This is a genomic window from Paenibacillus sp. MER 99-2, assembly GCF_023714095.1.
GTDB lineage: Bacteria > Bacillota > Bacilli > Paenibacillales > Paenibacillaceae > Paenibacillus.
Genome location: NZ_JAMAUZ010000001.1, coordinates 1730147 through 1787817, shown reverse-complemented (window position 1 = coordinate 1787817; position 57671 = coordinate 1730147). Strand labels below are relative to the sequence as shown.

Annotated in this window: 55 protein-coding genes and 1 riboswitch (2 of these 56 running past the window's edge); of the genes, 12 read left to right on the top strand and 43 right to left on the bottom strand. The window is 43.1% G+C overall.

The genetic code is table 11. From position 1 onward, the window contains the following. From ggt to M3636_RS08035, 10 genes are all read right to left on the bottom strand, one after another. Positions 1–1483, bottom strand: partial view of a gamma-glutamyltransferase gene (ggt, locus tag M3636_RS08080; protein ID WP_251382012.1) — the 5' portion only. The gene continues 113 nt to the left of window position 1, outside the view; only the first 1483 of its 1596 coding nucleotides appear in the window; it begins with the start codon at positions 1481–1483; its stop codon lies off the left edge, out of view. A 90-nt stretch (positions 1484–1573) separates the two neighbouring features. Further along, on the bottom strand, positions 1574–2887 hold the full coding sequence (locus M3636_RS08075; protein ID WP_251382011.1) for a Zn-dependent hydrolase: 1314 nt from the start codon (positions 2885–2887) through the stop codon (positions 1574–1576). Positions 2888–2996: 109 nt separating this feature from the next. Further along, positions 2997–3380 carry a hydroxyisourate hydrolase gene (uraH, locus tag M3636_RS08070; RefSeq protein WP_251382010.1) on the bottom strand — a complete coding sequence of 128 codons (384 nt, stop codon included), beginning with the start codon at positions 3378–3380 and terminating at the stop codon, positions 2997–2999. Further along, entirely contained in the window at positions 3377–4891 is a 1515-nt protein-coding gene (uraD, locus tag M3636_RS08065) for a 2-oxo-4-hydroxy-4-carboxy-5-ureidoimidazoline decarboxylase (RefSeq protein WP_251382009.1), read from the bottom strand. The genes uraH and uraD overlap by 4 nt, the downstream gene beginning before the upstream one ends. Before the next feature lie 247 nt (positions 4892–5138). Next, positions 5139–6746, bottom strand: coding sequence for a PucR family transcriptional regulator (locus M3636_RS08060; RefSeq protein WP_251382007.1), 1608 nt, complete (start codon positions 6744–6746; stop codon positions 5139–5141). A 274-nt stretch (positions 6747–7020) separates the two neighbouring features. Further along, positions 7021–9786 (bottom strand): CHASE3 domain-containing protein, encoded by a 2766-nt coding sequence (locus M3636_RS08055; RefSeq protein ID WP_251382006.1) that lies wholly within the window; start codon positions 9784–9786, stop codon positions 7021–7023. Between the two features lie 196 nt (positions 9787–9982). After that, on the bottom strand, positions 9983–11371 hold the full coding sequence (gene fumC / locus M3636_RS08050) for a class II fumarate hydratase (protein ID WP_251382004.1): 1389 nt from the start codon (positions 11369–11371) through the stop codon (positions 9983–9985). A gap of 324 nt (positions 11372–11695) precedes the next feature. Then, entirely contained in the window at positions 11696–12706 is a 1011-nt protein-coding gene (locus M3636_RS08045; RefSeq protein ID WP_251382002.1) for an aldose 1-epimerase, read from the bottom strand. Between the two features lie 199 nt (positions 12707–12905). Then, positions 12906–13715: an MBL fold metallo-hydrolase gene (locus M3636_RS08040; RefSeq protein WP_251382001.1), complete on the bottom strand. Its 810-nt coding sequence runs from the start codon at positions 13713–13715 to the stop codon at positions 12906–12908. Positions 13716–13910: 195 nt separating this feature from the next. After that, positions 13911–14177 carry a hypothetical protein gene (locus tag M3636_RS08035; RefSeq protein WP_174715294.1) on the bottom strand — a complete coding sequence of 89 codons (267 nt, stop codon included), beginning with the start codon at positions 14175–14177 and terminating at the stop codon, positions 13911–13913. 217 nt (positions 14178–14394) lie between these two features. On the opposite strand from M3636_RS08035, the gene M3636_RS08030 reads away from it, so the two are divergent. From M3636_RS08030 to M3636_RS08015, 4 genes are all read left to right on the top strand, one after another. Further along, complete coding sequence (locus tag M3636_RS08030; RefSeq protein ID WP_251382000.1) at positions 14395–15627, top strand: aminopeptidase; 1233 nt, start codon at positions 14395–14397, stop codon at positions 15625–15627. Between the two features lie 134 nt (positions 15628–15761). Further along, entirely contained in the window at positions 15762–16994 is a 1233-nt protein-coding gene (locus M3636_RS08025; protein ID WP_251381998.1) for an aminopeptidase, read from the top strand. Positions 16995–17203: 209 nt separating this feature from the next. Beyond that, a complete protein-coding gene (locus M3636_RS08020) occupies positions 17204–17794 on the top strand; it encodes an RNA polymerase sigma factor (RefSeq protein WP_128102142.1) in 591 nt (196 codons plus the stop codon). Next, positions 17772–18746: a hypothetical protein gene (locus M3636_RS08015; protein WP_251381996.1), complete on the top strand. Its 975-nt coding sequence runs from the start codon at positions 17772–17774 to the stop codon at positions 18744–18746. The genes M3636_RS08020 and M3636_RS08015 overlap by 23 nt, the downstream gene beginning before the upstream one ends. Positions 18747–18758: 12 nt before the next feature. On the opposite strand, the gene M3636_RS08010 is transcribed toward M3636_RS08015, so the two are convergent. From M3636_RS08010 to M3636_RS07880, 26 genes are all read right to left on the bottom strand, one after another. Further along, complete coding sequence (locus tag M3636_RS08010; protein WP_145408534.1) at positions 18759–19253, bottom strand: hypothetical protein; 495 nt, start codon at positions 19251–19253, stop codon at positions 18759–18761. A gap of 251 nt (positions 19254–19504) precedes the next feature. Then, the gene (locus M3636_RS08005; RefSeq protein WP_128102139.1) at positions 19505–20821 is read right to left on the bottom strand and encodes a hemolysin family protein; all 1317 of its coding nucleotides are present in this window, start codon (positions 20819–20821) and stop codon (positions 19505–19507) included. A gap of 280 nt (positions 20822–21101) precedes the next feature. After that, complete coding sequence (locus M3636_RS29730; RefSeq protein WP_251381994.1) at positions 21102–22679, bottom strand: sigma-70 family RNA polymerase sigma factor; 1578 nt, start codon at positions 22677–22679, stop codon at positions 21102–21104. A 298-nt stretch (positions 22680–22977) separates the two neighbouring features. After that, a complete protein-coding gene (gene gerQ / locus M3636_RS07995) occupies positions 22978–23469 on the bottom strand; it encodes a spore coat protein GerQ (RefSeq protein WP_483311506.1) in 492 nt (163 codons plus the stop codon). Between the two features lie 56 nt (positions 23470–23525). Beyond that, complete coding sequence (locus tag M3636_RS07990; protein ID WP_251381992.1) at positions 23526–23948, bottom strand: cell wall hydrolase; 423 nt, start codon at positions 23946–23948, stop codon at positions 23526–23528. A gap of 171 nt (positions 23949–24119) precedes the next feature. After that, positions 24120–25817: a hypothetical protein gene (locus M3636_RS07985; RefSeq protein WP_251381990.1), complete on the bottom strand. Its 1698-nt coding sequence runs from the start codon at positions 25815–25817 to the stop codon at positions 24120–24122. A 204-nt stretch (positions 25818–26021) separates the two neighbouring features. Continuing rightward, a complete protein-coding gene (locus tag M3636_RS07980; RefSeq protein ID WP_128102134.1) occupies positions 26022–26771 on the bottom strand; it encodes an SDR family NAD(P)-dependent oxidoreductase in 750 nt (249 codons plus the stop codon). A gap of 190 nt (positions 26772–26961) precedes the next feature. Further along, positions 26962–27354 (bottom strand): DUF2500 domain-containing protein, encoded by a 393-nt coding sequence (locus M3636_RS07975; RefSeq protein ID WP_128102133.1) that lies wholly within the window; start codon positions 27352–27354, stop codon positions 26962–26964. Between the two features lie 163 nt (positions 27355–27517). Then, positions 27518–28249: a hypothetical protein gene (locus M3636_RS07970; protein ID WP_251381988.1), complete on the bottom strand. Its 732-nt coding sequence runs from the start codon at positions 28247–28249 to the stop codon at positions 27518–27520. 58 nt (positions 28250–28307) lie between these two features. Beyond that, complete coding sequence (locus tag M3636_RS07965) at positions 28308–28724, bottom strand: DUF7674 family protein (RefSeq protein ID WP_251381986.1); 417 nt, start codon at positions 28722–28724, stop codon at positions 28308–28310. Next, positions 28717–29325, bottom strand: coding sequence for a cysteine peptidase family C39 domain-containing protein (locus tag M3636_RS07960; protein WP_251381985.1), 609 nt, complete (start codon positions 29323–29325; stop codon positions 28717–28719). The genes M3636_RS07965 and M3636_RS07960 overlap by 8 nt, the downstream gene beginning before the upstream one ends. Before the next feature lie 34 nt (positions 29326–29359). After that, positions 29360–30514 (bottom strand): bis(5'-nucleosyl)-tetraphosphatase (symmetrical) YqeK, encoded by a 1155-nt coding sequence (yqeK, locus tag M3636_RS29725; RefSeq protein ID WP_353056271.1) that lies wholly within the window; start codon positions 30512–30514, stop codon positions 29360–29362. A gap of 50 nt (positions 30515–30564) precedes the next feature. Next, entirely contained in the window at positions 30565–31029 is a 465-nt protein-coding gene (locus M3636_RS07945) for an NUDIX domain-containing protein (protein WP_251381983.1), read from the bottom strand. 20 nt (positions 31030–31049) lie between these two features. Then, a complete protein-coding gene (locus M3636_RS07940) occupies positions 31050–31550 on the bottom strand; it encodes a GNAT family N-acetyltransferase (RefSeq protein ID WP_251381981.1) in 501 nt (166 codons plus the stop codon). Between the two features lie 28 nt (positions 31551–31578). Then, on the bottom strand, positions 31579–32313 hold the full coding sequence (locus M3636_RS07935; protein WP_251381979.1) for a class I SAM-dependent methyltransferase: 735 nt from the start codon (positions 32311–32313) through the stop codon (positions 31579–31581). A 30-nt stretch (positions 32314–32343) separates the two neighbouring features. After that, positions 32344–32829, bottom strand: coding sequence for a hypothetical protein (locus M3636_RS07930; RefSeq protein WP_251381977.1), 486 nt, complete (start codon positions 32827–32829; stop codon positions 32344–32346). A gap of 49 nt (positions 32830–32878) precedes the next feature. Continuing rightward, complete coding sequence (locus M3636_RS07925; protein ID WP_251381975.1) at positions 32879–33625, bottom strand: class I SAM-dependent methyltransferase; 747 nt, start codon at positions 33623–33625, stop codon at positions 32879–32881. A gap of 69 nt (positions 33626–33694) precedes the next feature. Beyond that, the gene (locus tag M3636_RS07920; RefSeq protein WP_251381974.1) at positions 33695–34468 is read right to left on the bottom strand and encodes a sugar phosphate isomerase/epimerase family protein; all 774 of its coding nucleotides are present in this window, start codon (positions 34466–34468) and stop codon (positions 33695–33697) included. Between the two features lie 50 nt (positions 34469–34518). Then, positions 34519–35595, bottom strand: coding sequence for a CHAP domain-containing protein (locus M3636_RS07915; RefSeq protein WP_251381972.1), 1077 nt, complete (start codon positions 35593–35595; stop codon positions 34519–34521). Positions 35596–35618: 23 nt separating this feature from the next. Beyond that, entirely contained in the window at positions 35619–36098 is a 480-nt protein-coding gene (locus M3636_RS07910) for an RNA polymerase subunit sigma (RefSeq protein WP_251381970.1), read from the bottom strand. Between the two features lie 59 nt (positions 36099–36157). Then, positions 36158–36625 (bottom strand): GNAT family N-acetyltransferase, encoded by a 468-nt coding sequence (locus M3636_RS07905; protein WP_251381968.1) that lies wholly within the window; start codon positions 36623–36625, stop codon positions 36158–36160. Positions 36626–36744: 119 nt separating this feature from the next. Beyond that, the gene (locus tag M3636_RS07900; protein WP_251381967.1) at positions 36745–37527 is read right to left on the bottom strand and encodes a phosphotransferase family protein; all 783 of its coding nucleotides are present in this window, start codon (positions 37525–37527) and stop codon (positions 36745–36747) included. Between the two features lie 55 nt (positions 37528–37582). Beyond that, complete coding sequence (locus M3636_RS07895) at positions 37583–37930, bottom strand: hypothetical protein (RefSeq protein WP_251381966.1); 348 nt, start codon at positions 37928–37930, stop codon at positions 37583–37585. 81 nt (positions 37931–38011) lie between these two features. Continuing rightward, positions 38012–38740 carry a Type 1 glutamine amidotransferase-like domain-containing protein gene (locus tag M3636_RS07890; RefSeq protein ID WP_128102117.1) on the bottom strand — a complete coding sequence of 243 codons (729 nt, stop codon included), beginning with the start codon at positions 38738–38740 and terminating at the stop codon, positions 38012–38014. A 608-nt stretch (positions 38741–39348) separates the two neighbouring features. Further along, on the bottom strand, positions 39349–39558 hold the full coding sequence (locus M3636_RS07885) for a hypothetical protein (protein ID WP_128102116.1): 210 nt from the start codon (positions 39556–39558) through the stop codon (positions 39349–39351). A 134-nt stretch (positions 39559–39692) separates the two neighbouring features. Beyond that, entirely contained in the window at positions 39693–40970 is a 1278-nt protein-coding gene (locus tag M3636_RS07880; RefSeq protein ID WP_145408514.1) for a VPS10 domain-containing protein, read from the bottom strand. Positions 40971–41280: 310 nt separating this feature from the next. Between M3636_RS07880 and M3636_RS07875 the strand changes: the two genes are divergently transcribed. Continuing rightward, entirely contained in the window at positions 41281–42210 is a 930-nt protein-coding gene (locus tag M3636_RS07875) for an L-lactate dehydrogenase (RefSeq protein WP_128102113.1), read from the top strand. A 440-nt stretch (positions 42211–42650) separates the two neighbouring features. Here M3636_RS07875 and M3636_RS07870 read toward each other — a convergent pair whose 3' ends face one another. The 6 genes from M3636_RS07870 to M3636_RS07845 form a co-directional block, all read right to left on the bottom strand. Then, positions 42651–43577: a tyrosine-type recombinase/integrase gene (locus M3636_RS07870; protein WP_251381964.1), complete on the bottom strand. Its 927-nt coding sequence runs from the start codon at positions 43575–43577 to the stop codon at positions 42651–42653. Positions 43578–43627: 50 nt separating this feature from the next. Further along, positions 43628–44698, bottom strand: a complete 1071-nt coding sequence (locus tag M3636_RS07865) for a hypothetical protein (RefSeq protein WP_251381962.1) — start codon at positions 44696–44698, stop codon at positions 43628–43630. Between the two features lie 354 nt (positions 44699–45052). Next, positions 45053–46453, bottom strand: coding sequence for a branched-chain amino acid transporter BcaP (gene bcaP, locus M3636_RS07860; protein ID WP_145408511.1), 1401 nt, complete (start codon positions 46451–46453; stop codon positions 45053–45055). A gap of 493 nt (positions 46454–46946) precedes the next feature. Next, positions 46947–48314 carry an amidohydrolase family protein gene (locus tag M3636_RS07855; protein WP_251381960.1) on the bottom strand — a complete coding sequence of 456 codons (1368 nt, stop codon included), beginning with the start codon at positions 48312–48314 and terminating at the stop codon, positions 46947–46949. 328 nt (positions 48315–48642) lie between these two features. After that, on the bottom strand, positions 48643–48831 hold the full coding sequence (locus M3636_RS07850; protein WP_251381958.1) for a hypothetical protein: 189 nt from the start codon (positions 48829–48831) through the stop codon (positions 48643–48645). Further along, a complete protein-coding gene (locus M3636_RS07845) occupies positions 48828–49424 on the bottom strand; it encodes a hypothetical protein (RefSeq protein ID WP_128102108.1) in 597 nt (198 codons plus the stop codon). The genes M3636_RS07850 and M3636_RS07845 overlap by 4 nt, the downstream gene beginning before the upstream one ends. Positions 49425–49670: 246 nt before the next feature. Here M3636_RS07845 and M3636_RS07840 point away from each other — a divergent pair, with 246 nt between their 5' ends. The 7 genes from M3636_RS07840 (at position 49671) to M3636_RS07810 (ending at position 56282) form a co-directional block, all read left to right on the top strand. Further along, complete coding sequence (locus M3636_RS07840; protein WP_128102107.1) at positions 49671–50165, top strand: DinB family protein; 495 nt, start codon at positions 49671–49673, stop codon at positions 50163–50165. An 84-nt stretch (positions 50166–50249) separates the two neighbouring features. Further along, positions 50250–50395, top strand: a riboswitch (FMN riboswitch). A 146-nt stretch (positions 50396–50541) separates the two neighbouring features. Further along, positions 50542–51522 (top strand): DMT family transporter, encoded by a 981-nt coding sequence (locus M3636_RS07835; protein ID WP_128102106.1) that lies wholly within the window; start codon positions 50542–50544, stop codon positions 51520–51522. Between the two features lie 169 nt (positions 51523–51691). After that, positions 51692–53188 (top strand): amidase, encoded by a 1497-nt coding sequence (locus M3636_RS07830; protein ID WP_251381956.1) that lies wholly within the window; start codon positions 51692–51694, stop codon positions 53186–53188. A 71-nt stretch (positions 53189–53259) separates the two neighbouring features. Next, the gene (locus M3636_RS07825) at positions 53260–53886 is read left to right on the top strand and encodes a DUF1989 domain-containing protein (RefSeq protein ID WP_128102105.1); all 627 of its coding nucleotides are present in this window, start codon (positions 53260–53262) and stop codon (positions 53884–53886) included. 144 nt (positions 53887–54030) lie between these two features. Beyond that, positions 54031–54657, top strand: a complete 627-nt coding sequence (locus M3636_RS07820) for a LysE family transporter (protein WP_251381954.1) — start codon at positions 54031–54033, stop codon at positions 54655–54657. Positions 54658–54739: 82 nt separating this feature from the next. Then, positions 54740–55501, top strand: a complete 762-nt coding sequence (locus M3636_RS07815; protein ID WP_128102104.1) for a YqcI/YcgG family protein — start codon at positions 54740–54742, stop codon at positions 55499–55501. Positions 55502–55904: 403 nt separating this feature from the next. Then, the gene (locus M3636_RS07810; RefSeq protein WP_145411196.1) at positions 55905–56282 is read left to right on the top strand and encodes a hypothetical protein; all 378 of its coding nucleotides are present in this window, start codon (positions 55905–55907) and stop codon (positions 56280–56282) included. 580 nt (positions 56283–56862) lie between these two features. On the opposite strand, the gene M3636_RS07805 is transcribed toward M3636_RS07810, so the two are convergent. Further along, a protein-coding gene (locus tag M3636_RS07805; protein ID WP_251381952.1) for an ATP-binding protein crosses the window boundary here: on the bottom strand, positions 56863–57671 show its 3' portion. It continues 586 nt past the right edge of the window; only the last 809 of its 1395 coding nucleotides appear in the window; the start codon falls outside the window, past its right edge — the gene reads right to left on this strand; it ends in the stop codon at positions 56863–56865.

Here is a 57671-nt window from a genome sequence, read left to right as displayed (position 1 = left end):
GAACTTCGACTTTATGTCCCCAACTTGTCAGGGTCTCGCATACGTCATTGTGATAACGGTTCTCCACACGCAGCTGATCATTCTTCTCTCCCCACGTTCGGCCATACAACCAGCGAGGCAAATTGATCGCTTCCTGAATCGTTAATCCATAGTCGATTACACCGGTAATCATAGATATTTGGGTCTGAGGCTGCCCCTCTCCTCCTTGTGTGCCTAGAAGCATATACGGTTTCCCGTTATGTGTGATGAGTCCAGGCATAAGTGTATGAAACGTTCTTTTGCCAGGCTCCAGTACGTTCACATCCAGCGAATTAAGCGAGAAAAAAGATCCACGATTCTGCATAATAATGCCTGTATCCCCGGGGACATAAGCGGAGCCAAAATCGAAATATAGACTTTGAATAAACGACACTGCGTTCCCTTCCTGATCCACCACTGCAGCATAAGCAGTATCCTGACCAATCATTTTAGACAAAAAGGGTTGAGCAACCGGCGGGAACGTGTGAATTTCATTCCATAGCTCATCCCCATATTCTTTGGATAAAAGACGATCTAACGGGATGTCTCTAAAGTCTGGATCTGTAAGATATCGATCCCTGTCGCGAAAAACCTTCTTCACCACTTCTGTCACAAGGTGATAGAACTCAGGTGATGTACGTGGTACTGAGGATATATCAACATGCTCCAGCATATTTAACATCATTAAGAGAGAAAAGCCTTGGGAATTGGGAGGCATCTGATGTACTTCATAGCCCCGGTATTCTGTGCTGATTGGCTTCACCCACTCGCCTTGGTGACTAGCAAAATCGATAGGTGCAAGCATGCCTCCATCTTCACGAATAGCTGATGTTAGTTGATTCGCCAGCTCTCCGTTATAAAAGCTCTCTCGACCATCGGTTTGAATCATACGCAGGGAAGAGGCAAGCTCAGGCTGAACTAATAGCTCTCCTTCTTGTAAAAGTGTGCCTAATGGAGCGAAGGATGCTCGAAGCGACGCCTGCTCCATAATCAATGCTTCATTACGTTCCAGCCATATACGGAGGTCACGTGATACGGGACACCCATTCTCTGCATAACGAATTGCGGGTTCGAGCAACTGCGCCCACGGTAGCCTTCCATATCGAGACCAGACTTCCCACCAAGCATCAACCATACCGGGCACGGTTATTGCACTTAGCACACCTCGCATGGGAATAGAGGTCATACCCATGGATTTGAAAGTATCTGCATTGATGCCTGTAGCAGCGCGCCCACTTCCGTTATAACCCGTAATTTCCCCCGTAGCTCCATCGTGCATAAGGAAGAAGGCATCTCCTCCTGGGCCTGTCATATGTGGATACACCACCCCGAGTGTTACACTTACCGAGATTGCTGCATCATAAGCATTTCCGCCCTGTCCGAGGATTGCGCTTCCCACAGCGCTCGCCAGGTAATGAGGAGAAGTCACCATATTCCCTCTTGATATTGGCATCTGATTCTGCATAAAACTCCTCCTTTCCCACTATAAAAATGTAGCTCCGTCTCTGCGCCTATATGGCTCCACCTACTTGCAAAAGCTACAACGATATGTCACTCAATCCTCATAGCCATACTTATAGAGCAAACGAACCAGTACCCGAAAACCATTCATCAAATCCATTTCAGTTGTAAATTCACGCGGATTGTGGCTAATGCCCTGTTGACTTGGCACAAAAATCATCGCTGTTGGACAGGCGGGATGGAAAATCTGTGAATCGTGTCCTGCCCCGCTGGGCATATGCAAATAAGATATTTGCTCACATTCACAGATCTCCTGGATATCTTGCTGGATCTTCTCATTCATGGGAGTTGGTGTAACCGAGAGGTGTTCTTCCCATTCCAAACGAAGCTGGTCATCAGCAGCAATACGGCGAAAATCCTTTAGCATATCCTGCCAACATTGATCTAAGTCCTCTTGTCTGACATGTCTAATATCAAGGGAGAATGTAGCTTTGGCGGCAACGACATTACCCACACCTGGCTCTGCCGTGATGCGACCCACTGTAGCTACGAACGGTTCGCCTGTCTGCAGGGCAATCCTTCGAACCGCAACAATCATGTCGGCTGCACCCGCCAGCGCATCTTTGCGCCATGACATGGGCGTAGTCCCTGCATGGTTTGCCTCACCTTTAACGGTAATGCTGTATCGCCTCTGTCCTACGATATCGGATACAATCCCAATGGAACGGGAGTGTCGTTCCAACACTTGACCCTGTTCAATATGAAGCTCAATAAATGCACCATAGGTTTGAGCAGCAGGCTTCAAGTCACACTCTGGTCCAAATCCAGCCCCGAAGATCGCTTCCGAGAAGGATACCCCCTGTTGATCAACCAGGTGCTGAACTTCCTCGAATGCTGTCACACCGGTTATGCTCCTTGATCCCCAGTATGCAAAGGGGAATCGGCTGCCTTCTTCTTCGCAGAGTGATACCACCTGTAGTGTCCGCTTCGGTCTGCCGAAGTGCTTGTGTAAGTATTCCAGCGCAAGGATGCCAGCTACAATACCATAAGCCCCATCGTATTTTCCGCCATGGACTACTGAATCAATATGAGAGCCCGTAACAATGGGGTTGGTAGCTTCTCCAGCCTCATCAGAGGCTGCCTCTTCCTTACTACTCAACGTCCCATATAAATTGCCTGACTGATCGAAAGCTGGAGCTAATCCCTTGTCTGCCATCTGTTTAGCTAGAGCATGCTGTGCTTCACACCAAGCGTTGTCATACAATAAACGAGTGACGCCGCCCTGTGAATCTGCTCCGTAGGTGGACAGCCAATCCAGCATAGCTTGTAATTCTACAAGCTCTAGTTCAGGTAAAGACATATTGGTCTTATCCGCCCCTGGTTGTGGTTGAACGTCAAATTCTGTCATCATTCAACCCCCTCTGTAATACGTCTTAGACCACATACCCTGGCTGAATAAATCGGCCCAAAGCGGTTCGCTTCATCCCGTTGTTGTAATGGGTATTAACTTTGTAACGTTAGCTTCCTCGGTATGTACTGTAGCCACCTGGAGCTATTAACAGCGGAATATGATAATGGCTTGTTGCATCCGATACCGTGAATCGAATCGGCACCACTCCCCATAACGGTTGCCCCATTTCTTCCAAAGGTCGCTGTGCATAATAGTTCTCGACATTGAACTGAATCTCATAAATTCCTTTACTCAGTTCGCCGTTCCCGATCAGTGGGGTGTCTAATCTTCCGTCGAGGTTGGTGATGGATTCTGCAATCTTGGTTCTAATTTCCTTTTCTTCATCCCAGGTTAGGGCATACAATTCAATTGCAACCCCATCAGCAGGAATGCCTCTGGATGTATCTAATACATGTGTAGTAATTCGTCCTGCAGACGCTTTAGTCATCATGCACCTTCTTTCTTGGAGGTGATTGGACGAATCTCAAGATCGTCTCGTGTCATGGAGAAACCCTGAAATCCATATGAAGGGTTAGGCTCTGTATACACAGCGTACTTATGAGAACTCTCACTTTCCTGATTTTCGCTCATAGCTTCTACCCATGTCCGGCTATTGGATTCAAAGGACACCTCAGACAATTGATCAAATCGACTTAGCAAACGGCGTCCAATCTGATACAGCAGATGTTGAATCGAAGCCGATGTACAATCATGAAATGCAGCAGCAGCTACATCTCTCACTTGCTCCGCAGGAACGTAACGTCCCCGTTCATCATGTATCCCATCTCTTGGATCTTCATAACGCCAATTCACATTCAGATAAAGAGCAAGCGGACTACGTGCTAATTCTGACGATGCTGTGTCCGTTTCACTTGTAAGATCTGTTAATTCACCACCTTGAACCTTGATGAGCCTAAGATCTGCAATACCGCTGAACTGATTGTTCAACTCTACGCGATTACCGACATGTTGTGCTTCAATCGCCGCCGTAGCTCGATCATTCTGTGAATAACGATATACGAGGTCACTGGCTCGATAACGACCTTCTGTGTGAATTAAAGTATCCTCAAAAAGGATCTGATCTCCCGTCATCTGAATCTTGCTAATCTGCGGATAGGTTACAAGAAATCGCTCACTAACGTATGCGAGAAACCCCTCCATTGTAGCGCCGGTATATTCGGCAGCATGCTTAAGAACGAACTGATTCATAGCTTCGGACGTAAGTGTGTCGGAATGATTCGCTTCAGCAAAAGAAGGTAATAAATGATCACCTTGTATCGCGACTTTCACATTCACCCCGAATAAAACATTACTCCTTCCCGTAAAGGGAGATTCAGGTATTACCTGTATTCCAGTTAACGGTTTTGCATAGGAACGATAGACCCAGATGTCCCCCTTACCGCAATACATCGTTCTTTGCTGCGTCTTCGCAGTTCGAACGACCAATTCATGTTCATCCCCCATCTGATCTATCCATTGCTCCAAACGAATCGAAGCAATTTTGAAAACCTCTTTGAGTGCCGAATGGAACTCCTCTTCTGGACTACGGCGATTACGTTGCCGGATGGCTTCTAGAATTGAATCTGCTGTATGACCCTTCACTGCCAATATAAAAGGAAAGCCGAACCGGCTTGTATATTCTCGATTTAATTCTCGGAGCTCGTTGTATTGCGCCTCGGTTAAATGATCAAGACCAGCCCCGGACTGTTCCTTCACCGAATGGTTACTCATACGAATTCTAGCTCCAAGATCAGGGTGTTTACGCAACAGTTGTAGCTGTACGTCCTCGTTTGAAACCAAAACCATGCTCGTCATAACTTTCATCATCTGTTCAAATGAATCGAATGGCCTTGTTGGCCATGTAAGCTCTGCCACCCAAGGTGATTCCTCAAATAAACCGCCAAACGTATGCACAAACTGCGTGATAGACCAGTTGTTTACGAGTTTAATGAAGTCGCTCATGTGATAACCTCCGGTCTACTGTGAATTGTTGTTCTTCATTTTACGTATCGCCCTATCACCCAGCAATGATATTGACGCACTTTTGTCATATAACATAACATGAAGTTTGTAATTTGGTTGTAATGCACGGAATGTATCTTAATCATAGTTGGAAAACACAAAAAAACCGTAACCTCTCTAGAGATTACGGTTGTTGATGTAAGGAATTATCCTATTGGAATGTTGCACAACGTTAATCCTGGTTTGCTTAACCCCTAATCGTGGTCTTATCACGAATAAACTTACGGAACGTGAATACCAGCTTTAATTTGAGAAGATCATTCGTTTTCTTAAAGTCCATCTGCAGCAAACTGCTAACCTTCTCCATCCGGTAGGTTACTGTATTCCGGTGTACAAACAGCTGCTTCGCCGCTTCGTTAATTAATCCATCATTTTCAATAAAAGATTCCAGTGTATTCATCAAGACCTGATTAGGGTCTCCTTCTCTTGCTAATAACGGCTCCAATACTTTGTTGCAATAATTCTCCATAATGTTATCCGGTACGTATTGAAACACATAGGCGAATTCCAGCATTTCAAACTGAAGGGCACGATCCTTCATCCCGAATCGACGCGCCAGCTGACGTGTATCCAAACATTCCTGGTATGCTTCACGGAGTGACTTCGGTTCATGCTTCATTTTGGAAATCCAAAAACGTGGGGAGGATTCCCCTTTGACCTCTTGTGCTTTCAGCACGTCAGCGAATCGACTAAGCAGAAAACTAGATAATTCCTCACCATAATCCCGACCCGTAGGGCAGGTATAGATAGACAGAATAGCATCTTCGATCTGAAAGTGCTGGGATGCCGTAAATTGCATTAACGGATTATATTGCAGCTCACGATGAATTTGTTTCAACAGTTTGCCCTCTGCAAAAACGGAAGGTTCAAGTGTAATCAATACACACTGATATGTGCCTTGGAAGAGATGTATACCCTTGTTTTCACTCAGCTTCGTTAATTCTTCAACACTTAACTTATGTTCCAAGTATTGTGTGAGCAACGTACGCATCTCGCCCTGCACTGTTGGATTAATATGTTCGCGATATGTCATATCCATATAAAACGCGAGTACATCTGCGGCTTGCTGAAACAACTCTTCCTCCGCTCGCAGCGAGAGGGCAGAATCCGTGAATACAAGCAAAAATCCGTATTGCTCATCGCTTTGCTTGATCGGTACACGATGACAACTACCTTGGTTCCACTTCACACGGTGCATAATGGATTTCCACGGCCAACCTTGAGCAATAGCATCACCCGCTATTCCATCACTGCCGTATAATACATGTCCGCGAGACCCGATTACAGCAATCGGGTAATTTAGTACGGTCGCAAGCTCTGCAAATACGTTCCGGTGCTCCTGTTGTTGCAGTGCAAAATGCATGAGCTTCTTCTGCTTCTGTACCACCTCATGCAGCAAGCGATGAGTTCGCTCGTGCTCTACTTTGAACAAGGCATTCATCTGATCTGAGAACGTGAATTGAAACGGAAGTTCAAGTAGTGGCAGACGTAAGCGATCGGCTTCTTCAATAATGCCCTGTGGAATACAATTCCAGAAACGCCCAAGCTTAATCCCAAGGCCTGCACAGCCACGTTCATTCAATTTACGCATCAGATGAAGGGCATCCGTTTCATTGTCTTTCATAATAAAAGCTGTAGTGAATAACAACTCTCCTGATTTAATCCAATCCGCGATATCTGGAGCGTCCATGACATTGACGGATTTCATCATCCGTGAAGTTCCCTCTCCACCTGCGACCAATTTCGCTTCGGACAAAGGATATACCTGCAAAGCTTCTTTTACCGTAAGTTGCATGGACATGACCTCCCATATATATAACAATAAAGGTTAAATAATCTGAATATATATTTCTTTTTCATGAGTCAAAATGTAGTTTTCCACTTCTTCTGTAGCACATCTTCATAAAAAACCATATTTGTTGTTAAGTATTATAACATCATTGTCTTGGAAATAGCTTACATCTAAAAAAAATAAAACCCATGACTCGATGGGAAGCTTACGCTACACCATGTTCATGGGTTTAAAGATGTTTTTTATGAATCATGATACCTTAAACTTAAAAAACAATTTATATTCCGAGCGGTTCATGGCTCAGCCATAATTTCATCCGAGATATAACCTCTTTCATATTTAACGGTTTACTGATGTAATCCGACGCTCCTGCAGCCAGACATTTGTCACGATCCTCTTTCATTGCCTTCGCTGTTAACGCGATGATGGGCAGACTCGTCAGATTTAATCTGTTTCGAATCTGGCGTGTAGTTTCGTATCCGTCCAATTCTGGCATCATAATATCCATCATAATGATATCAGGCTTGGCCTCACCACTTTCCAGCATTTCGAGGCATTCGTAGCCGTTCTGAGCAGTGATCACACGCATATCGTACTGTTCTAACGCGTTAGCTAACGCATACACGTTGCGAATATCATCATCTACAACAAGCACCTGACGTCCGCGGAGCAGTGACTCTTCCAAAGGTGTTAACAACATCTCATTGGGTGATATGTCAGACGAAGTGTGTGGCACTCTTGAAGATGTATTGTCCGGAAGCTGAGGTATCGTTGAAGCCACCTCGTTTGTGAAGAGTCTGGAATCATACACATCTTCTTGTTTATCGTAATGCAGCGGTAGGAACAACGTAAATACACTTCCCTCCCCTTCCCGGCTCGTTGCCGAGATGGAACCTCCCAACAAACTCGCTAGTGATTGGGAAATGGAAAGTCCTAGACCTGTTCCGCCATACTTCCGCGCTGTATCTCCATCCGCCTGCTTGAACGCATCAAAGATCTGTACCAGCTTATGTTCTGCAATACCGATCCCTGTATCACTAACCGAGAACGCGATAACTTCGTCTTCTTGTCCCTTATTCATTGCACTTGGTAAATTCACTCTGGAAATGGTAAGAGCAACTTCACCCTGTTTCGTAAACTTAAACGCATTCGAGAGTAAGTTTCTAAGAATCTGATGCAAACGCATCTCGTCAGAGATAATCGTTTCTGGGAGATTGCTGTGCAACTGGATGCGGAAATCAATTCCCTTTTGCTCAGCTATTTTTAAGAAATATTGATTCATCATCTCCGGCAAACTGTCCAGATAGACGTCATTAAAGTCGACTTCCATCTCGCCAGCTTCGACTTTGGACAGATCGAGTATGTCATTAATCAGATTAAGCAAGTCTTTGCCTGATGCATGGATCACGGATGCGTATTTCTGCTCTTCTTTATTTAAATGCTGATTTTTGTTCTCTGCCAGAATTTCAGAAAGTATTAACATACTGTTGAGCGGAGTACGTAGTTCATGAGACATATTGGCAAGAAACTCGGATTTGTACCCTGAGCTAGTGCGTAATTGATCGGCAACTTCAGCTAGTTCACTAGCTGAGGACTCAGCTACATTCTTTTGTTCTTCTAGACGCTCATTTAGCATGTGCAGCTCTTCGGTCTGCATCTGAAGCTCCTCTGTCTGTGATAACATTTCTTCCGTTTGCACCTGAAGCTTCTCAGACTGTGCCTGTAACTCTTCATTGAGAACCTGCGACTCATCATACAACTGCTGCAGTTCCATACGCGTCACAGTCGAATGAAGCGATACACCAAATATATCAATCAGTTCGTTGAGTAGTGCAATCTCGCTATCCTGTAGTGGCTTCATCGACGCAAGTTCAATTACAGCAATCGTTTTCCCTTCGAAAATGACGGGAATAACCGTAAGTGATGTTGCAGGTGCATGTCCAAGCCCGGACGAGATACGAATGTAATTTTGCGGTAGGTCATTTAAGCGCAGCATCCGTTGCTCATTCGCACTTTGCCCTACAAGCCCCTCTCCAGGTGCCAGTGAAACTTTACCTAGTGATCGTTCTTTGTCTCCATCAGCCGCATATGCAGCAACACGCAACAGTCGATTGTCTTTCCAGTAGTATAAGACGCTATAAGGAATTTCTAATAGCATAGCAAGCTCATTCAGAAACCGCCGTGACAACCCCTCTAGTGTCGTCGGGTTCTGCATCAACGTGGCAATTTCAGTAATTCGCTCTTTGGTACGATTCTGCTCTTGTACGGTATCCAGCAGTTTGTTCGTCTCATCGCCTAGGTCGCCAACCTCATCATTGGTGCGTACATGGATACGTTGTGTGAGGTTTCCACCTTTGTAAATCTCACTAATCGTTTGTTTAACATCGCGTAACGTTTTGATGATATTGCCTGAGATTACGATTGCCGCTAGAACGGACAGTATAGCAATTACTCCCCACAAGCTGTACATGACCGTCAGTAGTGTTGAGCTGCGGGCTGCCAGATCGGTAACCCTCGCTTCGGTCAGAGCAATTTCTGTGTTTCGGAAATTCGTGAGCTGTGATCTTAATAGATCTATTTCGGTTTTACCAGGATCGGATTGGAAAAATGCAAGTACCTGCTCCTGATCTCCCTGCCTCTTCAGTTCAATAGAAGGTTCGCCAGCTACTTCAATCCAGCGTGTGATATGTGTCTTAATATTTTCCAGACTGAGCTGCTGTGACGGATTATCATTCACTAATTCATAGAGGGCAGTGTAATGAGAATTCCATTGGCCGAGACCTTGTATGTAAGGTTCTAAGTACGTCTCGTTTCCTGTAAGCATGAATCCACGCTGCCCTGTCTCCATATCGAGAACAGCTTTTTCAATAGAGTTGGTCAAATTGTGTACATCCAGGTCATGATGGCTGATAAAGTCATTTTCTTTCTGCAATGTGTTAATCAGAGCTGTCAGAACTATCAGAACGGCTCCAAATAACAATACAACCACAAGATAACCTATTAATATTTTGGAGCGTATTGTGAATCTTCTCCTTTTTAGCACCACTTAACCTCCAATGATATAAACCAATCAATTACTATAGCTACTTTTTGAACAAATACGATTATACTTGCATATGTATTTTATATGCATGCGTACATTGCTGACAAGCATTATCAATTATTATTCTTCACAAGAAAAAAACGACCTGTTCTCACAGGTCGCTTCTTATCATTCTTTTCATAAATATATTCATTCCTTAAGCTTTTGGAGCGATCATCTTCGCCGGGTCTACGTACTGATTGAACTGCTCTTCAGTAAGCAACCCGGTTTGCAGTGCTGCTTCTTTTAGAGACAAGCCTTCCTTATGCGCAAGCTTCGCTATTTTTGCTGCATTCTCGTAACCGATATGCGGGTTGAGTGCAGTAACCAACATTAGCGAGTTGTTCAGGTTATGTTCAATCTGACCCAGATTAGGCTCGATGCCTACTGCACACTTATCATTAAAGGCAATGATGGAGTCTGCAAGTAGTTGTACCGATTGAAGGAAATTATAGATAATCACCGGCTTGAATACGTTGAGTTCAAAATTACCTTGGCTCGCAGCGAATCCGATCGCTGCATCGTTACCCATGACTTGTGTAACCACCATCGTTAACGCTTCGCTTTGCGTAGGATTAACCTTACCTGGCATGATGGAGCTGCCTGGCTCGTTCTCAGGGATGCTAATTTCACCCAGACCACTACGCGGACCACTCGCAAGCCAGCGTACATCGTTGGCAATTTTCATGAGATCCGCTGCAAGCGCTTTTACTGCACCGTGTGCGTAAACGACCTCATCATGGCTTGTGAGCGCATGGAATTTGTTCGGAGCGGATACAAAATCTTTACCTGTATGTTTGCCAATCTCTTTGGCTGTGAAATCACCAAAGTCCGGATGTGCATTAATACCCGTTCCTACCGCTGTACCACCAATCGCAAGTTCCTTCATATATTGCGCGCTTTCGCGGATCATGCGTTCACTCTTCGCGAGCATCGCTTCCCAACCGCTAATTTCCTGACCCAGTGTTATCGGAGTGGCATCCTGAAGGTGAGTACGTCCAATTTTAATGATATCTTTGAACGCTTCGGATTTATCCGCCAACGTTTTCTTCAGTACAGCGATCGCTGGCAAAAGTTGATCTTCAACAGCAAGTACGCCTGCGACATGCAGCGCTGTTGGGAACGTATCATTCGAGCTCTGGGACATGTTGACATCATCGTTCGGATGAAGACGCTCTTCCTTACCCTTTTGCTCTAGCAATTGATTACCGAGATTGGCGATAACCTCGTTCACATTCATGTTGGATTGTGTACCACTACCCGTTTGCCATACTACAAGCGGAAAATGATCGTCAATTCGCCCAGCGATGATCTCATCGGCAGCGTATGCAATCGCATCGGATTTGGCAGCAGACAACTTACCTAATTTATGGTTACTCGCCGCAGCACTTTTCTTCAAAATAGCGAGTGAGCGGATAATTTCCATTGGCATATGTTCGCGCCCAATTGGAAAATTCTCTTTACTACGTTGGGTTTGAGCTCCCCATAGTCTGTCAGCAGGTACTTTCATTTCTCCAAGTGTATCTCTTTCAATGCGGTATTCCACTTGCTTTTCCTCCTCCAAAAAAATGGTCTGGGTTTTCTCAAAAGTGGGTGTATCTATATATGTTTAACTAAAAATGATTTACACTGACCACTACGATGACAGAACAACCTTCCGATCGCTGTTATCCCCAGATTTTTTTGATTCCTCTTGTCAAGGGGAAATCCGGGGATAAAGGCGAACGCTTCGCTTCTCCACGTTATTTCTGTCCTCTTCGTTCTAGTGTAAAAGTTTAGTTAAACCCATATAGCCATAGTATACATGAGATAAGGGTTAATTTTCACCTTTTCGACAAAATTGTAAGCGTACCGCAAAACGGGCGTGGCATTATTTTTGAGCAGGGATTGGGTACAGGCGACTTGTCTGTTCGAAGATCTCTCCGGCTTCAAGACCAATGAGCCCGATCTCTTCTGCAGAAGCCCCTTTCACATTCGGTGCATTGACAAGATTCATCTGAGGCTCAGGACAGAAGAAGTTATCCTCCATATTGTTGTTCCAGATCATCCAGTGTTTGTAGGACGTACCTACATCATAAACCAGCTTGTGACCTGTACGATGATCCGTCAGTTCCATATAATTACGTCCATTTTGTGGTACAGCCGTATAGTGGTTGTCCATCGCAGCAAAAAACGGACTCACGCCTTCTGCCTTCAACTTCTCTTCATCCGGTGTAAGCGGTTGAAATTCACCTGTAGGCAAGGAGCGTTCATTCAACTCACGTCGCTGTCCAATCGTAATTTTGGCTGTATAATCCGAACGCTTACTCGCTGAATCAAAAGGTACGCTAATCGCTGTATGGAAAGCAAATAAATTAGGCATACGCTTCGTTCCGTTGTTTCTTACTTTTAATTGTTGTTGCAGTCCATCTTGATTCAATGCGTACCTTAGTGTCACTGTAAACGTAAACGGTAGATATTTATGGAATGGGTCTCCCTCTTTCACTTCCTGAGTCAAAAGAACATAGCTCTCCAGCTCGTTAGCTCCATATCCCTCCACGTTCCATTCCACATCGTGCAGAAAACCATGTAGATGATTGCCCGTTGCTGGTTCGTTTACAGGAAGTTGATAGATTTCACCGTCCCACGGAAAGCGTCCATCCTCATACCGGTTGGGAGGAGATAGAATTGGAATACCGTACACCGCAGGTGCTGCTCGGAATGCATCCATATTGTTCAGGTCAGGCTCCCGCAAATAGCGATGCCCCTGCTCTGTATCCCGATAAGCTACAAGGTTCCCTCCTACACTCGGGATAACTGCCGCTTCAAATTGATTAAAGCGAAGCCATACAGCGGGGATGCCGCCAAATTGTTCTTCAACCGCTTGATTCTGATGTGTCATTGTTATATGTACCTCCTGTGCATACTAAGGTTTATACTATACGGCTCGAATATATCATGACTTGGCGCAAAATACCAATCTATGATATAGAACACATCCATCAACGAACGATCCATGACATATAGAAAAAAGACAGCAAGCATCCATCGCCGCTGCCTTAATTCGGTTATGTTTTATTATTTATTATAGTTTGTGTAGTCTAATCTACATATTTCCCATGATCCGGTACAGTCGTTTCTTCAAAATCAAGATCCAGCTTACGCAGTGATTCACTTAGCATCTCTCCAGTAAGACAATGGCCATGACCTGTAACGACCATGCTGGGTTCAAGCTGTCGAAGCTGTTGAACGGATCGATGAGCTGCCTGCCAATCAGTCGTAAAGTATGCGGGTGGCCCGTGCAACTGTTTGTCCTGAAGCAGCACACTCCAGAGCGATTCCTGCTTCACAGAGATAATGGCATCTCCTGCAATAAGGATACGATCCTGATCCCGGAAAAGTGAGATGTGACCTGGCGTATGTCCTGGGGTATGCACCCATTGCCATTCAGGAGCTCCCGGAACAGAATGATCATCTGGCAAACTGAAAATCCGATCATCCAGATTAATCGCTTCATTCGGGTAAGCAAAGGACAATCGTGCCATTATTCCACCACCAACAGTAGGATCAGCAGGCGGATAGTCTTTCAGCCCCGTCAAATAGGGGATTTCCTGCGGATGCGCATACACGGGTACGCCCCAAAACTGTTCAAGCTCAATGACGGTACCTACATGGTCGAAATGCCCGTGGGTCAAAATAATAGCAGATGGCGGCCCGCTGAATCGCTCTGCTGCAACTTCAACAATATGATCAGTGAACTTCGCCATTCCCGTGTCCACGAGTACCCATTTCCTGCTTCCTGGTTCACCGATGAATATCACATTCACAAATAGTGTACGCATGCTGAGGATATCGTGTGCGACTTCTTCAAGACCCGTCATTCCTGATGTAATCAGATTGTCAGATGCCATTCACGGTTACCTCCCATTCAGGCGGATTGTCCCTCTATACTCGATGCTTCTGTCGTAGACTTCCCTTTTCTGGCATTTCTATTCCATATTCAGAAAAATAAACGGTATACACCCTTTAACAGGCATACACCGTCTAGTATAATCAGCGTGATTCCATAATAGAACCAGAATATATGTTCATGTATGTTATTGCAATTATGCAGGATAAGCATCCAGCGCAGCATCGAGCAACTGATTGTAGAGATCATCATCATTCTCCAACAGCTCGTCCATCCGAAGCAGTTCTTCTTCGTCTCCGGATTGCTCGGTGAAATGAAGACTATAATCCCAATCCTTACCGTTTTTGCTCATAAAGGTAATCTCATAATGTGACTGGGTTCCTTCTGCCTTGAAAACGGTATTCCCTACATACAATTTTTCATCTTCACGGCGCATTTCAGCGCGAATCACTTCAATATTCACTCTCGTTCTCTCCTTTAATCTCTCATCTAGAACGGTTCTCCACATTTTATGGTAAACCTGGTTTGGTAATTATTATTGGTTAATTGTACAATATATATCGTAGCAACGTATACCTTATTCAATGAAGGAGCTTTTATAATCCTTACATACCCGTAATGAGGGCTGTATCAGCCAACGAGGGCTACGACAAATTATGATTACTGGAGGAGAATATAGCATGAACAATTTCGAAACAAATCTACAGCAGTATGCGGAACTGGCCGTAAAAGTTGGAGTTAACGTCCACCCTGGGCAAACACTTGTGGTGAATGCACCAATCACTGCAGCACATTTTGTTCGTCTCATCGTAAAAGCAGCTTATAACACAGGTGCCAAACTGGTCAAAGTGAATTGGAGTGATGAGGTTGTTACTCGTCTTCACTATGATCTGGCTCCAGAAGAGTCTTTCTCAATCGAGCCTAAGTGGTTCGCAGCTGAAATGACCGAGCTTGTCGAAGAAGGCGCAGCAGTACTGCACGTTATCGCCGAGAATCCGGATCTCTTGAACGGAGTCGCACAGGAACGAATCGTGACTAGCCAGAAAGTTCGTGCCAAAGCGCTAGAAAAATATCGTGCATTGCAAATGGCAGATAAGTTTAGCTGGTCAATTGTTGCTGTTCCATCACCAGAATGGGCCGCTAAAGTCTTCCCGGATGTTCCGGAAGCTCAACAAATCGATAAATTATGGGATGTCATCTTCAAAACGGTTCGTATTGGCGAGCAAGACGCTGTCGCTGAATGGAAAACACATCTGCTCAACCTTGATTCCCGTGCGGATCTGCTTAATCAGAAGAAGTATAAGAAACTTCACTACACAGCTCCGGGAACAGACTTGACCATCGAACTTCCAGAAGGACATCTGTGGGTGTCTGGTGGCAGTGTCAATGAACAAGGTCATGTGTTCGTCGCTAACATGCCTACAGAAGAGGTATTTACCGCACCTTTAAAATCCGGTGTTCATGGTACCGTTCGCAGCACGAAACCACTTAGTTATGGCGGTAACCTGATCGATGGCTTCTCCCTTACCTTTGAGAATGGCCGAGTTGTGGATTATACCGCTGAACAGGGTTACGACGCTCTCAAAAACCTGGTCGAAATGGATGAAGGTGCTCATTATCTAGGCGAGGTTGCTCTCGTTCCTCATCAATCACCGATCTCCGATACGAATATTTTGTTCTACAACACGCTGTTTGACGAAAATGCATCTAACCACTTGGCAATCGGTAATGCCTATGCTTTCTGTCTTGAAGGCGGTAAATCCATGTCCAAGGAAGAACTTATTGACGCTGGATTGAACTCCAGTCTTACGCATGTGGACTTTATGATTGGATCAGGAGAAATGAATATTCACGGCATTATTTCGGAAGGTTCAGAAGAAGCCATCTTCCTGAACGGAAACTGGGCATTCTAAATCTCTGCGAATCTCATGAGAGAGGATAATAATCCTCTCTCTTCCTTTGTTTATATCGATAAATTTAACATTGAATGCAAGGTTCAGCTATATAACGCTTGATATGACTACGGCTAAAGTTAGGAGACAATTAGATGTTAACATTTGAACAAAAGCTAGATCGTTACGCGGAGCTCGCTGTCGAAGTAGGAGCAAACGTGCAACCAGGACAAATTTTTGTAATTAGTGCCATGATCGATACGGTTGAATTTGTACGTTTGTTGGTACGGAAGGGGTATGAAGCAGGTGCCAAAAAAGTAATCGTTAAATTCAGTGATGAAACTGTAAATCGACTACGTTTCGAGATGGCTCCGGAACAATCATTCCAAGATCCTCCGAAATGGCATGCTGCTGAGCTTGAAGAACTTGCTGCAAACAACGCGGCATTCTTAACTGTCCTGTCATCAAGCCCTGACTTGTTGAAAGGAATCGATCCAGAACGTATTTCGACGCATCAACGAACCTATGGTCAGGCACTTGCTAAATACCGTCAGTATCAGCAGGCAGATAAAATGAGCTGGACAGGTGTAGCCTGCCCTTCACCAGACTGGGCTGCCAAAGTATTCCCTGATCTGCCTGCCTCTGAACAGATGGAACAGCTATGGGAAGCTATCTTCGCTGCCGTACGCGCTGATTTAGAAGAGCCTATCCAAGCTTGGGAACAGCACATCGAGCGTTTAGAGCACAAGGCTGTTGCCCTTAATAACAAAAAGTATCGTGCACTGCACTTTATCTCACCTGGTACGGATCTCACCGTTGAGCTTCCAGAAGGACACATTTGGGCTCAGGCAGGAAGCGTGAATGAACGAGGTACTCCTTTTGTAGCTAATATCCCAACAGAAGAAGTGTTCACAGCTCCAGCAAAACACGGCGTTAATGGTACAGTATCCAGCACGAAACCACTGAGTTATGGTGGAAGCATTATTGATCGTTTCACGCTGACGTTCGAGAATGGGCGAATTGTTGATTTTCATGCGGAGGAAGGACATGATACGCTTGAACGTCTGATTAATATGGACGAAGGTTCTCATTATTTGGGTGAAGTTGCGCTGGTACCTTACCACTCTCCAATCTCTGAAAGTGGCATTTTGTATTACACAACACTTTATGATGAGAATGCTTCCTGTCATCTTGCAATTGGTAGTTCATACGCCTTTAATATCGATGGTGGCAAAAAAATGTCCCCAGAAGAACTCGCAGCTCGTGGTATGAATACAAGTATTACTCATGTCGATTTCATGATGGGCTCACCCGAGACAGACATCTATGGAATTACAACAAGTGGTGAACGTGAAGCGATCTTCCTGAAAGGTGACTGGGCTTTCTAATAGGACTCATGCATTCTAGCAACAACATCTATAGGTAAAACTACAACAAAAGACTGCTTAATCAACCATAATTATGGTTAGATTAGGCGGTCTTTTTTTAATATTTTTCGTTCAGTATGTAAAACGATGATATTGTTAGACTTCCATATAATGCTGTAAAATGAAATGATACCAATGTTTGTAGATTCTTCACCAGAAAGGAGAACATCATGGCTAATCGGCTCCAATTACTTTTAGCCTCAGATTTCCATAATTTGAGTCCAACACTTCAGGAAGAAGTGTATTATGAATATTATAATATGGTACATGGTCTTATCGTTTATATCATCAAAGAGCGTGCCGCTGCTGAAGATATCATTCAGGAAGCTTTTATCAAAATCATTAAAAACAAACCTCTTTTCGAGAGTGAAATAAAACTAAAAGCATGGCTTAAGGTCGTAACACGAAATACAGCCATTAATTATTTGAGAAAAAATAAAAATAACCGTAACCAACTGGATACGGATAGTGTTTTTATAGATATGGAGACGATTAATCAGACTTCAGCTTCTGTCGAAACCACAGTTGAAACACAAATGATGCAGGAATCTATTGAATTTTACCTCAGCCAGCTCAAACCTGAATATCGTGTTCTGATCGAGATGCGATGGAAAGACGGACTCTCTTACCGGGAGATGGCTGAGATTTTGAATACATCGGAAGAGATTGTTAAGCAACGGTTATTCCGTGCTCGGGGAAGCATTAAGAAGCAATTACATAAGGAATGGGGTGGCAGCATTGAGCAAAGGCAAATTAGATAAGCATGATCACGAGTCATACGAAGAGCTAGAAGATGACTATTTTGATGATGCCTTCGATTTAGCTTTTGATGAAGCATTCCGACGGGCTGCTTCAACTCCCCCTACCCCTAGTAAGGAACAAACCAAGAACATGCAGGAATCCTGGCTTAATGTGCAAACCGAGATTAATAAAATAGGTAAACGCAGAAGACGAAAACAAACCTTCTGGTTATCTGGTGTTGTGGCAGCTTCCATTGCCTTAGGCGCATTGTTGTTCAGTGTGCCTGCCGGTACACAGGCCGTATCCCCTTTTATGCAAACGATAAAAGATTGGGGAAATGGAATGAAATCCATCGTCATCAAAGATGGTACGGAACAGATCGTTGGGAAAGATCCTTCAACGGCCAGAACTCCTCCACCACCTGAACCAGGCATTGAGGATGCTCCTACAATTACCATCATTGAGGGTGCTGACCTGCCTGTTGAATACGACCGTACATTTGGTCCTGTTGAAGTCACTGAAGAGCAGGCTCGTTCAGGTTTTCTTGGCGATTTTCTCTTATCCAACGCCATTCCTGAACGATTCACACATGTGAAGTTCGAACTGCTCCTAGAAGATCGTGAGGAAGATAGCGAGCAGTCGAACTCGTCTGATGACAGAGACTATGAGTCAGATCATATGCGTGTGCGTTATTCTACTTGGGTGAATGATAACGAAGAAGAAGTCATTCAATTTGATTATATGTGGATCCGACCTGGTCAAGTTGATACAGCACCCGTGTTACGTGAGACAGATATGGTTCGTTTGGATGATGGCAGCGAAGCACTTATAGCAATTGGTCCACCGTATAACACGTTCCAATGGATGATGGGATCAACTAATGTGAGCATGTTTGGTACGATTAACAAAGCGGAAATGCTAGCTATTGCCAATGATCTGCAGAAGCAAAGGTTTCCTTCGACCAATCGTTGATCGCAATAATTGCTAGAACAATACCGTGTCAGATATATGTGTTGTCTTCTCGGTGTCTGATCCGTCCATTGCGGTATGCACACTGACTACACGATAGTAGTAACCAGATATAACGGTCCAATTGGAATTAGCCTTTAACACATTTGTATTACTTTTCGTTGATGTACCTGAGCGATACGTGATCCAAGTGGATCCGTCCCAACGTTCAAGACGATAATCCACTGTTAAAGATTTCATCTGATTATATGTTGCCGTGTTGGTATACACATGAACAGAAAGTCCACCTGCTGGAACGACCGTGCCATTTGCTTTATAAATATGTGTTAATTGCTCCAAGCTCTGAATGCTTTGCGTCTCTGGAGGCGGTGGGGTCAAAGCTCTTGGTTTGACAACAGACCTTTCTGAAGCTGCTTGAAGTTCTCCGTCAGTTATGGTTAGGAATACAGGTAAAGTCAAAGCTACTGCTAGTGTAACTTTAAGGATTGCATTCAAACGCTTGTTTAACATCTGGCTCATCCTCCATTTCATTATATGAATAAATATGGATATCCATATTTGATGTTACGAAGTATACCGATCATTCGTTTCAAACTGAACATTGTGAATTTTACTTTCCTTCTCCGGCAAGGAGGTATGTACTACCTGTTATACTAACTAAAGAAAAACCGTACAGTGAGTGAAAACACTGTACGGTTTCTTACTTTTATAGGATAGAGATAACATGAGTATGAATTCTACTTCTAGTTCTAGAGCTTATATCAAGCCCCTTCTTCCTCCACTAACATCTCTAACTTAATCACATTTACACGGGAGATTCGTTTGTGCTCTGTCTCCTGGATTACGAATAGATGCCCGCCGTACTCTACCGATTGTCCCACCTCAGGCGGAATTGTTTCAACTCGGGAGTATAGCCATCCACCAATCGTATCATAATCCGATCGATCCATCTCTAATCCGAAACGCTCACTTACTTCTTCAATCAGCATAAGCCCGTCAATCGAGTATTCCATCTCATCCACTTGTTCAATCGCAGGACGTTCCTGATCGAATTCGTCCTGAATCTCACCAACGATCTCTTCCATAATATCCTCAAGCGTTACAAGTCCCGAGGTGCCTCCATATTCATCAATCAGAATCGCAATTTGCGTCTTACTGCGCTGCATGCGTTTGAGCAAGTCACTGATTGGTGTTGAATCAGGCACGGCAAGAATTGGACGAATAACTGAGATCGTATCGGTCAACTGAGATTTCATCAGATCTTTGATGTGAATAAAACCGATGATATGATCCTTGTCACCGTTATATACCGGATAACGGGTTCTCATGCTTTCACTGGCGATTTCCAGATTCTCCAGCATCGACTGATTGGCGTTCAGACAGATCATTTCCGTCCGCGGAATCATAATTTCACGGGCGGTCGTTGCCGTAAAATCAAATATATTATCAACAAGCGCCAATTCAGTATTGTCAATTAAACCGCTCTTATTGCTTTCTTTCATAAGAATGCGTATTTCATCTTCGCTATGCGCTTCATCTAGCTCGGAGGCCGGTGCCATCCGGATTAAACGCAACAGGCTGTTAGCCATTCCATTTAAAGCCCATATAAAGGGATACATCAATTTGTAGAAAAACGTAAGCAGTGCCGCAGACCATAACGTGACCGTCTCCGATTTACGGATTGCTATCGTTTTGGGAGCAAGTTCCCCGAGTACAATATGCAAAATCGTAATAATTACAAAAGCAATGGCAATCGAAACACCATGCACATACACAGGGCCTAACCCAAATGCTGTAAACATTGGCTCAAGTAAGTGAGCGATTGCCGGTTCTCCCAGCCACCCAAGTCCTAGTGAAGCTAGCGTTATCCCTAACTGACAGGCAGATAGATAAGCATCTAGATTACGCACAATGTTGGAAGCATAGATTGCATTTTTGTTGCCTGATTCCACCAAAGCTTCGATGCGGCTGCCGCGAACTTTTACCATCGCAAATTCTGCCGATACGAAGAAACCATTCATTAATACAAGTACACCGATTAATACTAAGTTTATAATACTCGGTAAGGGGTCACTCAAATGTTCATCCTATTCGCCGTTATTCTTCGGCAAATAGGTCCACCTCCTTCGAAAATGTAGGATATTAGCCATTCTGCCGCTCATATGCAGTTTCAACTTCCCAATACTCCCACCTCCGTCTTATCGTGTCGAATAACATGGATATGCTTCTTTTATTATATAACTCTAAACTACACAGTCAATCCGTGTCCTATGACACTGAAATGACGTAAACTAGCTTTTTCTTTTACAAATAACATGAAAACGCCATTTCTTTAACATATTTGATTTCAAGTTCTTATTAAACTTTATTCGAATCTACCCCATTCTTCGATGTACGATCCCAGCGCCAGCGCGGCTCTTTGCCTGCCTCGTTCCTTAATCCGCCGAACCAGGCTTCTTCTCTTCGAAGGCTTGCCCAATCCACTTCCTCATTTAATACCTGAATTCCAAGAGGGGTTAAAGAGAGAACGGCATTCCGAAACTCATCACTATGCTGCTTGAAATCAGGAAAGCTCGTTTCACCAGTTAGCGAAAGTAACGCATACGGCTCAGATGACATTCTGCGCAGATGAGCCCAATACTCCAAATCCCCCATCCCAAGCCAATGAAGTTGGTTCCCAACATGCTTGAATAGTGGATACGGGCGATCAATCCCCTCTCTGATTGCTTCTAAAGTCGTCTGTTCGATGATTCCCAATCCATTCGTGATTGAAGGTAGTCGGGACAGATGCGCCTGAAATGCAGTATGTGCAAAGGGATACGCTGACGTATCCTTGGTCAAGAACTCCATATGATCCTGGATGTTCGGTGAAGTATAGGCTTCCCAGAACAAACGCCCAGCTTCCATCTCTTCAGCCCCTATGACATGCCATGTCCCGGATAAGCGACCAATTTGTTTAGGTGTGAGCTGTCCAAGCCCTCGGAAGTGTTCAATCTCGGGATGAGAATCTATGCATAACAGATGCAAGGTCGTATCTCCGAGCGATTGTCCTTGGAAAAAGTGTAGCAGGTACGATAGCATCGTTTGATCATACAAGTCATACTCAAACCAGAAAACAATCTCCTTTTCGTTATGCAAAGAGTGAAGTTTCTGTTCCAGCTCGGCAATTTGTAAATAAACGGATTGGGGGATACCTAGCTCATGTTCTAGATAGGCTGCACGTCTACTTCTCCCCTCCCGCTCCGCCATGTCCCGATAGACAGGGCCAAATGGATATAGCTCTCTCCAGACAAGAACGTCCCCCTGAATTCCACTCTGTCTGATACGATCTGCTGCATGGTCGCCATTCGTAATATGAAGCATGTCTTTTCCTCCTTCATAGAGATTGGTAAATACGGAAGTTACGTCAACCACAGGGATGTGGCGTCTAAGTTTTTTGCGGGCATCAAACAATCTTTTTTTCAACGCAGAGACAGATACATTCAAAAATTCCGAAATTTCGTTCAGCGAGTACCCTTTGAAATAAAACATATCTACAACAAGCTGCATCGATGAGGGCAGACTTCCAATAGAGTCATATAACATGCGATTTTGTTCCTTTAGCAACAATAGCTGCTCGGGATCATTCGTCTGCTCTTCCTGGTGCATATGCGAGAGTTCTTCTACGGGAATGGTGACATGCCGTTTACGTCGCAACCAGCGGTAACACTGCCGCTCTACAATCACTTTGAACCAACCAGGAAACGCTTCAGGCTTGTCCAATCGAGTCAGATTTGCAAACGCCTCAGTGAAAGCTTCCTGTACAACATCCTCAGCCCAAAAATCGTCCTTAAGTATATGGTACGCCACAGCATGAGCCATTCCCCGGAATTGCATAACCAGATGTTCATATGCATCAGGCTCACCGCGTACAGCACCTTCAATCCATGATTTCACTGCTAATCAGTTCCTTCCTTATGTCGAACGTATTGAATCTCCTGTTTATCAGTCTAAACATGACGCATCTTCCATTCCAATACCCATGTCTTATCTATAAGTGCCACTACCTGATCATAAGGTTACTTGGTTGAAATAATTTTATTTAACCTTACCTTTAGTTCAATGGTGGATTCAAGTTGAGAATATACCCTATAATAAAAGGCTGCTTATGAACGTAGCATTTAAACTACATTCAGAAGCAACCTATGGAGAACTATGTTCTAGGTATGTTACTTACCGTCCTGTATGTTAAGGACTAACGTCTGCTCGGTGCTTGTGGGTAGTTACCAATAACACCAGGATATTGATACAACAGCGGCTCATCAAATGTCGCGTAGTCGAAGTTAACCATCAAAAGCATAATACGTCTGCCTGTTTTTGGATCACTAATGATAATGTGGTCACGACCGGCTGCTTCAATAACACCTTGGAAGATCCGTGCATTCCATTCTTTGTTGCCTTCATAAGTCATATAGAATGTACCGAATTTACCCAGATTCAGACGCAGGATATTCTCGATGTAGGATTGTTCGAACTGAGGAGCAGTTGTTGTTACAACAGTTCCTGTAGGTGTCATTGGGCTGCCACTGGAGACAAGCGGCGGAACAGATGTAGAGCTTGGTGACACCATTCCTGGTGTTGGGGTCATCGAAGGTGCTCCGTTACCGATTTTATAAGATGCTCCTTGTACTTGCGAATTCGCTTGTTGACCCATTACCTGTGTTGGCTGATAAGGCTGATTAATCATTGATGATTCCTCCCAAAAATTAATTTCTTAATAGCGGTAGCTTAATCAAACATGCACTAATAAACCTCTGGACAGTCATCCCCTGTAGGACTAAAGAAACAATGTGCTTTGAAACGGCCGGTATTTTGCTGGTTATACCACGTTGGTGGGCAATCACCTACAGGGCGGAAAAACCATAAGGCATTGCTTGCTGGCCAGATGCGCTCCCCGTTAATCACGCGCTGGGCTAGACGAATCTCGGACTGTCTTGCTCGCTGATAAAAGTATCCCTTCTGTGTAGACTCGAAACCACCAGGGTTCTGAAACACCATGCGATTGATATCTCGGATATCCCGAAAATCCAAGCAGTCCACCAGTACACGGTTTACGCCAACGTTACCGACTAACAACATGCCTTGTTCGCCGTCACCCTCAGCCTCTGCTCTCAACAGCCTAGCAAGCAGCTTGACATCTTCTGAGTTGGCTTTGATTACAGCCATGATCTGCTTCCTCCTCTGCATCAGCTCTTCATCAGCTCTTCATCACCGTATATCGTATTGTGCAGGAGCCTATTCGGTGACACGATGATATCGGATTTTCACAAAAAAAAGCCCGGAACCTCAGCACGTGTGAGATTCCGGGAGATCCAATTTCCTATATAACTCGCCTATTTAAGGCTTGGCTTCCACCCAATAATCATAAGCATGTACAATATTACCTTGATAGGATTGGAAGTTAGACAGAAGGTTTGGCAACAAAGCTAATTGACGTTCCATCTCTGACGCGCCTGCCTCATAAAAAGAAATATGCTTGCCTTCATGATTCTCCTTAATTTCGACTGAAATCATTAACGGTTTGCCTAATCGATCAGCCATCTCCATCTCCTGGCTAACGACGGCGGCGATACCGTTGGAACCTTCAGCTGTATTACGGAATGCCATAAGTGAGACATGATCCAATGTGTCAATCATAAACTCACTGACCGAGACGTTCTTGCCTGGCAGTGGAAAAGTATCGAGCCATACAGCCAAATCGGCGCTCGTTTCCAAATCGCCGTTCTTCTTCGTTTCTTCGTGAAAATAGGCAATATTGGCTGCCCACTCGCTTAACAGCTTATCCCGGTCGGACTGCCAATCAGGCAAAGTGTAAGGCTCGATATCCAGATGAATCCCCTTAAACTGTTCATCAGCTTCAACTTCAGCGTTATAATTCGTTACATAATCAATTAAACGCTGAATACGTGGACGATTCTCGATTTTCCCCCAGATCGGATGACCACCCATGGCGTGAATCTCGATCCCTTGAGCCGCAGCACGCTTCACAAATGATCGGTAGCTAGAGTAAGGCTGCTCCAAGTCAAGGCGTACATACAAGAAGTTAATACTTTTTTCTTTTGCGAATTCGAGAATATGTTCCCCGCCATCGTTAGTTACTTGAGAAGCCTCCCAGATGTAAGTTCCACGAATTTCAGGTGGACTAACTGGATTCTCTGGAGCAGGTGCCGGTGCGGGTTCATCTTCTGGAGCTAACTGGCTCCAATACACAATGTCATGTACTGCTGCTCCAGCATAAGACGTATGGTCTCGAAACGAATCTGCTACTTCACTCAACACGGCTTCAAGCTCGGCTGCTCCTTTATCTGCAAATGTGGTGAATTCTTCACCAGGCATCGGTTTGGTGTTCACCCCAACGGTTACAGACACCGCCTGGGCGTCTGCCTCGTTCATATCTTTTTCAATTAAGCGAATAATTCCGTTATTACCTTGTGCAGTATCTCGGTATACGAGTAAAGTAATATGATCAAACCGCTCGATGAACCAGTGCGATAACGTTTCGTTATCTGCATCTTCGGTTGTCCTTTTCCCTGCTACTGTATAAGAATTGAGCCAAAAAGGTAAATCCACATTCACCTGAATGTTTCCATTCTGTTCTACTTGTTGCTGTAACAACGTCATATTATTCATCCATGATTGCACTAACGATGCCGCATCCGTTTTCCACGCTGCTAGAACATAAGGCTTAACATCCAGATGGATCGCATCGAACCTTTCTCCTGACTCCACCGTAAGATTATACTCACTTACCCAAGAGGCCAGTCGAAGCATCGGACCCTCACGACCTTCAATCGCCCAAGATGGATCCCCTCCGAGTGCTTCAACGGCAATACCCGCTTTAGTCGCTTTGGCAATGAATTCACGGTATATCTCTGTTGAAAGGTTCATATTCACATTTACATAGAGTCTATTAATCTTATGCTTAGCTGCATTCGCAAGCAGCTCATCTCCTCCGTCACGGATCGAATTCGCCTGCCACACCCAGGCAGCTCTAACATCAGGGCTAGCCTCAGCAGTCGATTCAAAGCCAGTCATTATGATCCCTCCAATCAGCAATAAGAGCCAAAGTACTTTCCGGGATGATTTCCCGAACATAAACTCCCTCCATTCCTATACTGTTGTAAAATCACATTCATTATAGCAACCGAGTTATTAAAATCAAATAAGCCCAAGTGCTTAACTTGGGCTTAAGTACGCTATTGAGTGACGGGGAAGTACCTGATTAAATAAATCCCGGTTTTAGTCCTCATATATCATTTTTCGAGTCATGCCTCCGTCAATAATCAGGTTGGTCCCTGTGACAAAGGTATTGCTCGGATCCGACAAATATAAACATGCGCGGGAGATATCTGAAGGGATGCCCACACGTCCTGCAGGATGTTGTTCATGATCTGCTTGTTTCAATTCATCGACGTTTCCTGTTTCAATCCATCCGGGACTGATACAATTGACCCGAATATGATCTTTACCCAGTGAGACCGCCATAGCATGTGTAAGTGCGACGATAGCTCCTTTGGATGCTGCATAAGCTTCCGTTTCAGGCTCAGACATCGATGCTCTTGTCGATGCCATATTGATGATGGCACCACCATGTTCATTTTTCTTCATATGCTTCGCTGCTTCACGGCTTGCAAGAAAGGTGCTTCTTACATTGGTATTAAGCACATCGTCCCACTCGTCTACCGTAAGCTCGTAAGGAGATTTCCATCTAGCGACGCCTGCATTGTTAATCAATATATTAATGTGATCGAATGCCTCCAGCGTTGTGTTGATCAGGTTCGTAATTTCCTCCTCTTTCCGAACATCACACTGAACAAAGATGGCTTCGCCTCCTTCATTACGTATGGAAGCCGCCGCTGCTGCGCCCTCTGCTTCCTGGTAGTCTGCCAATACTACTTTTGCGCCTGCAACGGCATAGGCCTCCGCCACACTACGCCCAATCCCCTGAGCTGCTCCGGTCACAACGACGACTTGATCTGTGAATGACATAACTATTCCTCCTCTATAATCTATGAATTAGGATGACCCTTATCGGACAAACATATGTCGAATGAAGGCATCAGGATTTGGAAAAAGAATCTCTCTTATATATAAAAACACGTTTACCCTGTTAAGAAACGCTTGTCCACCAAAAAGACATTAAAAAAAGCTTACGCCACGATGGCGCAAGCCAGTCGAATTATCCGTGCACACGCTCTGTATACCGTCGATTGTTGCGCTCAAAGCCTACATAACGTGTACCCTTGAAGGAAAGACGACCTTCATCTCCCTCCGAGCATAGACCGTACTCTTCGCCTCTCACTTTGAATTCAAGACGATCCCCACTCTCCACTTCAAAGGTGACGTAATACAATGTACGGGCCGAACTGCCGGATTCAGCGTGCGACTGACTAACCTGCATTCTCCTGCCTGTAATTCGTGAAGGAACCGTAAGTAGTGGTTCGGTATTGTTACGTCCCCATCTCAACACTTCTTTGCCCACGGATAACAATACAATGCCTATAATCAGTACAAACACAATTGGAAAGACCGTTCCAAACAAATCAAACATCCAAGATGATTCAATGCCCATGTCTCTCCCTCCGTTCATAATCTTACCTAGGAAAGCCGAAGTCTTGACCTGTTTCAGTAATGTATATGCGGCCAGGCATAAAACTTGTTCATTGGATTAAATATTTGAGCAACAAAACGGAAAGAACCGAAAAATGAACCTAAGCGTTCATCTTTCGGTGAGGTTAACTTATAACTGGAATATCAGCAATATGAACATGAATAGGGGTTTGGTATGACTTAATATGATAAGTCGCACGTTCTGAAACCCTTGGTTTGAAGTACAATGTCCCGTTTTTTAGCGATACTGAAGCGACCAAAAAGTATATATCCTCGTACATGTTCAATTCTTGAAACACACATTTCCTTATCTCTTGACTGACTGAATCGTGATATTCAATGATCGCCTGCGACTTCTTATTGAAAGGCCGAATTTGATATGTTACTTTGGCGCTGAATTTATTGGTTATCTTCGAGATATGTGTAATTTCGATCTCACTGCCTAATTGCTGTAACAGATCGTGAGTATTGCTCACCATATCCTTCTGATCATCGTCCAATGCTATTTGGTTCAATACTTTTGCGAACAGATCCGTCATGAACTGCTCTTTTTCTTGATCCGTTTTACGATTAAATACGGTTGGAGAGACACCCACATCATAATACTTCATCCATTTTTCCGTTGGTCTACTCGACTCTGCTATTGTATGCTCCTCAAGGAAAGGACTTAGTACAATATATAGATGATCATAACGTCCCGTAATGAAGCCCTGCTCTCTTAGTTTTCTCGCAAATCTGGTGGAGATGTGATGAATCTCTTGATGTACCTCATATATGTTTCCTGCATAGGGGGGAAGAGGTTTGTTACGTGTTGGCTCCTCAAATAGTCTTATATCAAGGATTAACTTCTCTTTCATATGTTCACCTCTAGTTGTTGTGTGTTGTGTTAGGTTTTTTTTACTTTTTGAATAGCTTCTAATTCTTAACGGGTCCACCAAGGTAGTCACTTTTGCCTTCCCAAGCATTAATCAAGTGCGTCCACCATTCTAGTGACACTGATCCCAGATGTATCTCAAATGCTGACAGTGCCAACTTCTCATCGCGTAGAATATGATTCTGAATATCCTCCAAAAGACCTACCGATGCTAACACTCTAACATCCCTGTCTCCTTCAGTATGTAGAAGTTCTATGGTTTCAAATAGCTTCTCAAATTCATCGGTTTGTTTGTTCTTATACAGAGCAACAATATGTTCAGCCAGATCAGACATTTCCATATAAAGCAGCCGTTCTTCGCCTTCTTCGTAATTTTCTTTCATATAGTTCTCTGATCGTTCCTTGTAAGAAGGACAACTATCAATTAACAGGTTCATAACCATATCTAGTTCAATCATCTGCTTCTCCCACTCTGTGTTTTTCTTTGTGCTTAACGACGATATACGAATTTTGGCAAAAAGGAAGCCAGGTTCTCCATAACCCTTCCAGCTCACGAAATGAGATTTTTCTATTATAATGCGCTTCGTTACAATTGATGGTGTGACTTAATGAATCTACTAAATAAAAATGCGTTTCATCATAACCTACAACTGGAACAAAATGCAAATAACGTTGCTTGGGGTTTACTCGAATGAACATAATCACAGGGGTACCTAGACTTATTTGCTTCTTCAACGTGTCGATGTCTCCACGTAGGTAAGATGCATCATACCCCAGTCTTTGGAAAAAGACAATAATTCCCTTAGGACTAATGGTTCCATCGAGCAATTTCCTCGGATACTTCTCATATAACTTCTGACCATCAGCGTCAACCCCAAAGTTTCTCAGAACAAAAGCACTAGAAAATGCTGCACACTCATAATGATCTTGCATTGGCATTTCGTTATTAGATTCGATACAGTAAGCGTTCGGGATGGCCTGAGTATCTATCTGATCTTTCCTCGGAATCTTATAATAATACCAGATCACGACAAGTACGATGATGAGACCTAGTGACATAGGTTTAGCTCCTTGTAAGTAAGATTGATACTCATCATGTCATCTTCTTAAAGTCATTTTTGATTAAAGCATAGATGACGTTATCTACAAATCGGTTCTTCCAGTAGTAATTATCCTTTAATAATCCCTCTGCTTGGAAGCCCACCTTCTCAAGCACTTTTCTAGAGCTGACATTCTCAGGTTCAACAAAGGCTTCGATTCGGTTTAATTCAAGCGTAGTGAACCCGTACTCGATGATCTTCCCTAAAACCTCTGTCATAACCCCTTGACGCCAGTATTGTGGAGTAAGCTCATACCCGATTGCCGCTTTATGATGATTCTTCGCCCAACCGTGAAACCCACATGTCCCTACGACTCGGTTGTCAGACTTCAAAGCGATCCCCCAGCGAATAGCCTGCTTGTTCTCGAATCTATGATGCCAGGTTTGAATGAGCTTCTCTGCTTGTTCAATATTCGTAAAGCTCTCCACATCATAATATTTTGTCACCTCATCCAGAGAAAAGGTTTGAAATATATCATTCGCATCATCATGTATGATCTGTCTTAATACAAATCGTTCTGTTTCTAATTCAGGAAACGTGGATATAAGCTCTGCTCGCGCTTGTATTAGCCATGGATGTACCAATTTTAACTTCGAACGATTATCCAACACCTGATTCAGATAAATTAGGATGCCTTCATTTAATTTCAACTCATCCACTTTGTACCTAGCTTCAAGTAAGTATTGATGATCCCCTGGAAGTTCCCAAGAAATTTTGTCTGAAATGAAGAGAACCTTGTCCATAAGAGAGGCTTTTGCTTTCAAAGTTGTGTGACATTCGATTGCGTCTAATATCTCTAGATCGGTAATGTTGAAGATTTGCCTCGCCATAGCTTTGGATAGCTTCTGATGTACGATACGACCATAGCTATACTCTTCATTCATGATTTCTATAGAGAGTTTCTTCGCTAAATCCAACATTTCAGCAACAGGAACAACATTGCTAATATCGTGAAGCAAAGCAGCCTGCTCAGCTTTTACAGGATCAGCTCCATAAAGCGTAGCGACATGTTTGGCTTCTGAAGCAACCGAGAGCGTATGTGCTAGAGTCTCATCATCCTCATGCACTGCAAAAAAAGCTTCGATGTCTTTCTTGAGATCACCTGTAAATTGCATGTCCTTTAGATATGTTTGGAGAGCTTCATTCATATTGAGATCCACCTTTACTATGATTTCTACTATTCCTACTCATTTGTTCATTACGTTCTTAACAGATCAGTAATTCCTTCTTTCAGATCATTAAAAATAGGTCTCTGCACAATATTAATGTCATTCAGGTCAATGTCTTCAATGCTCTTAAACATAAGCTGCAAAGATTCGTTCTGTGGGTCTCTAAATGTGAGATTAACGCCATCTTCAGCGAGACTGCCTTCTAAGTCAGCTTCCAAATTAAATAAGAACATAACAAATACAACTTTATTTCCGTCAGGATATGTATACTTCATTCGCTCTCCAGTATATATAGCGTGTAAATGATATTGCTTAACCGTAAGCCCCGTCTCTTCTTGTACTTCCCTTATCATAGTCTCTTCAATGGCCTCACCAGCTTCCATTCCACCGCCAGGTAATCCCCAATCACCATAATCCGATCGTCTCTGTAATAACACTCTGCCATAAGAGTCTTTGATAATGGCCCCGCCTGTAACAATAATATTTCTACTCATCGTTTCAGTCCTATTCATGGTTAGGATATGTGCAATACGTATTTTACTTGCGTTTTATTTTGTCCCTGGATCGTTTCAGTCTTTTCTGTAACTGGTACAAAGCCTCTCTTCTCATAGAAGGCTCTGCCTACCTGATTATCTTGGCCTACCCATGCAAATAATTGATGAATGGGCTTTAATATCTGCATGTATTCCTGTATAAAATCATTGCCGATTCCCATTTTGTGAAAGTCAGGTCTTACATAAATTCGTAACAACTCAAACTCCTCTTCATTCACTTGTCTGGTCTGAGCATATCCAACAGGTTTCTCATTGTATTCAGCGATTAAGAAACTTCGTTTCGTACTCTGGCTGTCTCTCTCAATAGATAAACGTAAATTTTCATTAGAATACGCTCTACTAATAAAATCACGAATGTACTCCTCAGCGTAGATTTCGCCGTAAGTATACGTCCATGTCTCATGCGCTATGGATTGAATGTAAGGGATGTCCTCATTTGCAGCAAACCTGATTTTAATCATAGGCTATCCTTCTCCCCGGATTATAGTTTTAGGAACACTCAAACACATGAAAAGAAGTACCTTTGCCATAGCCATCCTTCACCTCATGCAGCTGAACATGGTGAAAATCGTTAGCCTTAAGGAGCTGCTCAAACTCTTCAATATCATAAAGTCTTACAGGAAAATCCATAATCTCTGTTTTTTCGATGGTATGATCTTTAATCAGTTGGTACTTCAATCTCGTGACAAGTGTTGACTGCTCCTGGTCATAATGCACTTTTTTGTATAGAACAATACGTTCATCGTTCAATTGCTTTTGGCTCTCTTCTCTCCATTCTGCAATCTCCTCAATCTCGTTACCTTTTAGCATGATCGTTAATAGAAGACGTCCATCTTCCTTTAGTGCAGATCTCAGATTAACTAAACTTGGTTGGATCAGTTCAGTGGGCAACAACGAGAAAGAGCCAAATGGAATCATGATTAGATCGTACTGACTAGCTGCAGCGAACTCTTCAATCTTATGGAAGTAGACTTGCGGTGCTAAGTTTAATGCTTTCCCCTTCTCCCTACACACCTTAAGCATATCCTCTGAAATATCAAATCCCTCGATGTTAATGCCACGTTGCATAAAAGGAATCAGCATTCTCCCATTTCCACACATCGGTTCAAGTACACGAATATCTTCTCGATCAGCAAAAGAAAGGTAGAAATCGAGCTCCCTGCCTTCTGCCATCGACTTATCCACTTCATACATTCTCGTACACAGCTCACCGTAGTAGCTCATTTTCTGTTTTGCTCCTTTATGAGGGTAACTTCACTTTATCTTACTTATGATCTGCGTAACTTTTGGATGCACATGGACTAGGTAATCATCAGGCGTATTTTCGTCAATGAAAAGTGCTCTAGTCTCTTCACCTTGATATTCAGCATGTTCGTATGCAAATAACTTGAATCGAATATGATCTAGATCCGAATTCTTAGGTAGCACAATGCAGCGATACGTAATACGATCCCTATGTAAGATATGCATCAAGTCCTGCAGATCATTCGGTCTGTACCAGTATACGGTTTCGTTCTCTACGAATGAATTTTTCAGATTAAACACGTTCTCTTTACTTTTTATTCTAGTGCGTTTTTCAATATAATCTCGATCCTCCGGAAAAGCTGCAAAGTTGCATTCAAAGTAAGGAAATAATAAATCATGTTCTGTATCTATAAATTGAGAGAGAATATTCGCCTCCTCTTGAATGGCTAAATGGAAATGGTACAAAGCTCGCTCTGAATGCTCGTATACTGGCAACTACTTCACTCCTGCTCTATTGTTTAGTCAATCAATCTGATATATCTTTTTATAGTTTTCTCGCCTTGATTACGAAGGTTACCGGAAACATCGTTGCTCTTTTTGCAAGATTATTCTCATCACCGTGCAGTTGAAGGATGTCTTGATCTGTTTCTTCGATCATATGCTCAATGACAAACCCTGCTGCAGCCAGCGCATTGATGTAAGTGGATAGCGTGCGATCAGATAAGGTTAATTCGCCCTGAACATCATCAGGATTGACCAGATACCATGATTCATCATGATAAGGTTTGTTCAATACGAATCTATTATTGTCTTCAACCATACATCTATGTACAGGGTGAGACCAACTGAAAATGAACACTCCATCTTTTCTTAAATACGAAGCTATTCTCTTGAAGGTACTTTCAAGGTCGGTTGTCCAGCCGATCGCATAAATCGAATAAACGATGTCAAAATAGTCACTTGGAACGCCACATTCTTCTTCCATCGGAGAACAGATTAAAGTCGCTGAAAGACCGCAAGTTATTAAATGCTGCTCTGCCTTCTCAATTTGATTCTTGGACATATCCATTCCCCATAGCTCAGCAGCCTGGCGCTCTCCCTGGTATTGTAGAGATTGGCCATTCCCACAGCCTATTTCTAACAACTTTTTGCCAGAAACATCGCCGAATAACTGATGTTTTTCTTCTGATACAAATGCTCCATATAGCGGAAGTACGATTGCTTTTAAAAAGTCATTTCCTTGGGTGTCCCAATATATGCTGTTCGTTTGGTGCACAGTCTGCTTATTCACCTAATGACCTCCTATTTCTTGCTACTAAACTCTTGAACATACTCTCTCGAATCGTGTATCTTTTTATTTCTATGAAATAGACAATCTTATGGCTTCCAGCTGTTTTGCTTTTACAAATGCTTTCTCCAAAAATGCTCTAATGGATAGCTCTTCATAGTCCCAGTTCATAGGCTCTAGTGCAGTTGCACCTGTATAGCCTGTGCCCGCAATTTGATTCATGGTTGTAGACCAATCAATCGAACCGTCGAAAGGCAGTCCATGCTGCTCACGACTTCCATTATCATCATGTAAATGAACTGCCATTAACCTGGAACCATACATAGATAACAGATCTTTGCCAGGATAATAGCGATAGTGGTGTCCACAGTCATAACAAAAGCCAATCCGCTTGGAGTCCACTTGATCCAGTACCTGCGTCAAATTAGTAAAGTTTCTTAAATTCTCAAACGCAACATTTACATTAAATTGCTCCGCTTGTTCTGTTATTCTCTTCATTCTCTCTACTCCCAATGTATTGTATGGATGGTCTTCGCTCGGTAAATGTACAACCATTGTTGGAATTTCATACTCGTTGCAGTCCACGATACATTGTAAGTAACTGTTGGTAACGCTTTCGCCGTTCAGATTATCAGTCCAAAGATCATGTTCATAATGTATTGGTGCATGGATGTTCTCAATGACAAGTCCTGCTTCTCTTGCAAGCTGTGGCCCGCTCCGGTAGTCGCCGCGACCAAAATGTTCACTCCACCATAATAGAACACCATCAAATCCAGCTTCTTTAATTAACTTATAACGCTCCTTCATCAATACTTCATACCCAAACCAATCATAAATCGTAATCATACATCTCTTCCTCTCTTCAATTAGACTGAATGGTTGTTGTCAGTTTTTTATTAAAGTATAGGATCGTACATGCCATTAAAACTGTAAAGATACTCATTGTCGATTCGTATATAACCTAAAATACAATGATTCCTATTTCTGCTCACTATGCCAGAGTAGTTCTTATTATCCTTGTTTCCCTCAGCGACCAGTATGACATCATCGTAAAGTTCAAGCACAATTCCTACATGATCATGCGAGTCATCAGATAACAGTTTCTCATATATAACGATATCTCCACGTTCAGGTGTAAAGTTATGATCTTGATCATGGTGAAAAAAACCTGTCTCAGGTAGCTGCGACCATTCCAACAGTGCACCTACTCCAGCTAAACGGTAGTCTGCATTGGGGTAACGGATCGGGAGAAAAATTCCAGATAACATACAGCAATGATACACAAACGCCGCACACCAATTCCCTTGTAAAACCTTATGTATATCTGGATCCGGCCAATACTGACAAATTTCACGGTATCGTTGATCCCCCGGGATGCCAACAATAACTTGTCCCGCTAACTCTTCCGCTATCTTGGCTAACTTTTGACGTTTATCAATGAAATCGCTGTGAGTACAGCTATCCGTTGCTGCTATCTCATCTATTTCTGTATGATCGACAGAGATGGATAGTTCATTGAGCGTATTTACAAGCCTTTGTGCAAATGCCTGCGGTACAGGTTGGTTAATATGTTGGACATACGCTTGAAGGATAATAGCATCCTTGATAATTTCATCATAAGGTTCGTTAACCTGCTTAAGCTGTTCTTGGTAGAATATTGCGCGTAGAATACGACGTTGCTCTTCCTTGGAGAAGATCTGCAAGTCTCTTAATAAAGGTCTTAAGGTATCAGCACTGTTCACGCCAGGATAATGAGCAATTCCCGTTTTGTAATAATAAAATTGGTGCAGCAGTCCTGCGATGGCACTAATTTCAGTCTCAAGTCCTCTTTTCAACGCAAGGATTGCTGCATAAGACGATACTCCATACAGTCTTACGGATGCTTCCTGTTGTCGAATAGGGCTATCCATATTGAGTATCATGTCATTCACAAGTGTACGGATCTGATTCATCCGTGACGTTATGATATCCATAGATTATCCCATCCCTAATTAATCTACTGTAACGGCATAAATGCTACTTTCCATATGTTGTTCTCATCTTTAATCATTTGAAAATATGATGTGGCTCCTGCCTCTTTCTCATATTGTATATATCCTTCGTACTCATCTTGATGGTAAAATTCACCTTTTTCAATATTTCTAAAATTAGCTGCAATCTGTTCTTGATTACCACGATCCCTTTCAGGAATCTGTTGATCTTCCAATCTTGACCAGGCAATATAACCTTCTCTTTGGGTGTACAAGGTATAATTAACGTCATTGTCACCATGGTAACTTGAGTATACGTACATTTTTGCAACACTCATGGGATCTACATTCAACAATACGGATTCATCTAACTCATCTTTTAATTGCTCATAGATTCGCTTCTCATCTTGTTCTAAGTCAAAAGATAAACTAGACTGCGGAGTAGCGTCATTGCATCCTGCAATAATCATTGCGCAAAAAGAAATAAAGACTAACACATATTTCATGATTAGCTCCTTCTTCTCATGTTATGACGCAAGAGAGACCTTTTACCTGTCCATACGCGTTAGCTTAGTATCTTTTTCATATCTACTCGGGTATATGTCTTCTCGTAGCTTGTACCTTCTTCGTTGAAATAAATTGCGTCTTTGGAGTACGGTGCTGAAATTGCATGATATCCGTGATGAGTAATAAGTTTAATCATTTTGGGATTTTCAATGGGATCAACACTCACATACATCTCTGTATAACCTCGCTGCTTGGCAAGATGTTCTCGATACTTTATCAAAGCTGATCCTATGCCGTTTCCACGATACGTCACTTTCACATATAAATCACTTAATTTCGGAATGCGCTCTCCTCTTAATTTTAAAACGCCAAAGCCTAATATGACATGATCCGTTTCAGCAACGACCAGTATTGCCTCTTGTTTCTGTTGTTGTGTTAGATAAGTGATGAACAGCTCTTTGTTATTCCGAATTGAGCAAAGTCCGTCTATATCGTTTACAGTAGCCATCCTTACGATGTATTGCATTAATGACACTCCCTACGTTCCATACCTGCTTATTTATATTGACATCATATGCGCAAAATGGGGTTATTTACAATTCTGAAATGACACCTATCCTTATTCTTCTTCTCATAAAAGGGATACTAGAAAAAGTTATATAGGCCGTCTTCAAAATAGTCATACTCTTTATCCGATAATCTTAGCTTGCCATATGCGTCATAGAATATTTCCTTATCCCTCTCATCTTCAAAAGCGTTATGTTTCGGTCTAATCGCTAATGCAACATCATATCTAGGATCGCCATAAGCGGCGCCTGACCAGTCAATCACACCGACAATATTACAATCGTGCACCAATACATTGTCTATCGTAAAATCACCATGAATCAGCGTATTCGTAATTGGTTCTGGCCTTACTTCTTGGATCCGTTTAAGAAGCTCTTCTGTACCGTCTACTGTAAAGTTATTCCGATTATAATCGGCTTTCAATAACATGTTATCCAACCAATCCGTATCATTTTTCATCAAGGCCTCCGGACAGGAACTCTCATGAATCTTTTTGAGACAACGTGCAAAGTTAACTATTGCTTTTTCTTTATCTTGAGAATCAGGTTCTTTAGATAGAAACTCTCTTAGCGTAATACCCTCTATGTGATCCATCAAAAGCCATTTCGTTTGATTCTTTATATGTAATGAATACGCTTTCGGAATAGGTAAACCTAATAGACGGAGATGGTGCAGTGCTTCATATTCTTCAGACAACCATTCATTGTAAAGGAGGCCCTCTGTTTTTTTGACGATGTATTTCTTATCTGGGGTATGCAAAATAGCTACGATCGAAGTATGACCTTGCTTGTTGGGAAAGCTAATGTTCCGAATCTCACCAACCTGCTGAATGATCTCTGTTGGAATATCTTGAATATTCATCCTTCCACCCTCTCGATAAGCTTTCTCTAGTTTGAGCCCAGTTAACATGTTATTTTCAGTACTCCCCGTTGTACTCAGCAAAGCTAGTTTGTTTGAAAAGCCTAATATGGTAAGGAATGCATATCTCCTTGAACGTTGGACTTAAGTCCTCAATGATGCAAAGTGCTGCATCTACATAATCCTCCGAAATGAACACTTCTTCATCTAGAAACCCACTTAATAGCGCGGAGTCCTTCCCTTTATGTTTCAAGCAAAGAAAACCGTACCCCGGGTCAACAATGACCAGATTCATCATTTGATGCTCATCCTGTTCTTTATTCTTATCGTAGAATCGTACAGTAAAGTCATCATCTTTATGATAAATCTCTACATCACAGGAAAAATTCTTGTAGCTAAACTTCATGATTTCACCTGCTCTCCTTCTTTAATCTAAATTTATTAAAAGGGCTCTGAGGTTTTAATAGGAAAAATAAATTATAGGCTCTTACATGTTAGTTATATCTTGATACATCGGATGTTTGTAAATTTCCCTTGTGATCACGGTCTGATCAATTTCTTGAATCATATAAGCTTTGGCGTTTTCTTGAGAAGTAATTACTTTATATTGATCATCTTTATAAATAACCGCACAGTTGTTTTCGATGGCGATCCCAGGCATATTCATTCCCTTAACCATTTTCGCGAAATCTACAGATCGAATATCCTCGTTGTAATGCGGACAATGAATTCCGCTCAGAATGCCCATAGCCTTTAATTTAATATAATGCCATACTCCAGTATGTTCGAACGCTCCTGAGTCACTATGTCCGTATTCATACCAACAAATTGAACCGGCGCTCATGCCAGATAAAATAACTCCCGAGGCGTATGCCTTTTTCAGTAAATTATCCACTTCATGCTGTTGCCATATGTCCAACATCTTTCTGGTATTTCCGCCACCTACATATACGATATCTGCCGACATAATCATGCCTTCAATTTCATCTTTAGTATATGTGCATTTTGTCAAAAGCAAATGTTTGACCTCACAACCTAATCGATCACGATATAACCGTTCAAAGGATTCACAATATCCTTCCGCGTCCATACTGGCAGTAGGAATAAAAACCACTGTGGGGTTCATTTTATTACTCAAGCCTACAATCGTCTGATCTATTTCATATGTTTCAAATGTGCTGATTTCTCCGCCACCAATAGCAACAATGATGCCCATTTTAATCCCTCCATTGATAATAAAATAGGATGATCATTTAAGAATCAGACTAAATAAGATCTTCTAGAACAAAGATCTTACCATATTGACCTTCATCACTAATACTTCCGACACTCACTTCTTCTCGATTCCTAATATTCTTCCATGTGCCATAACTTACTCCCCCGGAATTTTCAATTAGGTCTTCAAGTTACTATAAAATCATCTTATACAAGCCTGCTTCTCCCAAAAAATCCGATTTTGTAAGTCCAACTTCTCCTAATAGTATCCGATAATTGGTTATGCTTCCATCATGAGATATGATAAAATGCCTTTTATTGTTCTGTTTCATCCAGCCTATTAGTTGATTTCCAAACGCTTTGAATAGATCCTCGTCAATTCTATTAATCCCTTCGTTCCAACAATCTAAATCGAAATCAATAATGGTTAGATTCTTATATTCATTCCATTATCTACATGATAACGCATGCTGTTTTATTTGCGAAGCACACGGAAGGACAAATTAGCCTTTCCTACTAAAAAAGAAACGCCCTTATTTAGGAGCGTTTCTGTAGAAATTCTGTGATCTAGACTTAATATTTGAATGTTATTCCGAGCTTACCAGTAGCCTAAGCGTACATCATGTCCATAAACCCGCGAGTTACGTCTGCGCCTTCAGCCGTTTCTGGCTGGTCTACCTGTGCGTTATTTGCCATACAAGCTTTCACGGCTTCTTCGGTTGTGCAACGATTGGCATCATCACATGTGTAGCATAAGTGAAGCATGTATCTGGTTAATTCGTCCGCCTGCGTGAATTGAGTTTGTTCGTTTGTTCTCATCTTCATCACTCCTTCTCTTCTTGAATTCAATATAACATCCTTTGAATTTTTATTTTGTGATTTATTTCACAAAGTATCTAAAAAGAAAAGAAACCCGTAGGTTTCCTTCTTGTAATATGTGTTGTACCTTGCGATTATAGTACCTTCCAGCGGATACCGCCATCTTCCGTTTGCAACAATAAGGATCGTTTGGTATCCGTATTTTCAACCAGCACCCAACCCAGCTTCGTAGATACCATCTGGATCTTCACGATCTCCGGATAGTCTTCCTGAATCTGATCGAACACTTTACTTCTCGGAAGTGCGCTCCAGGTCTTCCCTCCATCTTCTGTATGGTAGGTTATACCTTCATGTATCGTCCATCCATGCGTAGCATTAAGAAATGTTGGCGCAAGATTGCGATTAAGCCCTGTTTGCTTATTGAGCGAGAACGTAGATAAACTCCAGCTCTTACCTCCATCGTCAGTGAAAAAACCATTAAACTTGGTGCGATCTCCCGTTGAACAGGATAATGCCATCCAAGCTCCTTTGGCTTCTCGTCCGAAAAATTGGGGTGAGCTAATGCCAAAATTACCACATCCACTAAATTTCTCGCGATCGAAGAACGAAGCTCCAGCCTTCCAATCCTCTCCACCATTAGTCGTAACGTACAACTTCGGTGTCCCAAAATCAAGTGCTGTTAAGAATCCATGTTTTGCATCTGAAAACGTTAATCCTGTTGTATACCCACGTGTAGGAATCTCTCCCAAGCCAGTTTGCTCGTCATCATCACTCTCAGACATCGCTTTCCAGGTAGTTCCACCATCTTCAGTGACATACAGCTTTTTGTCCTGTTTACCGATCGAGGTATCTACTGTAGTGAGAATCCATCCTTTTTCCGGAGAAACAAAAGAAATTGCCGTCACCTTATCGGTCTTAGACAGCGAGGATAAGCTCCAGCTAGCTCCCCCATTGTTGGTGCGAAGCACAATCGTATCTGTTCCACCCATACCTTCACGCACGATCCATCCGTGTGTACGGTCTACAAAATATATACTCTGACCGTACTGTGGATTGGCTGGGAACTGCACATTCTCTGAAGGAGAAATATTCGTCCAGGTGGCTCCTTCATCCTGCGTATAATACAACCGTAGTGCATTTCTTGTGACTCCCCATGCTAAACCACCGTTCGAATTCAGGAGCTGAAAATCGGTCAAGCGAGTCTGAATCTGATACTTGGCCATATCAGCCGCTTCTGTACTGTTTACTGGTGGAACAACGGTTAATGTTTGTCCGGTATTTCCGGTCTCATCCGTCTCCTGAGGTGGCTGAGCCACCGGAGTTTCTTCTGAATCCGTGCAGGCGGCCAATATGGCTGCTATACCTACACACAGCAGAGCTGTCTGCGCGATTTTGATCCAATGCCAACGCAAGTGGTTCCACCTCTCTCATCCCATAAGAAGGCGCGCATGCCTAGCTTAACGGGTCACTTTTACGAACACAACAATATACACTTCAATCATTCTACCACAAAACATGTCGAAAAGGCTCGTGGGCACGTACACCCAGTACCAAGAAGTACACTTGTAAGGCCATATGGGTTTGAAGGATAAAGATATAATTCGACGTAAATTTACCATAACAGACAATCTATTGTGAAAAAGTTTATAGACAGACCTCGCTTTTCCGGAAGATATCCCTTAATATGGATGGAAGTACATCTAAAAAGGAGAGGATATAAACATGGCAAATAGTACGAACCTTAAACCCAGTCGTGTCGTTATTATAGGCATGGGTGCGGTAGGAACAACAACGGGATACACGCTGATGTTAAGACAGCGCTCATCCGAGTTGGTATTTGTGGATGTGAATCATGACAAAGCAACAGGTGAAATGCTCGATATGAACCACGGTCTTCCTTTTACCGGGGGCGTAAAAGTATGGGCTGGCGATTATTCAGATTGCAAAGACGCTGACATCATCATCATAACAGCGGGCGCATCACAGAAGCCTGGCGAGACACGCATTGATCTGCTGAAGAAAAATGCAAGCATTTTCAAAGACATTATTGAGAAGATCACAGCCGTTAATTCTCATGGTATTTTGTTGATTGCTACTAATCCTGTAGATATCCTCTCCTACACGTCCTGGAAACAAAGCGGCTGGCCTGCTTCCCGTGTTATCGGCTCAGGAACGTTGCTAGATAGCGCGCGTTTCCGTTATCTGATTGGTAAAAATAAAGGCATTGATCCACGTAGCATCCACGCTCATATTATCGGTGAACATGGGGATTCCGAAGTACCTGTATGGAGTCTTGCGAACGTTGCAGGAACGAATCTGGAGCTGGATGAAGAAACGCAAGAGGATATCTTTGATCGCACCAAGAATGCAGCCTATGAGATTATTAATGCCAAAGGAGCAACTTCTTATGCAATCGCATTAGCACTTGATCGCATTGTTGCAGCAATCCTTGGGAATGAAGGCTCTGTCCTGAATGTATCTACCTTGCTTGAAGATTACAATGGCGTGTCTGATGTCTATCTAGGCGTTCCATGTGTCGTAGATCGTCACGGTGTGCGCGAGATTCTACCACTGCCATTGAATGAGAAGGAAAAGATCGCTTTCCAGGCTTCCGCAGACAAATTAAAAGAGCAAATTGCAGGTTTGGAATAGTAAACTTGATGACATCATAACCCCTATGGATATTGGGCTGTTAAGAATAAGCATCATCATCATTTAATACAACCATCTGGATTTACATTTCAAGAAGATCCAGATGGTTTTTTTACTGTTTAAGAAGACGTTTAATTAAGAAAATTGAGTTAGACATTCTACATTTACTATTTTAACGTTTGATACAATTTATTATATTTTTAGAATAATAAATAACCATCTAGCGTTTAGTTTACATAATATTAATTACGTAAAATATAACTTTAATCACATAACATTTATACTTCTAACTATAAAAGATCAAACACTTTAAACTTCAACTAAAAGCGATCTTTCATAGTTAATTTTACCTAGGCAAACATTTTTAATCAGACTCCGTCCCAAACAGGAAAAAACCGCATCTCCGTTGATCTGCGGCTTCTTCCTTATTTATGAATCACTTAGGTGTTAAAGGTAGGTATTTTTACATCAAGCAGCGCCATCGCTTCCTCTTTCTCCCGACTGGTGACATGCGTGTAGACGGTTGTAGTTTGAATGGATGAGTGACCAAGTAGCTCTTGAACCGTTCGCAGATCCGCCCCTCGGCGTAACATCATTGTCGCAAATGAGTGCCGCAGCTTATGACTGGAATAGTTCTGTCGCTGCGCGGATGGGGATTGCTGCTGGAATCGTTCAAAGGTTTCAGTCGAGATGAGCTGAATGCTGCGAATAGACAGTCGTTTACCCTTTTGCGATACAAAGAGCGCCTCTTCCTTCGCACGCCATGGGGTTAAACGTTCTTCTAAAGCTTCGGACAATAGATCCGCAACTGTATCAGGAACGGGCAGCGTGCGCCACTTCCGTCCTTTCCCGAAGACATTTAGCGTGCGTCTCTCTTCATTATAATCCTTGCAGTTAAGGGCGTGTACCTCTCCGACCCGTAATCCCATATACCCCATTAGGAGAAAAATAGCCAAATTCCGCGTTCGATACTTGCCCTCAACCGATTGCAAGAACCGCTCCAACCCGCTCTCATCCAGGAAAACGGGCGCACGATTCTTCTCGGTTTTGGACTTCTTGATTCCAAAGGCAGGATTCGCTGTTACTAGCTCTAATTCAATGAGTGATTTGTAAAAGCAATGAATTGCAGCATGCTTTCGGTTTCTAGTCGCATCACTTACTCCTCTTTCCCGAGCTTGAGACAAGTACGATAACACATGCAGTTTTTTGACCTGATCTACCGCTTTACCCTTAATCGAAACAAGAAATTCAGCCACATCACCAGTATAGGATTTCACGGTATACCCCGTGTAGCCGGCATCCTTCATCCATATATGAAAAGCCTCAAGCTCCTCTGCATATTGCTCCCTGATCTCTTCAGATATCATCTATGTTAGTCACCACAATTCTATTGGTAGTGTATATTTAGTAGTATTCGTCAGTCGACAATAACGATATTTATCAAAGGCTCAACCATCTCTGGGAGACCCTCACTACGTGTAATCACAAATGACGGTAGTGGATTCTCGTGAAGTCCGTTTACAGATTCACAATTTTGCACAACCAATTCCATGCGTAGCGTTTCTCCCGAACCAGGAACATGAATTTGCGGCCATTCTTTGTTCGTGCAAGCCGGCCAGTTTGCAAGCTCATTAGCAGGAATAATGCTTAAACGTGTTGTTTCGGCAGCAATACGGTATATTCCCGTACATACAGGCTCTTCTCCGAGCTTGTCCATCGGCAATTTAGCCTGTTCAGCCCCATTAGGCGCTGCATAGATGGAATAACACCAAGGCGAAATGCCCCATGCAGTGGCCATCAATCCTTCATTTAATAGCTGAGAAGACAGATCACCTTCATTAAAACGTTCAACTAAATTGTGATTTCCCACGCCAAGCAACTCCTCTACACGTGCAACCATGCGGGGCAGATCCGCAAGAATAAAGCCTGCACTACCATAGGAGTCAAACACATGATGGTCTCTCGTCCATACCGGCGTTGATGAAAGTTGCTCTTGCGTAGGTTGCGCTGGGAAAAGTGCGATAACAACCGTTACCACCTGGGCATATTTGACCATAGCCATCTGTTCTGGTTCCAGCGGCACTTCTGCGATTCGCGGTGTTTTCCTGTGAATTGATATACGAAGCTCGTACTCTCCTTCAGGGAAATCAGACCATCCTAATTCTACACTATAGTCTATACCTTCAATGGAATCTATGGAAAGCTTGGTTTCGGAATTTAAGTTCACTGTATATTGTACAAAGCTCAGTTCTTGCCCATATATAATGGAAGCATCTTGTCTTACGACAGGAGCATCAAGTTGCTGAGCAATAACTGAGACCTTGCGCCCGTCCTTCAAGCAGCGTTGTGGATCAATATCCAGTTCTATGCGATCAGCTTCTGTTTCCTGTGAAATAATCAACTTCGCCTCTGTAAGTACAGCAGAGTCTGTTAATGCAAAACCAAAATTCGAATTCATATGTTGATTCGTATGTAAATGTGTATTCATGATACATCCCCTCTCCTCTGTCTGATGGCATGTCACAACCCCAAATATATGTCATATTGGAACAACCCGCAACCCCAAGACAATGATATGAGTCTACATGCACCTTAATACATACCCATGAAACAGGTCTTAGGAACCGCTATTCTGATAGAGGTTGTTCAAAAAGTCCGCTTTTGATTACGAAGGATGTGCGAGTGGCATCTCAGCATCGAATATGGGATTCAGCCGAAATAAGTGGATAACCCGCGAAATTGAAATGAAAAAACCTCCTGTCTCTCTTCGCATAAGCGAAAGCTCAGGAGGTATGACCTAATTTTTTTCCACATGATCTAATGATTGAGATTACTGTTCGGTTTATTTTGAGTTCAAATGACTGTGATGGCGGCCATATAAGAAATAAATCACCAGACCAATCAGTAACCAGATGAAGAATGTAATCCAAGTGAGCATCGCAAGTCGAGTCATGAGATACACACAGCCGATGGCGCTGAGGATCGGAATCCATGGAACGAATGGGACGCGGAAGCCACGTTTGAGATCAGGATTGTTTTTACGGAGCACAATAATCCCCAGACTGACCACCGCAAATGCAAACAATGTCCCGATATTGGTCAATTCCGCGAGATGTCCGAGGGAGATGAATCCAGAAAATAACGCTACAATAATCCCCGCAACCCAGCTCCCTACGGCAGGAGTTTGACTCTTGCCACTAACCTTCGAGAATACCGGGGATAACAGCCCGTCCCTTGACATCGAATACAATAATCGCGTCTGACCATACATCATCACCAGCAGTACCGTAGTAATACCTGTAATGGCGCCAAGTGCAACGATCCAAGATAAGCCATGCAAGTTAACGAACTCAAAGGCAAAGGCTACTGGATCACTAACATTCAACATATGGTACGGCACAATCCCCGTCAGGATTAGCGAAACGACGATATATAATACGGTACAGATTGCGAGCGAACCGATAATGCCAATCGGCAAATTTCGCTGAGGCAGCTTCACTTCTTCCGCTGCGGTAGATACAGCATCAAACCCGATATACGCAAAGAATACCGTCGCCGCTCCAGCGGTAACACCCGAAATGCCAAAAGGCAGAAATGGCTGCCAATTATCAGGCTGAACGTAGAAGACACCTACACCGATGAAGATCAACACAACGATTATTTTCAGAGCAACCATAATCCCATTGGCGCGCGCTGCCTCTTTTACTCCTCGAGTTAACAAGAAGGTGATAATCAACGTAATGACCGCTGCTGTGATATCAAAATACGTTCCCTTCTCTGGACTAAAGGCGCTCGTTAGCTCATGAGGTAAGTGCAATCCAAATCCAGACAATAGACTTTGAAAATAACCAGACCATCCACTAGCCACTGCCGCACTTGCAAAACCATACTCCAGAATCAGATCCCATCCAAGGATCCAAGCAATCACTTCACCAAAGGCGGTATAGCTGTAAGTATACGCACTCCCCGAAGCGGGTACACTTGAAGCAAATTCAGAATAACATAGTGCAGCAAAAGCACAGATTAGCCCTGCCAGCAAAAAGGAAAGCACGAGACCCGGTCCTGCGTATTTAGCAGCGGCCACACCTGTGAGTACAAATATACCCGTGCCGATAATAGCACCTACACCAAGGGTCATTAGATCCAGTGGCCCTAACACTCTTTTCAGCGCACTACGTTCTCCCCCACTTACAGCAATTGGTTTTTTGCGAAACAATGAAGATCGTGATTCATTTTTGCTCATACATAAATTCCTCTCGTCGTGAAAGTATCACCTGTTCATCTGTTCTATAAAAAAGTGGTTTGTTCTATCTTATCGACCACCTATAAAAAACTAGTCAATTCTACACGTTATCGCGTTGCTTGATTAAAATTTTATTTAGAGAGATGTCATATGTTGTGTTTTTTAAGCGAAAAGTATCATGATATCTTGCCCATGAAAGATAATAAAAATCGATTTAAACGAAAACTGCGTATAATTTATATTATGCGCAGTTTTTAATTCACTTTTTCGAATCAATAGAGTGTTTAAAATCGTTGTTATATGCATTTATGTGAATAACAGCTTATTTCGTTTATTTACGCTGTCCTTCCGTCACGATTCCTGTCTGTCTAAAGCTCCTCAAGGCGCAAAAAAACCGCATGATCCCATGCGGCTCTTGGTTTAACCTTTATTTTTCGATGTCCTTCATCTACCTCTTTATTTTATTTTCGATTCAATTAATAATACCCCAAGATTATGAAAAGATGATCCGTTCTGCATCAGTCATCTGATATTGTGCTAGCAGATAGCTGGTACTCTCCAACGCTTGACGACGAACTGCACTTAGATCCACATGCAACAACTTACCTTCTCTCTTCACCGGTTGACCTGCCACAAATACAGTATCAACGTTGGATGGATTGGCGAATTGCACAATAGCTCCAATTGGATCATGAACCGGGAACAGATTCAGATCCGTAGCACGAATCATAATCAGGTCTGCCTCTTTGCCTGGTGTCAGTGTACCAATCTTATGCCCCAGTCCCAAAGCTTGCGCGCCAGCCGATGTGGCAAATCTTAACACCTGACTCGACTGCAGATTCAGCTCTCCAGGCATTTCTCCCTGCTGCAATAATTGCTCATTCGCTCTTGACCGCTCTGCCTGCAGGGCAAACTTCATCTGGGAAAACATATCGCCACCCGTAGATGTCACAACATCCACACCGAGTGTTGGTGTGCCTCCATTCTCCAGAAAATATCCAGTCGCCGGATATCCATGCCCCATCATCATTTCTACCTCAGGTGTAACAGAAAGCGATGCACCTTGATCAGCAAGCATTTTGTACTCATCAATTCCCATCGTATTGCCATGAACCACATTGATTCGCGGACTCAATAGACCAGCCTCATGTAACTTTGTTACCGAGCGATCCACACTTCCCCAAGTCCCGAATCCTACATGCATGGAACATATGGCGTCTAATTCCTCTGCAAGATGAATCTCTTTGACCGTTGTATCCCAGTGACTGAATTCCGGACCTCGAATGGCAAGACCGTACGTCAGCAATTGATCATTTGATGAGAAGTATTGCTGCTTCACTCTACGTACATCGTTGGAGTATGTAAGGAGACTATCTCTATTCCAGTAATTCGTTTCTCCAGGAACACCCTGCGCAAACACCGCACGAATTCCAGCATCCTGAAGCCCGCGAATCAATTCATCTGTGTGCTCTGAAGAGTATGGCATGCTCCAATCCAATACCGTTGTCACTCCAGCATTAAGCGCTTCCAAAGATCCTAACAAATTCGCGATGTAGCTGTCTTGAGGCCGAAGTTTGCTTCCCATTGCTCCATAATAGAGATTTTGCAAATACACAGGAAGCGACCAATTCGTTCCTGTTGTCTTAACCAGGGACTCCCACACATGACGATGGGTATCTACCAGCCCTGGGAGCACAATCATATCGGATGCATCGATAACCTCTGCTTCCGCGCACTCCAGATCAGGCTTGATAGCTATTATTAAAGAATCCTCAATCAAGACGTCTGCCCTTTTGTACTGACCAACCGAGGCATCCATTGATACGACACAACCATTTTTCAGCAAATAACTTTTCCCCATTAGACACATCTCCAATCATAGTTTTAGTTGGATATGACTTGTATGACGGTGTGAATCAGCGCTGAACGATAATGATTTAGTACTTATTTTTATAAAGTATATATGTATTATATAGTCAACTCTTTAAGTTTGCAAATTTTGGAATTAAAAAAACCTCGAATAGCACGTAGCTATACAAGGTTTTATACATTTTTTGGTCACTTGTAGTCTATCACTAGCACGTACTCACTCGGCTTTTCGTCAAACCCATCCAAAAAAACCATAACTCCCCACAATCAGAACACTTTATAGATATTTCATTTCTTGATATAAATCCTCTGCTTCAACCTTACTCTTTCCACCAGATTAATTGAAGCATTGAATTACCTCCTTCATGAACCTTCACTTCGCGCTCTCCTGGAACTGCCGGATGTTCCTCAACAACAACGGGAAAAGGTGAACCAAGGAGATTGATCCCTATTAACAATACAAAGCTGATCACAATTATCCCAATCGTCGTAACAATAACTCTTTTCAATCGGCTCTCTCCTCATTCATGTATCTTACTTCATCGCCAAATATCTTGTCTGCAACGATATTTCCATCTTGATCAAAAGCTCTTATTGTCCAGTTCTCCTCGGTATACTCATCTAATACAAACAGTGCATACTGATCGTCAATCTCTTCAAGTTGGTAGTCATTCGGATGAGCTTTCACTTCTTCAAGGGAGAGCTCGTAAGATTGCGAAGACGAAACATCCTTCAGATGATTACCGACCGCTATGTATTCGATGTTGGATTCCCTGGGTGTTACTACCCCAACTATAAAGCGATTAGGATCACCTAGACTAGTAGCCTCAAACGGCTTGCCTTCCTCGACCGTACGACCATATGAGCTTCCATCAAAACGATGTAAGAAACCGAACTTCTTTTCAAGTTTGGCTATGCCAAAACTCTGGTCTTGATGATCTACAAATAATACCACTTGGCCGTAACCATGAATTTCTTTGGATTTTACAATCTGACCATCATGGGGCAATGCGTTGATTTCATTCACATGTAACCCTTGCATCGCGCCAAATCCTAATATAACAAGCAAACATAGACCAACTATAATTAAACTTTTTCGCAAAATGTCCCTCCGTCCCTCCTAATATTAACATAAATATACATCAGATGATTATAGACTGTTACCACTGTAGCTCTGTAATCCATAATGAAGGATGTATCATCACAAGATCGCGTAGTTATGGTATATTTATCCTTATATTTCCTATGCTGAATGAAAGTGTCATCTAAGTTGCAGGTCATCTATTTTGTCGTGCTGATGATCAACTTATTTCACTTAGCAAACCACGATAACGAGGAGGAACAACGAATGACTGTATCTGCAATCGACATCTTATTAACGCAAAAAGACAGCATATGGGATCAATGTAGTTGGATTGTACCTGTAGCCAAGGCACTGGAGGGGCTCACCGCTGAACAAGCTGCCTGGGTTCCGTCTTCAGGTGGACTGAGCATCTGGCAGCTGGTAAACCATATGCACTATTACAACCTTCGCATCTCGCAACGTATACAGGGCATTACCTCCGTTCCAGCCGCAGCAAGTAATGTCGCGACATTTGGTGATTCGGGAGATGCATCAGACGAGCAAGGATGGAATGACTTAGTGAAGAGCGTTACAGCACTTGCTGAACAATTACGAACCCAACTTGCAGCCTTGCAACAATCTCATCTAGATGCACAATACATGGATACCGAGGACACTTGGGGACTTGCCCTTAGCCGATGGATCATACATGATGCATATCATTCTGGACAGATTGTTCTTCTTCGCAGACAGCAAGGAAGCTGGAATATCATCTTCTGAAAAAAACACTTGAACTGCTAGCGCTTACAAGATTAAGATGAAATCATTGATGTTACAACTTGTTCAACATACTAAACAATTGAATAGGATCTTCGGGGTAGGGTGCAATTCCCAACCGGCGGTGATGTTCTTCGGAACCAGCCCGCGACTCGCTGACTGATATAGCTATCAGCGACTGACTTGGTGAGACTCCAAGGCCGACGGTACAGTCCGGATGAGAGAAGATCAACACATGTCATGCCGTTATACGGGAAGTCTTCTTCCCTAACGACATATGCATGGATGAGCCCCCGTTTATTTGGTGATTCACCAGAACGGGGGCTTTTGTCGATTTTGCCAACTGAAGATTCCGTGTTCTGACGAAGGAGTCCTGAATATGGAAAAGAATCAAACTGCCTCAACGATCTATCGGAAAGAACGAAGCAACACTGGATTTTGGCTTGTTGTGATTGGCGCTGCATTGTGGGGCGTAGATCCCTTGTTCCGAATTATTTTGCTTCAGACCATGACCTCGACTCAAATTGTACTTATTGAGCACATCATTGTCAGTCTAGTCGCCATTCCTGTCTTATGGAAATTCCGTGCAGACTTGAAAAATCTACGTGCTAGACACTGGATTGCTGTAATCTTCATTTCCTGGGGTGGATCAGCACTCGCAACGGTGTTGTTCACAATGGCGCTAACCAACAATGATCCCAATACCGTTCTCTTGTTGCAAAAAATGCAGCCATTGTTCGCTATTGTACTGGCTAAGCTACTTCTCAAAGAAACGCTGCCGCGTCGCTTTGGGGGACTATTCTTCATTGCACTTGCAGGAACTTATTTGCTCACGTTTGGATTCACACTCCCTCTTGGAAACTGGAATACCTGGGTTCATGCAGGGAGCCTTTTATCCTTGGGAGCTGCTGCTCTATGGGGCGGATCTACGGTAATGGGTCGATTGATGCTAGGTCAAGCAAGATATGAGACAGTCACTTCTCTGCGGTTCGTAGTTGCTCTGCCCCTGCTCTTCTTGATGACATGGCATGAAGGAGCCGCATGGACATTGCCTTCCGGAACAGGCGAACAAGCGGCTGTAGTGCTAAATATATTGGGTCAAGCTTTATTGCCTGGACTTCTGAGCCTGTTGTTATACTATAAAGGCTTGTCCTCTACAAAAGCCTCTGTGGCTACACTGGCAGAACTTAGCTTCCCAATGGCGGGTGTACTCGTTAACTGGATCGCTTTCCGTACGTTGATTACATGGGAACAGCTCGTTGGTTTTATCCTAATATGGATTGCACTCTTTGCCATTTCCAAACAGCAGGAGCGCTCATCAAGCGTTACTGATGCAGCCCCTAAGCTTCGTACAGAGTAATTCCTTACGCAGGATGCATCCCTAACATATACGTTAACTTCTCAAACGATATTATAAAAAAAGCACTGTCTATCCCAATGGATGAACAGTGCTTTTGTCTTTTCTGCAATCCGATGGTACGATGACATATGGAACACTGGATACCCACCTTAGAAAGGAACGATGCTTAATGTCTTCATTTTCATATACATCCTATGATGCTATTGGTTTAGCAGAGCTTGTACGCTCCCGTGAAGTATCACCGATCGAACTGCTCGAAGCAGCATATGCACGACTTGAAGAAGTGAACCCACAGCTTAATGCGGTAATTCGTACATATGAAGCACAAGCCCGTCAGGAAGCAAGCATGATTCGCCCAGGAGAACAACCATTTGCTGGTGTTCCCTTGCTACTTAAGGACATTTCTCAATCCCTAGAGGGTCAAATCTTAACTTCAGGCTCCCGTCTTCTGAAGGAGCACCGGGCGTTACGAAGTTCTAACTTTGTCTCTCGGCTGCGTGAAGCTGGTTTTATTATTATCGGACATACGAACACCCCAGAGTTTGGTCTGAAAAATATTACTGAGCCCCGTCTGCATGGACCTACACGCAATCCATGGAATACGAATCACTCTCCTGGTGGCTCAAGCGGAGGTGCCGCAGCCGCAGTAGCATCTGGAATTGTACCTCTTGCTGGTGCCAGTGACGGAGGAGGTTCAATCCGCATCCCTGCTTCCTTCAGCGGATTGTTCGGTCTGAAGCCGACCAGAGGACGTACTCCAGTAGGACCTGGTGTTGGTCGTCAATGGCAGGGAGCTTCTATTGATTTTGCATTATCCCGCACGGTTCGAGACAGCGCTGCGTTGCTGGATACGTTGCAAGTCATTCAACCTGAAGCTGCCTTCCATGCCCCTCTTTTCCCGGGCAGCTACTTGGCAGACCTCAATTATCCTCATCAACGCAAATTAAAAATTGCATATACCACTGATTCTCCAGTAGGCACTCCTGTAAGTGAGGAAGCGAAACAAGCCGTGTATAAGGTCGTTCGTTGGTTAGAAGAGCAAGGCCATGAGGTTGAAGAGAAATTAAGCCCAGTCAATGGTGTACGGTTAATGGAAAACTATTACATGATGAATAGCGGCGAAATGGCCGCGATGATCGCTTCTATGGAGCATGCTATGGGTAGAGAGCTAACGGCAGATGATATGGAGATTGAGTCTTGGGTTCTAGCTGAAGCAGGCAAAAAGGTATCTGCTGCTGAGTTTGTTCATAGTTTGGCTGAATGGGACGTTGCTGCGGCGCAAATGTCTACCCTCTTCACCCGTTATGACTTCTATGTTACGCCAGTCAATGCGTATCCTGCACCTCAGATCGGAGAGCTCACACCTCATGCCGAGCAGATCCAACATTTAATGCGTGTTAGCGAACTAGACAAGCTAGAACAGCAGCATATGATCTATAAAATGTTTGAACCTAGCCTCACATACACCCCTTATACGCAGCTTGCCAATTTAACCGGTCAGCCTGCGATGAGTGTGCCTGTTCATATGACGCCTGAAGGTTTGCCGATGGGTGTTCAGGTGATGGCAACCAAAGGACGTGAGGACTGGCTGTTACATCTTGCTGGACAGCTTGAAGCATCCGAGCTCTGGATTGGCATGAAGGGTAACCCATTATTTCCTTCCTAATTGCGTTTGTGCATGAAAGCGAAGTATGCTCCGCATACTGTAGTCAAAAGTATGCGGAGGTCAGTTTACGAATGAATCCAACCAAACAAGAGAACCCAGCTTATCCGGTTACAATTCCTGCAAAAACAGGCTATGCACTTATGGTTCGTAAGGGAGCATTAATTCGGATAACCGACCTCAAAGGACAACAGGTCGTTGACTTTGTAGCTTATGATGCACTTGACGCTAATCATCGCCTTGATCCCGGAGTAACCCTTGACGTGTTGTGCTCGTACCGGATCAAACCTGGGCAATCTCTATATTCTAATCGATACCAACCTATACTAACGATAACTAAGGATACTGTCGGAGTTCATGATTTCTTCAACTCCGCTTGTCGACCTGAAATGTATGAGGTGTTGTACGACAAGAAGGATCACGCCAGTTGTTATCATAATTTAAACATGGCACTCGCACCTTTTGGAATTTTACCACCAGATCAACATTATCCGTTTAACTTGTTTATGAATACGGTAGTGGATGATAAGGGAAACATCAATGTGGTCGCACCTGAGTCCCGTGCTGGTGATTATGTTGAAATGAAAGCTCTAACCGACCTCATTGTTGGTTTGTCAGCATGTCCATGCGAAGAGAGTTCATGCAATGGATACCATGCCACCCCTATTCAACTGGATATCGTGCCTGAATCGAACCTTTAAACATTCATTCTACATAGTTACATCTCTGTGTTGTTCTTTTTCATTCTTACGGAGAATACGATAACTTGTACCCTGCATCTCATCTCATGTCTTTGTGATGTAAGGTTCAATGGATCGATTTCGTCTACTGGGAGTGAATCAGATATGTCTGTATTACTGAGTTATGTAATTCTTGGAATATCCTTGTCGGCTCCAATCGGTCCCATTAACGCTGCACAATTGGATCGGGGAGCCCGGCACGGTTTTTTGCATGCATGGATTCTTGGTTTAGGTGCAATGTTCGCAGATTTAGTGTACATGTTGTTCATCTATTTTGGTGTCGCTCATTTCTTGGACACGCCATTATTAAGATCCTTTCTATGGTCTTTTGGTAGTTTTATTCTTCTGTATACGGGCGTGGAGACACTATCCAAACTGAAACAAAGCACAAAAAGCTACTCTCTCACAGAGGTTTCAATTAAAAAGTCCTTTATATCTGGATTTCTAATGGCTCTCTCCAATCCACTCAATATTTTATTTTGGCTTGGCATCTATGGATCTATTCTCGCAACTACAGCCAAACATGCCGATACGCCACATTTGTTGTTATACAGTCTGGGAATATTCATCGGCATTCTAATCTGGGACGTTATTATGGCCTGGATGGCAAGTCGGTTCCACAAGTTTAAGAATGAAGTCGTTTTGCGCTCTATCTCCATTTTGTCCGGTATTTGTCTGATTGGTTTTGGAGTATACTTCGGAGTTGAAGCGATCCGCTCCGTGTTTTTCTGAATAACTTCGACTGCGGGACAGTCACCCAATACCTCCTCCATTAATACTGTAATAGCATCACGTGGAATGGAGTTGGGAGTAGATGACGGAACTGTTCAGTGCCGATCAAATAAAGCATGGGTTTGAGCAATTACCGAATTGGCAGCAGGATGCTTATTTGAAGTTTTCAAATATGATCGCAGACGATGGAAACACGTACCCCTGTGTACCGGGAAGAGTTGGCTTTCTGTCCGGACATTTAAGGTTTGGTTTTGCACATGATCCACGTTCCCAAGAAGCGGTCGAAGACATAGCCCATCTGTTAGGTCAGTACGGAACAATCTCCAGAGATACAGGGCAATATGCTTCCTTAGTCATTATCTGTGACACACCAAAGGAGTTACTTGAACATACCTCAGTCGAACAGTACCAGTCTCTTTTCTGGGAATTACTCAGTCGGATTACTGCACAAGATGAATCTCCCTGGCCCGAACACATATCAACAGAACCGAATGATTCGACTTGGGAATTTTGCTTTGACGGGGAGCCCTATTTTTGCTTTTGTGCGACACCTGCTCATAAGCTCAGAGCGAGTCGGCATTTCCCATATTTCATGTTGGCTTTTCAGCCGCGTTGGGTGTTCGAATCCATTAATGACAGCACGCCTCTCGGTCGTAAAATGAAAACTCTTATCCGTAAACGTCTGACGGACTACGACGCTGTCCCAGCGCACCCTTCTCTGAAATGGTACGGTCAGGAAGGTAACCTGGAATGGAAACAATATTTCCTATCCGATGATGAACAAACACCTTCCAAGTGTCCATTTATGCGAATGAAGCAGGCCATGCACCGTTGGACAAAATAGCTCATAATGGTCGATTTTACCCCTTAAAGCTGATGAACAATAACTGATGTGCCTTCCCCATTAAAGATAATAAGTAAATAACCACAATACTACCCATCAGACCCATTCTGTTGGGTACTTTTATTATTTCTTCTTGAACTAAGTAAAAAATAAAATTTATATTTAGTTTACATAATATTTATGATGTTAATTTAAATCTTTCAGTCTTTGTTCTTATAAAAAAATTTGTGATTGTCAAGCTACAGAACACTATTCAAGTTCATTTTATAATCGCGTACTATTTCGCATCAGCATTTTGATCCGATAGATTCGTCCACACATTTGTCCTCTCTTTTTCATAGGATGTCTCATAGCATCTCCTGCTTCCAGGATGAATGTTTACTATGTTAAGGAGGTATATTATATGGATAACAAAAATGCTTCAATCTCCCAAATTATCTACCCCCGCTTAACCGTGTATAGTGAAGAGAATTTCAGAGGATTAAGAAGAGTCTACCGTGGCAACCTCGGCATAAGCGATATTGACTCAGTCCTGACAGGGATCGAGAGCCTGCGATTCTTCTCTACCAACCCGTTCGCTACTCTGGTTTTGTTCGATCGGTCTCGCTTCAGAGATAATTTCGTTGTACTGCGGGGTAACCGTAGCATTCGAGAATTGGATGATTTCCTGCGCAGAGGGGATGTTGAGTCGCTAATCGCATCGAATGAGCGGCTGACACTGGCTCAGATCCGTAGAATTAGACGTACAGGCAACTTGCCACCGGGCTACCGTCTGATTTGATATCAGAACCCCTTTCTAATAGATTTATCCAATCTGCTTATAATTGCGAAAATATCCACTCGCTCATCTTGAACTAGCAGATTAACTAGTCGTAATTAACATCACAACAAGCGAAAAAGGCAGTACGTTCCTTAAGAACGACTGCCTTTTCTCTATTAAACTAGTATGAAATTTCGCTTTAATGTATTTCCGCAAGTTATATACCACAGATTGTGAAGCACGAATGATTTTCGAAGCATTCGATTGCCCAAAAATCAATTTCCGCTAACAATTGTTTAGTACTTTCGGATTCAGATGAATCGGCCATTTGCTTCATCTGTTTCCATTCGACTTGGTTGACTTCAGTCGGACCGTAATAGTTAAAATTCACTAAACAATGCTTACATATCTTTACAAACTCAGTCTTATTAATTACTTCTTCTGTTAAATAAATGGAACTATCTAACCAGTGTGAGTCTTGAAGATGTCCCTGCATGAGTTCAAATACATCATGTCCCTGAAGCTCAACCTTCTTCAACGTTAACACTTGGCATCCTACTTTCCGTAGTAACTAGTTATTTCAAAGTTCGATGATACCAGTTCAAAGATCAACCTCTAGATATTTATTAAACTCCGCAGTGAACGTGATCGTAGTGCCTGGGGTATCCTTATGCTCGTCTTCAAGGCGTATGTCCCCATTCATCAGCTCTATGATCCGTTTACAGATTGCTAACCCAAGACCTGTTCCTTCTGTTTGTCGGGTAATGCTGTTATCCACTCGGTAAAATGGTAGAAACAGCTGGCTTCGCTTGTCCTGGGGTATTCCCGTCCCCGTATCCTGTATGCTGACTTGCATTTTAAGCTTGCTGCCATCGGCATTTAGAAGTACAACATTAATGCCTATGCTTCCTACAGGAGTGAATTTCACGGCATTTCCTAATAAATTCAGCAATACCTGTCTGAATCGACCATCATCTCCAACAACAATCTGTGGAATACGAGAATCTATGGATATATTCACTTGAAGATTTTTTTCCGAGATTGCGGTATGAAGGATATCCAACATTTCCTTGACGGATTCACGAGGATTGAAAGGCTCACTTAACAATTGATCGTAGCTTGATTCCAGCTTATTAAAATCTAAGATATCATTAACAATACGAAGCAGAGACTTTCCGCTACTTTGTATTGTGGTGACATACTCTCTCTGTTCAGCATTCAGTTCAGTAGCTGCTAATAACTCAGAGATGCCCAGCAAACCATTCATCGGTGTTCTAATCTCATGATTCATCGTTGTTATGAAATCACTTTTAACTTGGCTAGCCATTTCCACCGCTTCTTTTTCGATCTTTAGATGCTTTTGTTCATACAACAATTGACTTTGAACCGATAACGACGGGAAAATCACGT

Excerpts from the sequence above, each read along its gene's own strand:
- uraD (WP_251382009.1), bottom strand. The coding sequence starts at position 4,891 with ATGAGCGACTTCATTAAACTCGTAAACAACTGGTCTATCACGCAGTTT.
- bcaP (WP_145408511.1), bottom strand. The coding sequence starts at position 46,453 with ATGAGCAAAAATGAATCACGATCTTCATTGTTTCGCAAAAAACCAATT.
- M3636_RS07865 (WP_251381962.1), bottom strand. The coding sequence starts at position 44,698 with ATGAATACACATTTACATACGAATCAACATATGAATTCGAATTTTGGT.
- M3636_RS08025 (WP_251381998.1), top strand. The coding sequence starts at position 15,762 with ATGTTAACATTTGAACAAAAGCTAGATCGTTACGCGGAGCTCGCTGTC.
- M3636_RS07820 (WP_251381954.1), top strand. The coding sequence starts at position 54,031 with ATGTCTGTATTACTGAGTTATGTAATTCTTGGAATATCCTTGTCGGCT.
- M3636_RS07975 (WP_128102133.1), bottom strand. The coding sequence starts at position 27,354 with ATGGGCATTGAATCATCTTGGATGTTTGATTTGTTTGGAACGGTCTTT.
- M3636_RS08020 (WP_128102142.1), top strand. The coding sequence starts at position 17,204 with ATGGCTAATCGGCTCCAATTACTTTTAGCCTCAGATTTCCATAATTTG.
- M3636_RS07870 (WP_251381964.1), bottom strand. The coding sequence starts at position 43,577 with ATGATATCTGAAGAGATCAGGGAGCAATATGCAGAGGAGCTTGAGGCT.
- M3636_RS07900 (WP_251381967.1), bottom strand. The coding sequence starts at position 37,527 with ATGAATATTCAAGATATTCCAACAGAGATCATTCAGCAGGTTGGTGAG.
- M3636_RS08030 (WP_251382000.1), top strand. The coding sequence starts at position 14,395 with ATGAACAATTTCGAAACAAATCTACAGCAGTATGCGGAACTGGCCGTA.
- M3636_RS07985 (WP_251381990.1), bottom strand. The coding sequence starts at position 25,817 with ATGACTGGCTTTGAATCGACTGCTGAGGCTAGCCCTGATGTTAGAGCT.
- M3636_RS07810 (WP_145411196.1), top strand. The coding sequence starts at position 55,905 with ATGGATAACAAAAATGCTTCAATCTCCCAAATTATCTACCCCCGCTTA.
- M3636_RS07895 (WP_251381966.1), bottom strand. The coding sequence starts at position 37,930 with ATGAAGTTTAGCTACAAGAATTTTTCCTGTGATGTAGAGATTTATCAT.
- M3636_RS07815 (WP_128102104.1), top strand. The coding sequence starts at position 54,740 with ATGACGGAACTGTTCAGTGCCGATCAAATAAAGCATGGGTTTGAGCAA.
- M3636_RS07840 (WP_128102107.1), top strand. The coding sequence starts at position 49,671 with ATGACTGTATCTGCAATCGACATCTTATTAACGCAAAAAGACAGCATA.
- M3636_RS07905 (WP_251381968.1), bottom strand. The coding sequence starts at position 36,625 with ATGCAATACATCGTAAGGATGGCTACTGTAAACGATATAGACGGACTT.
- M3636_RS07915 (WP_251381972.1), bottom strand. The coding sequence starts at position 35,595 with ATGGATATCATAACGTCACGGATGAATCAGATCCGTACACTTGTGAAT.
- M3636_RS07945 (WP_251381983.1), bottom strand. The coding sequence starts at position 31,029 with ATGAGTAGAAATATTATTGTTACAGGCGGGGCCATTATCAAAGACTCT.
- M3636_RS07960 (WP_251381985.1), bottom strand. The coding sequence starts at position 29,325 with ATGTCACTAGGTCTCATCATCGTACTTGTCGTGATCTGGTATTATTAT.
- M3636_RS08060 (WP_251382007.1), bottom strand. The coding sequence starts at position 6,746 with ATGCAACTTACGGTAAAAGAAGCTTTGCAGGTATATCCTTTGTCCGAA.
- M3636_RS07885 (WP_128102116.1), bottom strand. The coding sequence starts at position 39,558 with ATGAGAACAAACGAACAAACTCAATTCACGCAGGCGGACGAATTAACC.
- M3636_RS07890 (WP_128102117.1), bottom strand. The coding sequence starts at position 38,740 with ATGGGCATCATTGTTGCTATTGGTGGCGGAGAAATCAGCACATTTGAA.
- M3636_RS07825 (WP_128102105.1), top strand. The coding sequence starts at position 53,260 with ATGAATCCAACCAAACAAGAGAACCCAGCTTATCCGGTTACAATTCCT.
- M3636_RS07935 (WP_251381979.1), bottom strand. The coding sequence starts at position 32,313 with ATGAGCTACTACGGTGAGCTGTGTACGAGAATGTATGAAGTGGATAAG.
- gerQ (WP_483311506.1), bottom strand. The coding sequence starts at position 23,469 with ATGATTAATCAGCCTTATCAGCCAACACAGGTAATGGGTCAACAAGCG.
- M3636_RS08010 (WP_145408534.1), bottom strand. The coding sequence starts at position 19,253 with ATGTTAAACAAGCGTTTGAATGCAATCCTTAAAGTTACACTAGCAGTA.
- M3636_RS07875 (WP_128102113.1), top strand. The coding sequence starts at position 41,281 with ATGGCAAATAGTACGAACCTTAAACCCAGTCGTGTCGTTATTATAGGC.
- M3636_RS07965 (WP_251381986.1), bottom strand. The coding sequence starts at position 28,724 with ATGATTGAACTAGATATGGTTATGAACCTGTTAATTGATAGTTGTCCT.
- yqeK (WP_353056271.1), bottom strand. The coding sequence starts at position 30,514 with ATGAATGAAGCTCTCCAAACATATCTAAAGGACATGCAATTTACAGGT.
- M3636_RS07835 (WP_128102106.1), top strand. The coding sequence starts at position 50,542 with ATGGAAAAGAATCAAACTGCCTCAACGATCTATCGGAAAGAACGAAGC.
- M3636_RS07980 (WP_128102134.1), bottom strand. The coding sequence starts at position 26,771 with ATGTCATTCACAGATCAAGTCGTCGTTGTGACCGGAGCAGCTCAGGGG.
- M3636_RS08040 (WP_251382001.1), bottom strand. The coding sequence starts at position 13,715 with ATGGCATCTGACAATCTGATTACATCAGGAATGACGGGTCTTGAAGAA.
- M3636_RS07855 (WP_251381960.1), bottom strand. The coding sequence starts at position 48,314 with ATGGGGAAAAGTTATTTGCTGAAAAATGGTTGTGTCGTATCAATGGAT.
- M3636_RS07990 (WP_251381992.1), bottom strand. The coding sequence starts at position 23,948 with ATGGCTGTAATCAAAGCCAACTCAGAAGATGTCAAGCTGCTTGCTAGG.
- M3636_RS08075 (WP_251382011.1), bottom strand. The coding sequence starts at position 2,887 with ATGACAGAATTTGACGTTCAACCACAACCAGGGGCGGATAAGACCAAT.
- M3636_RS07970 (WP_251381988.1), bottom strand. The coding sequence starts at position 28,249 with ATGAAAGAGAAGTTAATCCTTGATATAAGACTATTTGAGGAGCCAACA.
- M3636_RS07910 (WP_251381970.1), bottom strand. The coding sequence starts at position 36,098 with ATGAAATATGTGTTAGTCTTTATTTCTTTTTGCGCAATGATTATTGCA.
- M3636_RS07920 (WP_251381974.1), bottom strand. The coding sequence starts at position 34,468 with ATGATTACGATTTATGATTGGTTTGGGTATGAAGTATTGATGAAGGAG.
- uraH (WP_251382010.1), bottom strand. The coding sequence starts at position 3,380 with ATGATGACTAAAGCGTCTGCAGGACGAATTACTACACATGTATTAGAT.
- M3636_RS08045 (WP_251382002.1), bottom strand. The coding sequence starts at position 12,706 with ATGACACATCAGAATCAAGCGGTTGAAGAACAATTTGGCGGCATCCCC.
- M3636_RS07830 (WP_251381956.1), top strand. The coding sequence starts at position 51,692 with ATGTCTTCATTTTCATATACATCCTATGATGCTATTGGTTTAGCAGAG.
- M3636_RS07940 (WP_251381981.1), bottom strand. The coding sequence starts at position 31,550 with ATGATTAAAATCAGGTTTGCTGCAAATGAGGACATCCCTTACATTCAA.